This window comes from Viridibacillus arvi, from assembly GCF_001274945.1.
Taxonomy (GTDB): domain Bacteria; phylum Bacillota; class Bacilli; order Bacillales_A; family Planococcaceae; genus Viridibacillus; species Viridibacillus arvi.
The window spans coordinates 115,343-173,013 of record NZ_LILB01000008.1 but is presented as its reverse complement, the minus strand read 5'-3'; the positions used below and the strand labels follow the sequence as shown (position 1 = coordinate 173,013).

The window sequence follows — 57,671 nt, the reverse complement described above, 5'->3', positions numbered from 1 at the left end:
AACAACAGTTGAAGTAAAAGTTGATATTTTAACACCAGAAAAAGTGGAGGCAAATAAAGAGATTGAATTAGCTGCACATGTAACACAAGGTGGAGAAGATGTAAACGATGCAGATGATGTGAAATTTGAAGTATGGGAATCTGGTATGCGTGAAGATGGACAAATGATTGAAAGTAAATTGGACAAAAATGGTGAGTACAAAGCAGCTATCACTTTTGATCATGATGGAGTTTACTACATGTATGCTCACACAAATGCAAGAGGTCTACATGTTATGCCTAAACAAAAAATAATTGTGGGTAATCCAGATATGAATAAAGTGAAAGAAGAATCAAATGATACATCAAAAGGTATGGATCATATGAAGAAGGATGATAATGAAGATGAAGAATCGTCTGATCATTCATCAAAATAAAATAGCTCGTTATTTTGTATGGAAAACACTTGCAACTTTCAATTGTTGCGTGTAGAATAAATGACCAGATGACTAAATTAGTTTTCTGGTCATTTTTATTCAAAATGAAAGTTGGTGAGAAACAAAATGGACCGCAGACAAGAAATACTTGAAGCGGCTTCGAAGTCATTTTCTTTGTTTGGGTATAAAGCTACAACAATGGATCAAGTAGCGAAAATCGCAAACGTAGGGAAAGGAACAATTTATACTTTTTTTAGTAATAAAGAAATCCTTTTTCAAGAGATTGTCGTGAAAATGATTCAAGAGATGAAAACGGCAGCAGACGAAGCAATCTCAGCAGAAAAACCATTCCAGCAAAATGCACACGCGGTGTTGATGAAAGTATTAGAGTTTCGAGAAGTACATCTTCTGTATGCAAAATTGATAGAAGAAGAAAAGGAACTTAGAACACCTGCAGTGAAACATGTGCTCATTCGAATTGAACAAGAAATTGTTAACTTTGTGGGTGACAAAATTAAAACAGCCATTAGCAAAGGTGAAATTCGGGAATGTGAACCAGATCTAGTTGCATACTTATTATTAAAAGCTTATTTTGGTTTTGTTGCTGACTGGGGAGAAACGCATGATTTTGAACTGTCAGAAGAGAAAATAGCTTCACTGTTTCGAGATACCATTTTTCGGGGTCTCTTACCGTGAGACTCTTTTTTTGAATAAAAATGACTGATTGAGAGATTCAGTCACACAGTTTTATAGGAGGAATGAAGAATGATTAAGGCAGAGTTTACGAAAATTCTCCGCACGAAAAAAATGCTGATTGCTATTATTGCGGTTCTTTTCGTTCCTGTACTATATGCAGGTATGTTCCTATGGGCTTTCTGGGATCCATACTCACATTTACAGGATTTACCGGTCGCTCTTGTCAACAATGATAAAGGCGCTGAAATAGAAGGGATAGAAATGCAATTAGGTAATGATTTGGCAGATAATTTAAGAGATAGTAAAGAATTTAAATTTGTTGAAGTATCTAAGGCAAAAGGGGAGGAAGGATTAAAGAATCGCGATTATTATATTTTAATTGAAATTCCCGAAAACTTCTCAGAAAATGCTGGTACTTTATTAGATGATAATCCTGAACAAATGAAAATTATTTATCGGCCAAATGAAGGATACAACTTCTTAGGTGGACAAATTGGTAATTCAGCAATGGAGCTTGTGCGTGCAGAAGTAAATAAAAATGTTTCTGCTACTTATGCTGAAACGCTATTTAAAAATATTGCAAAATTAGGAGACGGTTTCGGTGAGGCAGCAGATGGTGCTGTAAAACTTGAAAAGGGCTCTAACAAATTAAAAGACGGTGCTAGTCAATTAAAAGACGGTATTGGCAGTGCGGCAGATGGCGCTACTCAATTAAATGATGGTGCTAAAACAGCAGCAAAAGGATCAACAGATTTAAAAAATGGTATTGATTCAGCAGCAGATGGTGCAGGTACGTTAAACCAAGGTGCTTTATCTTTAGCAAAAGGATCTGCAGATTTGAATGCAGGTATTCTATCTGCTAAAGACGGTTCAAGCCAATTACAATCTGGTTCAACAGAATTGAAAAAAGGTACCGAAACTTTAGTGCAAGGTTTAGAAGGAAATACAACAAATATTAATGCACTAAACGATGGTGCACAAAAAGTAAATACAGGTGTTGGCACGTTAAGTACAGGATTAGGTCAATTAGCACCAGGTGCACAAAATGTTTCTGCAGGAGTTACGCAACTTGTAGATAGTCTAGGTGCTATGACTGAAAAAGTGCCAGCCTTGCAACAGGGAGTTAAGGATACAAAAGATGGAGCTGCTGGTTTAAGTGCAGGATCACAAGGTTTAGCAGCGGATACAAAAGAGCTAGTTAATCAAATTAAGGCTATGAATATTTCTGAAGAACAAAAAAGTGCTTTACTTCAATCAGCAGGAAAGATCGATGCAACTGCTACTAAAGTCAGTGAAAATGCTGCTGCGTTAAGTGAGGGAACAGCACAACTAAACAATCAAGTTTCTACTATGAAAATACCTACGTCTGATAAGGCAGTAGAATTAAAACAAGGTGCAGCAACAGTTGCAGCTGGTTTAGATAAAATGAATAAAACAGTTAGTGGAGAATTAGCTCCTGGTACAAAACAATTAGCAGCAGGCACTAATCAATTGGCTTCTAATTGGAGTACATCAATTGCTGGCGCTAAAAAACTAGATGCTGGAGCAGGTCAATTACAAGTTGGTTTAACTGATCTAACTGGTGGTTTCAATAAATTACAATCAGGTTCATCACAATTAGCTGATGGTTCATCACAACTTGCAAATGGTACACAATCATTAACAAGTGGTATGGGTCAATTACAAGATGGTTCTAGTAAACTTTCAACAGGTTTAGTAACATTAAGCGGTGGGACTACATCACTTATAACAGGCTTAGATAAACTACAAGATGGTTCAAGTCAATTAAAAGACGGAACATCTGAACTAAAAGATGGTTCTAACACATTACAAGGGAAATTAAAAGAAGCGAATGAACAAGCTGCTGAAGTAAATGCAACGCAAAAAACTTATGACATGGTCGGTGAACCAGTAGCGGTTGAGAAACAAGAAATTAACGCAGTACCTAACTACGGTACAGGTTTCGCTCCATATTTCTTAGCACTTGGTCTATTTGTAGGTGCGCTATTAATCACAATCGTCTTCCCATTAGTTGAACCAGCGATAAAACCAATTAACGGTGTTTCATGGTTTACTAGTAAAGTAGCTGTTTTGGCAGTCGTTGGATTAATTCAATCATTGACTGCAGTCGCGATAGTCGTTTGGGGTCTAAAACTTGAACCGGCTAATATGGGTGCTTTCATTTTAATGGCGATAGTTACAAGTTATACATTCTTATCATTAACTCAAATGTTAGTATCAATTTTCTCAGATCCAGGTCGTTTTGTAGCTATCTTAATTTTGATACTACAACTGACAACTAGTGCAGGTACATTCCCATTAGAATTAGTACCGAAACCATTGCACATTTTTAATACGTTATTACCAATGACATACTCTGTCCAAGGATTTAAAGCTGCGATTTCTACTGGAGATATGAGCTTCTTCTGGACAAATGGAGGTATTCTATTAGGATTCATGGTTGTTTGTTTAGCCATTACTTTTGGATACTTTGCATTAATGTTTAAAAAACGTCATTCAAATACTGACGCAGTAACTGAATAATATTGAAAAAGGTTAAAGAGTGAAATATGCTCTTTAACCTTTTTTTTGTAAAGTGTTTTGTGTAAAAAGAAAAAGCGAAGAGAGTGGTTCAGGCTCTCTTCGCTTTTTCAAAAGTAAGCGATTTAATATAGGTTCATCTCTAAGGTTCAATTAGTGATGAATGTGAGCTATCAATCGAATGGGGAATTCGATTGATCAATAATTAACGATTAAAGAGAATTGCAATGTTCACAAGTGTTTGAATAGCACTCGCTTTGTTCTTCGATTTTCTCACCGCATACAGTGCATTGTTTTGCGGGTAAATTTTTGAAAAATTCAACGACATTTTCTAACATTGTGTCTCGCCTCCCAAACAATCTGTTATATTACTGATTTGTTATTATGTATTGTATTATAACACAGACATTTATGTCAATACAAAAACCTAATTTTAAGTTAAAATAATTGTTGAGACACTAAAGAGGAGTGAAATGAATGTTTTTTATAGATAATAAAGGTATTACAGATCCACGCATTAACTTAGCCATTGAGGAGTATGCATTAAAAACGATGGATGTAGAGAAAGATTCTTTTTTACTGTTCTATATCAATCAACCCTCAATCATTATTGGTCGAAATCAAAATACAGTTGAAGAGATAAATACTGATTATGTTGAAGATAATGGTATCATCGTTGTACGTCGATTATCTGGTGGTGGTGCTGTGTATCATGACCTAGGAAATTTAAACTTCAGTTTCTTAACAAAAGATGACGGAGATAGCTTCCAAAACTTTAAAAAATTCACACAACCGGTAGTGGATGCGTTACAAAAAATGGGTATTAACTCTGAGTTATCAGGTCGTAATGATATTCTGGCTGAAGGTCGTAAAATATCAGGTAACGCTCAATTCTCAACAAAAGGTCGTATGTTCAGCCATGGTACATTATTGTTTGATACAGAAATTGATGCAGTTGTTTCAGCTTTAAAAGTGAAAAAAGAGAAAATCGAATCAAAAGGAATCAAATCGATTAGATCACGTGTAGCGAATATTACAGAATTTATGAATGAAGCAATGACAGTAGAAGAATTTCGTTTGGAAATCTTAAAATCGATTTTCGGTGGCGAAGAGAATATACAATATTATGAACTAACTGATGAAGACTGGGCTAATATCTACAAATTATCTGAAGAACGTTATCAACAATGGGATTGGAATTATGGACAATCGCCAAAATTTAACGTACAACGTTCTCAACGTTTCCCTTCAGGAAGTATTGATGTGCGTTTAGAAGTTAAAAAGGGAATTATGGAGGAAGTACATATTTTCGGCGATTTCTTTGGCGTTGGTGATATGGCAGATGTAGAACAGGCATTAGTTGGGAAAAATTATGAACGCAATGTTATTGATGAAGCTCTAAATGCTATCGATGTACCAACGTACTTTGGTGGTGTTACGAAAGAACAATTTATACAATTGATATATTAATTAAATTTGACAGCATAATGTTTGAAATTGCGGTCAAGATGAAGGGGAGAGTGGAATGAATACTCATCGTATATTAATCGTAGAGGATGATTTGAAAATTGCTTCGTTACTTGCTGATACTTTGCGCAAATATCATTATGAAGTAAAAACTGTAGAATCTTTTGATAGCATCCTTGAAGAATTTACGGCGTTCAATCCTCATCTTGTTTTGCTTGATATTAATTTACCTTCATATGATGGATATTATTGGTGTCGTCAGCTTAGACAGTTAACGACTTGTCCAATTATTTTTATATCGGCTCGTTCAGGCGAAATGGATCAAATTTTTGCACTGGAAAATGGTGGAGACGACTTTATTACGAAACCGTTCCATTACGAAATCGTGCTAGCAAAAATAAAGAGTCATTTACGTCGATCATATGGGGAATATGCTACTAAGCAAGAAGAGAGAACTGTAAAACAAGGTCAGCTTCACTTGTTCTTGGAACGTATGGAATTGCATACGAAACAAGCTCAAATTCCGTTGCAGAAAAAAGAATGTGTAATTTTAGAATTGTTGATGGGACAAGCTCCTAAAGTTGTATCTCGAGAGCAATTGCTAGAAGAGCTGTGGGATGATCAAGCATTTGTAGATGAGAATACGTTGAATGTGAACATGACACGCGTACGAAAGAAGCTGTCAGATTATGATGTTCAGTCGACGATTGAAACCGTTAGAGGCGCTGGTTATCGGTTTGTATTACACTCAGAGGAGTCTTAATGATGCCGAATGTCAGATTATTTCTGAAGGATAATATTACATTAGTCTTTTTTGAAGTGTTATTAGTGCTATTTATTTTAGTGTTATTTTGGTTAGATGGCTTAAGAAATGTGGATACGGCAGTGTATTCCATTGTGATTACTTTAATATTAACGTTCACATATTTAGCCACACGTTATATTATGCGGCAATCTTTTTATAAAAAGATATCTGTTAAGCCAAAAGCAATGGAAGATGCATTACAAAAAAATGCAAAAACACCAGAGCATTTGCAAACAGAGGTTTTCATCCATACACTTTATAAAATATATCAACTAGAAGTACAGGCTTTATATGCGAAGCAAAATCGACATTTACAATTCATGAATCAATGGGTACATCAAATGAAAACACCTCTTGCTGTATTAGAATTACTCTTACAAGAAGAGGGTGAATTAGATAAGAAGAGTGTCCAAGAAGAAGTCGATCGTATGAAACGAAGTCTTGAGACTGTATTGATGAATGCGAGAATCGATACATTTGAAGAGGACATGAAAATTGAACAAGTTGAACTTCGTCAAATGGTTGTTGAGGCAGTTAATGAGCATAAACGGTTATTTATTGCGAATCGTGTTTATCCTGATATTGCGATAGATGAAAATCTTATGGTTCCAACTGATTCAAAATGGATGAAATTTATTATTGGTCAATTTATTACAAATGCAGTTAAATATACGTTTGAAGAGGGTAAAAAAATATATTTATCCACGGAAGTTACGGAGAATCATATTGAACTGACAATTAGAGATGAAGGAATAGGTATACCTCCATCAGATTTGAAGCGTGTAACACGTCCATTTTTCACAGGTGAGAATGGACGTAAAACAGGTGAGTCGACGGGAATGGGTTTGTATTTAGCACAAGAGGTTTGTGATAAATTAGGACACCAGTTATTAATTGAATCTGAGGTAGGTAAAGGGACGAAGCTGAAGGTTTTGTTTAATCGTTCATAGAGCGACCCTAGCATTTCATAGAAAGTGAGGCGGACTTGTGTCTATCTTGAAAATTGATGAAGTTACAAAAGTTTATGAAGGAAAAGTTACACATCGAGCGCTTAATCAACTGAGTTTTGAAGTAGAGAAGGGCGAGTTTTTGGCTGTTATGGGTCCTTCGGGTAGCGGCAAAACGACATTGTTAAATGTTGTCTCAACGATAGATACACCTACTTCTGGTGAAATCACCGTAGATGGCATTAAGCCTCATGAGTTGAATAAGAACGAACTGGCTTATTTTCGACGTCGTCAACTTGGCTTCGTATTTCAAGATTTCAACTTATTACAGATGCTAACGGTTGAGGAGAATATGGTATTACCCTTGACTTTGGATAATATGGATGTTGAGCTAATGGAAGAGCGGGTGCAGAGTGTATCAAAGCAGCTAGGCATTCAGTCTATTTTAGAAAAACGTCCAAATGAAATCTCGGGTGGACAAGCCCAAAAGACGGCAATTGGAAGAGCTCTTATTCATAAACCATCTCTAATTTTAGCAGATGAACCAACTGGGAATTTAGATTCCAATTCCTCAAGAGATGTGTTAGAGCTGTTAGGACGCATAAATAAAAAAGAGGGTACGACAATCGTAATGGTGACGCATGATCCAATTGCAGCAAGTTATTGTGATCGTGTGTTATTTATCAAAGATGGTGAGTATTTCAATGAAATCTATAAAGATGATCACCGTCAGACATTTTTCCAAGGGATTTTGAATGTGCTCAGTCTATTGGGAGGTCATGTCGGTGACTTTTCGACAGTTCGCCTACCGTAATGTTATAAGGAATTACCGAGTTTATGCAGCATTTTTTATGTCGAGCGTATCATCCGTGATGGTGTTTTTTATTTACTCAATGCTCATGTTTCATCCGAAGGTAGAGGATGAGTTTCTAAGGGAAATTGCATTCCAAGGAATGTTTGTCGCAGAAGTCATATTAGTGTTATTTATGATGTTCTTCTTATTCTACTCAATGCGTGCATTCCTTCAGGCCCGTTCCAAGGAATTTGGTTTACTCATGCATCTTGGAATGGAAAAGCGCCAGTTAAATAAGCTGGTATTACTAGAAACGATAATTATAGGAGTAACTTCTATTATTGTAGGGATTGTATTCGGTTATGCCTTTGCGAAATTCTTTTTTATGATTGTTCGCGAAATTTTACAAATCGATAGCCTTCCATTGTATTTTTCTTGGGAGCCATTTGCATTAACAATTGGGACATTTACAAGTTTATTTGTAATTATTTCGTTTGTTAGCGTGATGTTCATACGAGATCGTGATGTTATCGATTTGCTAAAGGGTTACTGGCGCAATGAACAGACGGCCTCTTATTCGAAATGGCGAGCTATTTTAGGATTGTTGATATTAATTCTTTCTTATGTGCTAGCTTCATTAACGACACAAGAACGTTTAATGGTTTTATCAGCAATATTACCTCCTTTAGCAAGTTTGGGGACATATTTGTTTTTCACGGATACACTACAGTGGCTGATGTCTTTTGTGCGTGCTCGAAAGAAAATGTATTGGCATAAGTATCGTTTAATAACCGTTTCTGAAGTGTCTATTATTATGCGAGAAAATGCGCGTATGTTTTTTATCTCTTGCATGGTTTCCACCTTGGCTTTTTTAGCTATGGGTACGCTTATCTCTATGTCGACATTTACTCATCAGTTTCATCGTCTAAATCCACTGGGCCTCGTCTATTCGAGTAAATTAGATAATCCTTATGAAGAAGCACATATTAATGGTTTGACGAAAGAATTAGAAGCAAAGGGACTGTCTTATCATCTAAATAAGTTTACGGTTAAACGTCAAACATCTTCTAATACTCAACAGCCGGTAAAAATTATTCGACAATCAGATATAAATAGACTGGCTCTAGTATTTGGTTATCCTGTTGTCAATTTGGATCAAGGGGAGGCCATCTTTTTAGCCTATTCCGAGAAGTCTTTAGAGGAATTAAGGAACAAGAAGGTCAGGACAGTTTTACAAGAAAATAGTATTCCACTTTACATCAATTCAGTTTATCCACGTGTTCTTTTTTCTCCTACTGAGCTTGGAACTAATGTCATTGTCATAAATGACGATGATTTCAATTTAATCGATGAGGCAATGGTTGGAGCAAATGCCGAACAGTCCACAAATCACTTGTATGTATTTCATGTACCACAGTGGACAGCTACTAAGAATATTGGAGTAGAGTTAGATGCGATGGTGACAGATGCTTATCTAAATAATCATCAAGGTGAATTACCATTCTACTTTGAGAATTCCGGCTTAGACTATTCATTTATACGTTCGACTTTTGCACTGTTGCTTTTTATTGGTTTATTAGCAGCTTCTGTGTTTTTCTTAGCATCTGGTAGTTTTATTTACTTTAAATTATATACGGGTTTAGAGCGAGATAAGCAGCAATTTAATGCACTCAGGAGAATGGGGATTACGGAAAGGGAACTACGGAAAATTGTGAATAGACAATTGATACCACAGTTCTTTTTACCTTGGGGTCTAGCAATGTTGCACAGTACATTTGCATTTATGTCATTACAGGCATTTTGGATAGGTATTGCAGAGCTTTCGATATTAAGGGAAATATTAATCGTTTTAGCAGCTATCACTTGTGTTCAATTTTTCTATTTCTATTTAATTCGCTGGCGTTATTTATCCCATATTCGCTAACGCTAATTACCTCTAATGCTATAGAACTATGCAAGTCTATCAATTACCTCTGGTGATTGATAGGCTTTTTTTGATGGAAAAAAGATCTAATTACTACTCTCTACTACATAACACTATAAATAGCTGTCTGTTGTTTTATTTTGTAAATTTTCGTATAATATAGTCAGAAATGAATGAACATTCATTCTGTTTTGACAAAGGGGAGATTAGTATATGAATTTAGTTTCGGCAGTTCATAAAACATCAAAAGAGCAACCAGAAAAGATTGCGTATCATTTTATGGGGAAAGATACGAATTATGGGGAATTTGAAGAATCGGTTGCACGCTTTGCTTCAGCTTTAAAGGGATTAGGGGTAGGGAATGGGGATCATGTTGCATTATTACTTGGCAATACACCTCATTTTTTAATTTCTTTATATGCAACAATGCGCGTAGGAGCAACTGTAATTCCGATTAATCCAATTTATACACCAGATGAGATTACGTATATTGTACGTAATGGAGATGCTAAAGTAGTTATTGCATTAGATGCATTATTGCCATTAGTGAAAGTAGGAGTAACTGCCTTTCCAAATGTGGAAGCATTCATTGTATGTGAAACTGCTCCTGAAACAGCAGCCAAGTTGGCAGAGTTAGAGAGTCCTGTGAAAGAAAAAGTAAGATCGTTTTCAATGTTGCTAGCTTCATCTTCAGCGGATTTTGAACCTACAGAATTAGATCCAGAAGATACAGCTATTATTTTGTATACTTCGGGAACGACAGGACAACCCAAGGGTGCAATGTTAACGCATAAAAACCTTTTCTCAAATGCGCGTGATGTAGCGGAGTATTTGACTATTTCTCCTGAAGATCGTGTGATTACGGCTTTACCGGTCTTTCATGTGTTTGCCCTTACGGTAGTAGTGAATGCACCACTATTAAATGCGGCAACATTATTAATTGTACCTAGGTTCAGTCCGAAAGATGTATTTGAAATTGCAAGAGAGAAAAAAGCTACAGTTTTTGCGGGAGTACCTACAATGTACAATTTCTTATATCAATTCCCTGATGGTAATCCAGAAGATTTCTCTGAAATTCGTTTAGCTATTTCTGGAGGTTCTTCTTTACCAGTAGCATTGCTACATAATTTTGAGGACAAGTTTAACGTGCGCATTTCCGAAGGCTATGGCTTATCTGAGGCATCGCCAGTATCAAGTTTTAACCCGCTTGATCGTGAGCGAAAACCTGGTTCAATTGGTACGAACATCGTCAATGTAGAAAATAAAGTATTCAACCAATTCGGTGAGGAAGTACCTGTTGGTGAAGTTGGTGAACTTGTTGTCAAAGGTCCTAATGTGATGAAAGGCTATTATAAAATGCCTGAAGAAACAGCAGCAACCCTTCGAGATGGCTGGTTATATACAGGTGATCTTGCGAAAATGGATGAGGAAGGTTACTTTTATATTGTTGATCGAAAGAAAGATATGATAATAGTAGGTGGCTATAATGTCTATCCACGTGAGGTGGAAGAAGTACTATATGCACACCCAGGTATAGTGGAAGCTGCAGTAATTGGTTTACCTGATCTCAATTTTGGTGAAGAAGTATTTGCGTATGTGGTGTTAAAAGACAAGAATCTAACTATTGAAGATATCTATGAATATTGTAAAGAAAAGCTAGTGAAATATAAAATACCTAAGCAAATTGAAATTATTGAAGAGCTACCCAAAAATACGACGGGGAAAATTTTGCGTCGTTCTTTGAAAGAACATGCTCTAAATAAATAATAAAAAGGAGATGCTTAAACGGCATCTCCTTTTTTTACTTTTTATAAATTAATTGGTACATAATATAGACAAATAAAATCCATATCGGACCGACAATAAGCGCGATACGAGTATCTGGGAAGTATGCCATTAAAATCATGACTAGTGATAAAAAGGCAAGAGCTAAATATGGTCCGACTGGATACATAAATGCTTTATATTTTAGTTTAGATACTTGAGCTTTTGATAATGATTTCCGGAACTTTAATTGGGTAATTAAAATAATTCCCCATGTCCAGATGGCTCCGAAAGTAGATATACTAGTTACCCATACGAATACTTTTTCAGCGACAAAATAGTTCAGTGCCACACCGATTAGTAATACGAATGCAGATGCCATAATGGCAGCAGCTGGTACGCCACCTTTACTAATTTTCGCAAATACTTTTGGTGCTTGTTTTTGTTCAGCCAAGTTAAAGAGCATACGGCCAGTACTGAAAATACCGCCATTACAGCTAGATAATGCGGCTGTTAAGACAACAAAGTTAATAATCCCTGCAGCATAACGTAAACCAATTTTATCAAACATTAAAACAAACGGACTACCCGTAGAGCCAACTTCGTTCCAAGGATAAATCGACATGATTACAAGTAATGCACCTACGTAGAATAATAAAATACGCCATAGTACAGTATCAATTGCTTTAGGTATAACTTTTTCTGGGTTTTTAGCTTCACCAGCAGTAATCCCGATCATTTCGATACCTAGGTATGCAAACATTACTATTGGTAAGGACATGAAAACACCTTGTATTCCATTCGGGAAAAATCCTCCATGGCTCCATAAATTACTAAAGCCAACAGCAATACCACCATTGCCAATACCAAATAAAATAACACCTAAGCCAAGTACAATCATCGAAATAATCGCAAGGATTTTAATAAGTGCGAACCAAAATTCAAATTCACCATAAGCTTTCACAGCAATTAAATTAACCATAACCATGACAACTAACGCTGCTAAAGCCCATAACCATTTCGGAGAATCTGGGAACCAAAGTTGCATATACACGCCAACTGCTGTAATTTCTGCCATACAAGTAACAATCCACAAGAACCAATAGTTCCAGCCGGTTATAAATCCAGCTAGAGGACCTAAATAATCTCTAGCGTAACGACTAAATGAACCGGCAACTGGATTGTTTACGGCCATTTCGCCAAGCGAACGCATAATAATGAAAATAACAGCGCCACCAAGTGCATAAGCAATTAAAATAGCTGGACCAGCTAATTTTATTGCTCCTGCAGAACCTAAAAATAGACCGACTCCTATAGCGGCACCGAGCGACATCAACGTAATGTGTCGTTGCTCCAACCCTCGTTGGAGCTCTGGTTTCTTGTTCATAATGTTAGACTCCTTCGATGCTAATGATAACTCCCCTATATTATCATAAAATTTAATGAATAAAAATCCACATGCCAGGGTAACAAGAAAAAATATGTAAACTCTTTGTCTTTATAAGTAATTTATGGTTACAATACATATATATGTTTGATTAATGCAAATATATTGATAATTTAAGAGTTTTCCATTTATAGGGAAGGAGAGTTTTTTCATGTCTAAACGTTTATTAAAAGCAGAAGATTTATATGTATTGAACTCTATTACAAATCCACAATTATCTCCAAGTGGGGAAGAGGCAGTTTTTGTTCGTACAAGTATTGATGAAGAAAAAAACAAATATATAGCGCACTTATTCCACCTAGATCTTACAAGTGGTGCAGTAACTCAGTGGTCATATGGAGAAGATCGCGTTTCATCTCCGACTTGGTCAGCAGATGGGCGGAATGTTGCATTTGTATCAAATCGTAATGAAAAAAAACAAATTTATATCATTTCGAAAAATGGTGGAGAGGCACGTCAGCTTACAACATTAGCAAATGGTGTTTCACAATTTCAATGGTCACCGTGCGGTCAGAGTATTTGGTTTAGTGGTCGACTTAAGGAAGGTAAAAACTTCACAGATGTAGCTGAAAAAGAAGAAAAGAAAAAGCCAACAGCTTATATTGTAGAAGGTATGAAATATAAAGCTGATAGTATAGGATTATTATCTCAAGATAGTTATAATCATATTGGGAAAATTGATGTAGCATCTGGTGATATTGAATTGTTTTCAGAAGGCAATCATAATTACAGTTTAGAAGCAGTATCACATGATGGTAAAAAGTTAGTTTTATCAGTAAATCGTGCAGAAAATAAAGACTTTGATTTCAGTCAGCAACTGCTATTAGTTGATATTGAAACAAAGAAAGAAACGACCATTCTAAATGAAGAAGGCAATTATGGGGATGCATATTTTTCATATGATGATCGTTACATAGCGTTTTATGGTGGTAATCATTCATATAAAAACGCGACACACGGAGCAGTTTATATTTACGATACAGAAGAGCAGAATTATAGAAATCTAACCGAGGGTTTTGATGCACCAATAGGAGATCTTGCTGTAGCAGATCATCAGCAAGGAGCTACTGCACCTACTGTTGTATGGACGAAAGCGAACGATCTGTATTTCCAAGTGTCTACAATGGGAGATATACGATTATATTATGCAACATTGGACGGAGCAATTTATCCGGCAAGTCCAGAAAATGAACATGTCTATGGCTACGATATTGAGCGTGATGGTGCGTTCGCGCTGTTAGCAATTAGTAATCCTATAATGCCAGGTGAACTTTTCAAATACGATGTAACAACAGGTGAAAGACAACAAATAACTCATTTCAATGACGCCTTTGTAAACGAGGTTGAACTAGTTCAACCAGAAGCAATTACTTATAAGAGTTCAGATGGATTTGATGTGTATGGTTGGTTGATGAAGCCAGCTCAGTATGAAGAAGGTAAAAAGTATCCATTAATCGTTGAAATTCATGGTGGACCGCATGCAATGTATGCAAATTCATTTTTCCATGAGATGCAGTTGATTGCGGCGCAAGGTTATGGTGTCCTTTATGTCAATCCAAGAGGGAGCCATGGATATAGCCAAGCATTCGTAGATGCAGTACGTGGTGATTATGGTGGTGGTGATTATGCAGACATCATGGCTGGATTAGATGCGGTGATTGAGAATCAGGATTGGATTGATACAGATCGACTTGGAGTTACTGGTGGAAGCTACGGTGGTTTTATGACAAACTGGATTGTAGGTCATACAAATCGCTTTAAGGCAGCAGTAACACAGCGCTCAATCTCTAACTGGATTAGTTTCTTTGGCGTATCAGATATTGGTTACTATTTCAGCGATTGGCAAATCGGTACGGATATGAAAGATGTAGAAAAGTTATGGCAACATTCACCTCTTAAATATGCAGAAAATGTGGAAACGCCATTATTAATCTTGCATAGTGAAAAGGATTTCCGCTGTCCAATAGAACAAGCAGAGCAACTGTATATTACGTTGAAATCTATGGGCAAGGAAACTCAATTTGTAAGATTCCCAGATGCAGACCATAACTTATCTCGAACAGGCTTACCAAATTTACGCATAGAAAGACTTAATCAAATTACAGGTTGGTTTGAAAAATATTTATAATCTAAAAGTTCTAAGGTTGTATACTATTTTGTGACAAGTTTAGAAGGCAATATTTAAAGTATATAAATAGCCTCATAATTAATATAAAAAGTTCCGCACGATTTGCGGAACTTTTTATATTTTTGAACGTTTATTAAAAGCATACATATTTATAAATCCGTGACAGTATAGTGAGAAAACAGTATGATAAACAAGTGAGAAAAAAAGATTGCGAGTGAATTGAATGATTGAACTTATACAGAACTTATTTAGCTTTATAATGCATATTGATCAACATCTCGTTGAAATAATTCAACAATTTGGTGTTTGGTCATATGGTATTATCTTTTCCATTGTTTTTGTAGAAACGGGTGTTGTAATATTCCCGTTCTTACCAGGTGATTCATTACTTTTTGCCAGCGGAGCATTTGCGGCACTTGGAGCATTTAATTTACCGATACTTCTTTTAGTGTTTTTCGTAGCAGCTGTGTTTGGAGATTCAGTAAACTATGAAATTGGACAAAAAGTTGGAACGGCTATTTCACCTAAAAGCTTTTTAGGACGTATTATTAATCAAGACCGTATGCAAAAAGCACAGGACTTCTTTAATAAGCATGGTGGGAAAACGATTATCTTCGCCCGCTTTATGCCATTTATTCGAACGTTTATCCCATTTGTAGCCGGTGCTAGTAAAATGCATTATCGTCAATTTTTAATGTATAACATTATTGGTGCATTCTTATGGGTAGGTATTTGTACATTAGCAGGTTACTTCTTTGGTAATATCCCATTAGTTAAAGACAACTTCTCAAAAGTAATATTAATTATTATTTTCGTTTCAGTTTTACCAGCAATCATTGGTTTATTGAAATCGAGAGTAAAGAAATAAATAATTGCAGTAAAACACTTTAGTTATTGGCTAAAGTGTTTTTTTATGAAAACCAATTAAAATAATAAGAATTGTTGGAATATTTAGTGAAAAAACATTTGGAAGATGGTAATATTGATATTGTATATAGAAGACTAATAGTAAAAGGAGTTTGATATCATGGGGAAAATGAATGTTGAAAGCTTTAATTTAGATCATACAAAAGTCGTTGCACCATTTGTTCGATTAGCGGGTCTTAAAAAAGGCGTAAATGGTGATGAAGTTTATAAATATGATATTCGATTTAAACAACCAAACAAAGAGCATATGGAAATGCCTGCATTACATTCAATAGAGCATTTAATGGCTGAGAACATTCGTAATCATACGGACCATGTTGTCGACCTTAGTCCAATGGGATGTCAAACGGGCTTCTATTTATCAATGATTAATCATGATAACTTTGATGAGGTACTAGATATTTTAGATAAAACTTTTAATGATGTCTTGGTAGCAACGGAAGTACCAGCATGCAACGAAGTACAATGCGGTTGGGCTGCGAGCCATAGTTTAGAAGGTGCGAAGGAGCTTGCAAAAGAAATGCTAGCGAAACGTGATGAGTGGAAACAAGTTTTCATAGAAGAATAAACAGATAAGAGGCTGCGTATACTAGCAGCCTCTTTATTATTATCTTCCTGTAAAATTTGGTTTTCGCTTTTCAGAGAATGCATTGAGTGCTTCAATACGATCTTCAGTAGGAATGGTGATTTCATATGCTTTTCGCTCAATATGAAGACCTGTTTGTAAGTCGGTATTCATACCATGCTTGATAGCAAATTTTGCTTGTTGTAATGCAATTGGACCGTTATCTAGCATCAACTCTGCGAATGCCACTGTTTTTGTAAGAAGATCTTCACGCTTTTCGACTTTAGTTAGAAGACCGTATGCTAATGCTTCTTCAGCCTGTAATCTTTTTGCAGTTAAAATCAGTTCTAAAGCTTTTGCTTCTCCTATGAGTCTAGGAAGTCGTTGAGTTCCACCAGCTCCGGGAATTATACCAAGGCTCGTTTCTGTTAGGCCGAGTAAAACATCATCTGCAGCAAAACGGAAGTCACATGCTAATGCTAATTCGGTACCCCCACCGAAAGCATAGCCATTAATCATTGCAATAGTCGGTTGAGGTAAATTTTCAATAGCTGAAAAAACCTCACCAATCTTATAGAGGTTACGTTTTACACGTTGCTCAGTTAATGTTTTTCGTTCTTTCAAGTCAGCACCAACACTAAAAGCTTTATCACCTGCGCCTGTAAAGATGACCACACGAATATCAGGATTAATCCGAATAGATTCAACAATTTGTCCTAATTCAACTAGTAAATCATAATTGAATGCATTCATCGCTAGTGGTCTATTCAATGTAACAAATGCCAAATGGTCCTGCTGTTTATAAATTAGTGTTTCCAATGAAATTTCCCCCTTATTGTGAAAAAATTACTCCCCATTTAAACGATAGCATGTCTATGGTTTTTCGTCATCTTTGAATAAATATTTCCAGTTATTAAGTGTTTAAAATTATCCTTATATTTTCGATTAAAGGATAATTTTATTGTGAAATGTGTATTTACATGAAATTAAAGGTAAAATGAAAGGTTTAAAGTAACGGGGTAAACTAAATACTTTAAGTAAAATTGCTGATATAATGAAATGGAAATAGATTTTAAAGGAGAAACCATATGGAAGTATTTATTGGTCGTCAACCTATATTTAATAAACAAAAGCAAGTTTTCGCATATGAATTATTATATCGAAACGGAGCAGTCATGAACGAGTTTCCATCTATTGATTCAGATAAGGCAACTGTTGAAGTTTTGATCAATTCATTATTTTCAATTGGTTTTGATGAGCTTACAAATGGTAAACCATGCTTTATAAACTTTACTGAAAACCTTTTAATGAGTAATATATTTGATCATTTACAACCTGATCAAGTAGTAATCGAAATTTTAGAAGATGTCCCCATCACGGCAAAATTGGTGAAGAGAATCAAACAATTAAAAAGCCAAGGTTATAAAATTGCTCTTGATGATTTTGAGTTGCAAAAAGATGTGACACTATATAATGAATTATTTACATATACCGATTTTATAAAAGTAGATTTTCTCCTTACTTCAGAAGAGGAACGAAAAGAGATTGAGAAACGTGTCAGAAAAGACTTCCCTAAAATTGTTTTGTTAGCTGAAAAGGTAGAGACACGATCACAATGTTACATAGCAAATGAAAATGGATATCAACTTTTTCAAGGTTATTTCTTCAAACAACCTCAAATTATCCGAGGTAATGATATCCCTGCCAATGTATTACAATATTATCGTGTAATTTCATTATTACGCGGGAAAGATCCGGATATTGATGATATTACTAAGCAAATTGAGCATGACGTTGCAATGTCATTTAAATTGTTAAAATTGATCAATTCATCTTCGAAACGTAGAAAATCTAAAATTCGTTCGATTAAACAAGCTATATTATTATTGGGCTTAGCAGATTTACGTAAATGGATATATATTTTAGCGTATCGTGAATCGCAAAAGGATGCTCAAGCTGATATGTATGATGAGCTGATGAAGGCATCCTTATGTAGAGCTAAAATTTGTGAAATGTTAGCACGTTATAAATATAAAGAGAATTATTCCGAATACTTCTTAGTAGGAATGTTTTCATTAATCGATGCAATTTTGCAGAGATCTATGAACAGTATATTATCACAACTTCCTTTGTCGGATATTATTATAGAAACGATTTTAGATGGTGAGACGGAGATGACTCCATATCTACAAATGGCTATTGCTTTGGATAAGCTAAATTGGGATAAAGTTGCAAAGTTAGCTGTTGAGATAGGCATTAATGGAAAAGATTTATATGCAATATACCAAGAAGCAAATAAATGGTCAGATAATATTCTTTAATGTCTACTATAATGGTGTGTTAAAAATGGTTGCAATAGTAAAATGAAGACTAAAACAGTTGAATAAGCTTTTTATTTTGGGGAATGCTGAAATAGTGAAATTCACAAAGATGAAACAACTTGCTGTATACATTGCTGTATATGTGTTTACAGGGCTTTTTAATGGGTATACCTGTTAGTGGAAGGTTTTAAAAAATCCTATATTCGGTATAATTATTCTGTAAGCAATACAAATGATTGAGGAGGTCTTCAAATGAAAAAAACTCTACTTGCTATACTATTCGGTTCAGCCCTAGTGCTTGGTGCATGTGGTGGTGGAAATAAAGCAAAAGAAGAAACTACAAATGAAAAAACTGGTTCAGAAACAACAGCTGTTGACGCACAACAAATTATTCAACAAAAATGTATCACTTGTCACGGTGAAAATCTTGAAGGACGAGGTAATTTCCCTAATATCTCAAAAATTGGTGCCACTCGTTCTAAAAAAGAAATCTTAGATATTATTAATAATGGTAAAAATGGAATGCCTGGTGGTCTCATTTCTGGTGACGATGCTGAGGCAGTAGCTAAATGGTTATCTGAACAAAAATAAGCTCTATATTAAAACTAGCTTTCTGAGGGGGAAGCTAGTTTTTTGTAGGCGGATTATACAGCAAGGATAAGAGCAACCCATAGAGCATATGGATTGCTTTTTTCTATTTGAAAATTTGGTTTATGGAAGAGGAGTTTTCTTTGTTTTCTTCAACTTTAATTTAGATAGTGAAAATATCATTTTGTTCAATTCCTACCGTGACAGTCGTAGCTGGACGAACGCGCTCAGCAATAAAATTTATGTTAAAATATATTCCAAGTGTTGTTATTTTAAAGGGTAGTTTTATGGGAGGAAGTGTTAGTTTTGGATCAAGTATGTACGAAAGATGTTATTAAGAGGTTTGACTTGAAGCTTATCAGTGGCCATGAGGGAATTGGTCGACATATATTAACAAGTGATATTTCTAGACCAGGTCTTGAGATGGCAGGCTATTTTACGCATTATCCAGCTCAACGTGTTCAGCTATTAGGAAAAACAGAGCTGTCATTTTTTGATATGTTGCCAAGGGATGTGCAGTTTGATCGAATGAACAAACTTTGTTCACAAGATACACCTGCTATTATTATTTCGCATGATATGGAAGTACCTGAAGCGTTATTTGTTGCTTCTAATGAGCACCATGTACCAGTATTATCAACAAAAATGGCAACAACTCGTTTCTCAAGTATGTTAACGAATTATCTTGAAAGTCAATTAGCCCCTACGACAGCTGTTCATGGTGTATTGGCTGATATATATGGTATCGGAGTTTTAATTACTGGTAAAAGTGGCGTAGGTAAAAGTGAGACTGCACTTGAGCTTGTGAAAAAAGGGCATCGTCTAGTTGCGGACGATTGTGTAGAAATTCGTCAAGAAGGTGAAAATACATTAATAGGGAATGCACCTGCTTTAATACAGCATTTGCTTGAAATTCGAGGCATAGGTATTATTGATATTATGACATTATTTGGTGCTAGTGCTGTTAGGAGTCATAAACGCATTTCACTTGTTATTGATTTAGAAGTATGGGATTCTGATAAAACCTATGATCGTTTAGGTTTAGAAGAAGAGACGATGAAAATTATTGATACGGAATTGACGAAGTTAACAATCCCAGTTAAACCAGGACGAAATTTATCTGTTATCATCGAAGTAGCAGCAATGAATTATCGCTTGAAAAAACTTGGTGTCAATGCAGCAGAAGAGTTTTCTAGAAGGCTTGATAGTGTGATTGAGTCTAAAGGAAATTGATGTAGGCAACTTCGTAATTTGAAAGGAGAAAAGTATGGATTCAATATTATTACAAATTAATCCAGTAGCACTTGAGCTAGGACCAATCTCAATTAGATGGTACGGGGTTATTATTGCGACGGGTATTATTATTGCCTTTTTGATTGGGCAACGAGAAATGGTGAAGCGTGGGTTTCATAATGATTTTTTAACAGATTTATTGATTTGGGCAGTACCAATTTCTATTATCTGTGCTCGAATTTACTATGTGATATTTAAATGGGATTTCTATAGTGCAAATCCTGGTGAGATTATTCAGATTTGGCATGGTGGGATTGCTATACATGGTGCACTAATTGGTGCATTTATTACTACATATATTTTTGCTAAAAAGCATGGGGCTAGTTTTTGGAAAATTGCAGATGTATTAGCGCCAAGCTTAATAGTAGGTCAAATTATTGGTCGTTGGGGTAATTTTATAAACCAAGAGGCTTTTGGTGGTGCTGTGACACGCGATTTCTTAGAAGGTCTGTATTTGCCGAATTGGATCATTGAGCAGATGAATGTGAACGGTATCTACCATCATCCTACTTTCTTATATGAATCACTATGGAATGTAGTTGGCCTTGTATTGTTATTAGCTTTACGAAAAGTGAACTTACGACGTGGTGAAATATTCTTAACTTATATTATTTGGTATTCATTTGGTCGTTTCTTTGTAGAAGGATTACGTACTGATAGTTTATTGATAGGTGATTTGCGCATGGCACAAATTGTGTCGTTAATCGGTTTAGTAATAGGTGTTGTACTTTTCATCTATAGAAGAATGACAGTAAAACCTGTTGTAAAGTATTTAGATAAGTAATATTAAAGAGTAGTGAATGGAACGCAAATAAAGTATTAATGACCAGGCTGAAATCAGCTTGGTCATTAATGCTTACCATGCAATTGATGAAACTAAATGCATTTTGAACGTTAGGAATCCCTATATTGTCGTTATTTTTAATCACATTATGACAGCGTTCGTTTTTCTCGTAGCTGTAATAACACTTTGACGAAGAACGGAAGAAAAGAAAGAAAAAGGAGCTGCATTCGTATGACAAATAGAAAAATTAAAGCACTATTATTCGACTTTGACGGTACTTTATTAGATACAAATGAGCTTATCATACAATCTTTTTTACATGTATTAGAGACTAAATTCCCCGGGAAATATAGCAGAGAAGATGTTTTGCCATTTTTAGGACCTTCTTTAAAAGATACATTTTCAACTGTCGATTTAGAGCGTGTAGATGAGCTAATACAAGATTATCGAAAATGGAATATTGCTCATCATGATGAACTTGTAACAGAATTTGATGGTGTTTTAGAAACATTACTAGCACTGAAAGAAGCGGGAATTCGACTTGCGATTGTTTCAACAAAACGACAGGATATGCTAGCAAGAGGACTTCGTGTTTTACAAGCAGAAGGACTATTTGAAGTCATTATTGGTTTAGATGATGTGAAAAATGTGAAACCAGATCCAGAGCCAATTTTATTAGCACTTGAGAAGATGGGTCTACGAAAAGATGAAGTAATAATGATAGGCGATAATTCTCACGATATTGAAGGTGGTAAAAACGCCGGAGTAAAAACAGCGGGCGTTGCATGGTCATTGAAAGGTGAAGCATTCTTGGCACAATTCAAACCGGATTATATGCTACATCATTTGAGTGACTTATTAGAAATTGTTGGGGAAGTTAACTATGAGGAGAACTGAGCGATATCCTGTTGAAGGTGCAAGTTCTCTTTGGCAAATTTATAAAACAGTTTCCTTTTGGAAGGTAGCAAAAACATTCATCGTTATTCAACTGGCGCGTTATACGCCATTTTTATCGATGAAAAACTGGCTTTATCGTACATTTTTGAAAATGAAAATAGGAGATAAGACGGCGTTTGCTTTAATGGTAATGCCAGATACGATGTTTCCTGAACGGATTCAAGTTGGAAGTAATACGATTATTGGCTATAATACGACGATTTTAGCGCATGAATATTTAATAGAAGAATATAGATTAGGCGATGTCATTATTGGAGATCGTGTAATGATTGGTGCAAATTCAACAATTTTGCCTGGCGTTAACATTGGGGATGATGCAATTGTCTCTGCGGCAACATTAGTGAATAGAGATGTTCCAGCGGGCGCTTTTGTCGGAGGTAATCCGATGCAAATCATTTACACGAAAGAACAAATGGATATCAAAAAGTCAGTGAATTCTAAAAACTCATAAAGTTTGTATACTTTATGGGTTTTTTCTATTGACGGCATGTAAGAATTGAGATAAAATACTTTCATACATCATCACTCTAACACTCTAGTGAACTAAAGTATATAGATTAGGAAGTGTCACTATGTCACCAATTCGAAAGTTTGAAAAGCCACTTGGAATGCGCGATACGTTTCCAAAGATTTTTGAAAAAAAAGAAGTTGTCAGACAGACTGGTCGAGACTTTCTACAAATGAGAGGCTTTGACTTTATAAAAACACCAACGCTTGAATATTACGATACAGTTGGTAAAGCCTCTGCAATCGTTGAATCTTCTTTATTTAAGCTAGTAGATAGTCAAGGAAATACATTAGTACTTCGTCCAGATATGACAACACCAATCGCACGTGTAGCTTCATCGAAGTTATTAAAAGAAAAGATCCCATTACGTTTAGCTTATTTTGCGAATGTATTCCGCGCTCAAGAAACAGAAGGTGGACGCCCAGCAGAATTTGAACAAATGGGTGTTGAAATTATTGGAGATTCTTCTGTTTATGCGGATGCTGAAAGTTTATTGACTGTGATTGAACTTTTAAAGGTATTAGAAGTAAAACAATTCAAGATAACAATCGGAAATGCTGGGATTCTAAATGCCATTCTATCTCAAAATGTCAGAACAGAAGAGCAATTCAAAGAATTACATAAACTGCTTGTAGAAAAGAATATTGTAGGTTTTGAAGAAGCGGTTAAGCTTTATGAGCTGCCTCAGAAAAACAAACAAACATTATTAACTTTTATTGAAGAAGCGACAGATCTAAATCATATTAATCAAATTGATAAATATTTAATAGAAAAAGATGATTTTATATATATGGAAAGGTTGCAAAATATTTTAGCTATTTCCGAAGTAGAAAAGTACATTTATTTTGATTTCACATTAGCGAGTCATATGAATTACTACACTGGCATGCTATTTGAAGTATTTGCAACAGGAGCAGGTTTCCCATTAGGAAATGGAGGCCGCTATGATGGATTACTGGATGAATTTGGATCACAGGTTGGAGCAATTGGTTTTGGATTACGTGTTGATCAATTGTTGGAAGTCATGCCTTCATTTCAAAAGGATCAAGAAGAGGTGCTCGTATTATTTGCGCAAAATGAGTTCCCGGTAGCTGTAGCAAAGGCAGCTGCCCTTCGTAAAGAAGGCAAACGCACCACGTTGCAATCGATTGAAGGTTTAGAGAATATATCAGTGTTTGAGCAACTCTTTTCAAAAGTTGTACGTATCGGGCAAGGAGGAATCGAACATGACTGAATTGACAATCGCGATGCCTAAAGGGCGCATTTTCGAAGAAGCATATGAAATGCTCATTCAAGCAGGTTTTGACTTGCCAGAAGATGTTGAAATATCACGTAAATTAATGATTGAAATTCCATCTGAAAAAATTCGCTTCATCCTAGCAAAACCAATGGACGTACCTACATATGTTGAACATGGAGTAGCTGATATTGGTATAGCAGGAAAAGATGTTCTGCTAGAACAAGGAAGAGCGGTACATGAATTACTCGATTTGAAAATTAGTAAATGTTATATCGCTTCCGCGGGACTACCAAATACAAAGTTAAATGATATCGCACCTCGTATTGCGACGAAATATCCAACAGTAGCCTCTCACTATTACCGTGAAAAAGGGGAACAAGTTGAAATTATTGGACTAAACGGTTCGATTGAATTAGCTCCAATGATAGGACTTGCTGACCGTATTGTGGATATTGTTTCAACTGGTCAAACTTTAAAAGAAAATGGGCTAGTTGAATATGAGCATATTACAGATGTATCATCTCGATTAATCGCCAACCCGGTAAGCTATCGTATGAAGAATGAGCGTATTCAAAATCTCGTAAAACGTTTAAAAAAATGTGTGAAATGAGAGAAGGTTTAAACGATGAAGATTCAAGACTTAACAAATAATATATCCTTACGCCGCCCATTGGAGAGCGGCAACGAGGAGCAATTACAAACAGTTAGGGAAGTGCTTGCCAATGTTCGTCAAAATGGTGATGTTGCTGTCAAAAGGTATGGTGCTAAATGGGATGGTGTTTTTCTAAAAGAATTGCGCGTGTCACCAGAAGAAGTGTCCGAAGCAGTTAGCAGTATGGATGCACAATTAGTAGAAGATTTAAAAGAAGCCGCATTGAATATACGCGCATACCATGATAAGCAAAAGCGCCAAGGCTATCGACTAAATCTAGAAAATGATTCTTGGTTAGGGCAACGTATTACAGCATTAGAGGCTGTTGGTCTTTATGTACCAGGAGGATCAGCTGCTTACCCGTCATCTGTTTTAATGAATGTTATTCCAGCACAAGTAGCTGGTGTTGAGCGCATCGTTTTAGTATCACCTCCAGGAAAAGACGGTAAGCTACCAGCCGCTGTTTTAACTGCTGCATCCATATTAGGGATTACTGAGATTTATAAAATGGGTGGTGCACAGGCAATTGGTGCTCTTGCTTACGGTACAGAATCGATTCAAGCAGTTGATAAAATTACAGGACCAGGTAATATCTTTGTTGCGTTAGCAAAACGTGAAGTGTTTGGTGAAGTAGCCATTGATATGATTGCTGGACCAAGCGAAATTGCTATTATTGCAGATGAGACTGCATATGCAGATGAGATTGCAGCAGACTTATTATCTCAAGCCGAGCATGACCCTATGGCATGTGCGATTTTAGTTACAACGAGTGAAAGACTAGCTGAAGAAGTAGCAGAGGAAGTTGAAAATCAACTAACATTATTACCGCGAGAAGCAATTGCACGTAAGGCAATCGAAAACTTTGGCAGTATTTATATAGCTGAAACGCTTGCTGAAGCAGTGCAAGCAATCAATCAATTAGCACCAGAGCATTTAGAAATTGTTACGGATAATGCTGAAGCTGTTGCTGGGCAAATTCGTAATGCGGGCGCTATATTTATCGGTCGCTATAGTTCAGAACCAGTAGGAGATTATTTTGCAGGAACAAATCACGTGTTACCAACAAATAGTACAGCTCGGTTTGCTAGTGGCTTGAATGTTGATGACTTTATAAAAAAAACAAGCGTTGTTTATTATACAAAAGAAACTTGGGCACAAAATTCGCCGAAAATAGCTAGACTTGCCAGATTAGAAGGATTAGAAGCTCATGCCAGAGCAGTGGAGTCTAGAGGGTGGGAAAAAGGAGACGAATCAAGTGGAAGCAACTAAAAAGCGTTTTGCCAAAATCGAACGAAAAACAAATGAAACTCAGATTGCAGTAGAAATTAATTTAGATGGTGAAGGGAAGTCTACTATTTCAACGGGTGTTCCTTTTATGGACCATATGTTAGATCTATTTATGAAACATGGTTTATTTGACGGTTCTATTACTGCAAATGGTGATACATATATTGATGATCACCATACAACAGAAGATTTAGGGATTGTGTTAGGTCAAGCAATTAAAGAAGCGTTAGGTGATAAAAAAGGTATTAAGCGCTACGGTAACGCATTTGTGCCAATGGATGATGCATTAGCACAAGTTATTATTGATTGTTCAAATCGTCCACACTTAGAATTCCGAGTAGATATCCCGACAGATAAAGTTGGTACATTTGATACGGAGCTAGTGCATGAATTTTTATGGAAATTTGCATTAGAGGCTCGTATGAATGTTCATGTCATTGTTCCTTATGGACACAATGCTCATCATATTATCGAAGCAATATTTAAAGCGTTGGCTAGAGCGATTGATGATGCGGTTTCGATTGATCCACGTGTGAAAGGTGTACCTTCAACTAAGGGGCTGCTAACATGAGAATAGGCATAATCGATTATGGTATGGGGAATTTATTTAGCGTTGAACAGGCTATTAAACGTCTAGGCTATGAAGTTTTAGTATCTGCTGACAAAGAAGAGCTATTTGCAACGGATGCCCTTATTTTACCTGGGGTCGGTTCTTTTAAAGATGCTATGAAACGACTACAAGAAACGAATTTAGATTCATTAATAAATGAGATAGAAATAAGCAACAAACCCTTACTAGGTATTTGTTTAGGTATGCAGTTATTATTTCAAAGAAGCACTGAGAATGGCAGTGGCAAAGGACTAGGGATTTTCAAAGGGGAAATCGAGCGCTTTGCTGGAATTAATGATGATGGTATTGCCTATCGAGTACCACATATGGGATGGAACGAACTACAATTTGCTCAACATCCAGAATGGTTACAAGAAAATGAAATGACTGGTGATCATTTCGTTTATTTTGTTCATTCATACTTCGCAACTAATATAGATCAAGAGGAATTAGTTGCTTTTGCTCATTATGGGAATGAACTAGTGCCAGGTATTGTGCAAAGAGGTTCTATTACAGGTATGCAATTTCACCCTGAAAAATCAAGTGAATTCGGTGTTCTACTATTGAGACTGTGGTTAGATGGTGTAAAAAAAGGAGTTGTTATGTAATGAGTTCAATTCAAGTTTTCCCAGCAATCGATATGAGAGGTGGCAAATGCGTACGCTTATTTAAAGGCGATTACGCACAAGAAACAGTGTACGCAGATTCTCCTTTTGAAATGGCAAAAAGCTTTGCAGAAGCAGGTGCAAGCTTTATACATATGGTCGATTTAGATGGTGCTAAAGATGGTGAACGTACACATGCAACTGAAGTTATTCGCGTAGCAAAAGAATTACCTGTAAAAGTGCAAATAGGTGGGGGTATTCGTACTGAGAAGGATGTACGCTTCTATCTTGAAAATGGGGTTCATCGTGTGATTATTGGCAGTCTAGCCATTCGTGAACCAGAGCTTGTTGCAAGCTTTATAGACGAATTTGGTGCGGAACGCATAGTAATTGGACTAGATGCAAAAGATGGCATGGTAGCGACGCATGGTTGGCTTGAGACGTCTAATAAATCTGCTATTGAAGTAGGTAAGTATTTTGCAAAGGCAGGCGCAAAATATTTTGTTTTCACTGATATTGCAACAGATGGTACTTTAGCTGGTCCGAATATTCCAGCGAACGTAAAATTAGCTGAGGCAACAAATGCCGAGATCATCGTATCCGGTGGTATTAGTTCACTTGTAGATATTCAGCGAGTAAAAGAAGCTGCGCAAAACTCGTCAGTTGCAGGTGTGATTATTGGAAAAGCCCTTTACGCAGGTCGATTTACATTGCCAGAGGCACTTAAGGAGGCGGAATAATGCTTACGAAACGAATTATTCCATGTCTTGATGTGAAGGAAGGACGCGTTGTAAAAGGCGTTCAATTCGTCTCATTACGAGATGCTGGTGATCCTGTAGAGCTTGCTAAGTTCTATAATGAACAAGGCGCAGATGAGCTTGTTTTTTTAGATATTTCTGCTTCGCATGAAGGCAGAGAAACGATGGTTGATGTTGTAAGACAAGCAGCTTCTAATTTAGCAATTCCTTTTACTGTTGGGGGCGGCATTCGAACGCTTGAGGATATGAAACGATTACTCCGTGCGGGTGCAGATAAAGTATCGGTCAATTCTTCTGCTTTGCAACGTCCAGAACTTATTAAAGAAGGCTCTGATTACTTTGGAGCACAATGTATCGTTGTGGCAATCGATGCTAAGTGGAGCGAAGAAGACGATACGTGGATGGTATATACGCATGGTGGTCGTAACAAAACGGATTGGCAAGCAGTGGCTTGGGCGAAAGAAGCAGTAAAGCTTGGAGCAGGAGAATTATTAGTCACAAGTATGGATCAAGATGGAGAGAAAAGTGGCTTTGATTTACCGTTAACAAAAGCAATCCGTGAAGCTGTCAACGTACCAATTATTGCGAGTGGCGGGGCTGGAAACGCTGATCACTTTTATGATGTTTTACAACATGTAGATGCTGATGCTGCACTAGCAGCTTCTATATTTCACTATAAAGAAACAAGTGTCGCAGAAGTGAAAAATAAATTGCGACAAAAGGGAGTGTTCGTGAGATGATAGAAAATCTTCAATTTGACGAAAAAGGTTTGATTACTACAGTAGTACAAGATGCGCAAACGAAAGAAGTATTAACTGTTGCATACATGAACAAAGAATCTTTAGAAAAAACATTAGCAACAGGTCAAACGTGGTTTTATAGCCGTTCTCGTCAAGAACTTTGGCATAAAGGTGCCACAAGTGGTAACACACAAAATGTGATAGCTATTCGTTCTGACTGCGACAAAGATGCATTAGTTATAGAAGTTTTACCAGCAGGACCTGCGTGTCATAATGGTACGACAAGTTGCTTTACAGAGACTATAAAAGAAAAATCAGATAATGTAGGTTCTTTAGATATTATTACTGAGCTTCGTAGTGTTATTCAAAACCGCGAAAAGGAAATGCCAGAGGGTGCATATACAACTTATCTATTTAATGAAGGAATCGATAAAATTTGTAAAAAAGTTGGTGAAGAAGCAACAGAGGTTGTTATAGCTTCAAAAAACCGCGAAGCCGAAGAGTTGAAATGGGAAACAGCAGATTTAATTTATCACTTATTGGTACTATTACAAGAACAAAAGTTGGATGTATTTGATGTTTTAGGGGTGCTTCAAAAGCGCCATGAGCAACATTAAATATGTTATAATGAAGGATACTAGAGTATAAGGGACGTTTCTATACGTTCCTTATTTTTTTCGGAGGAATTTTTTTGGAGAAAAAACGTAAACTAAAACCGCGAGAAAATGTCGTATCTTTTATTCCAAATGGGGATTTTTATTATAATAAAGCATTACAAGCGTTAGATCGAGAGCAGTTTGAGAAGGCGCATAAATACTTACAAAGAGCAGCAGAACTTAGCCCTGAAGATTCACTTATACTTATGCAATATGGCGTCATTAAAATGGAGCTTGAACAGCATGATCATGCTTTAGAGCTCTTGAGAAAAGCCCATTCTATTGATCCTGATGAACCGGAAATAGTATTGTTTTTAGCTGAGGTTTCTGCTCATCTAGGCATGTCAGATGAAGCGGGGAAATATGCAAAGCTTTATCTAGAGTTAGATCAACAAGGTGTTTATGCGGAAGAAGCGCTTGAAATAATTGATTTTTCTGAGCAAATGAAAGAGCAACCAACATCTGATGAACCGCAAGATTCAGAAGCTGTGTATTTACAAGAAAAAGCTCGCCGTATGATGGAAGAGGGAAATTTTAAAGAAGCTATTGAGCAATTTGAAGAGATTATTCAAGATAACCCAGATTTCTGGGCAGCCTATAATAATCTATCTCTTGCTTATTTTTATCTAGGAGAAGCTGAGCAAGCAAGAGCGTTATTGCATCAAGTGTTAAAAGGGAATTTTGGTAATTTACATGCCCTTTGTAATTTAACGGTCATGGCTTACTACGAAAAAAACAAAGAAGAATTGGAAGAGCTACTTGAGTTATTAGTGAAAATCCAACCATACTCATTTGACCATCGTTATAAATTAGGGGCTACATTAGCTCTCGTTGGTCGTTATGAAGAAGCTTATAAATGGTTACGTAGTTTGCAAAAACGTGGATTTGAGGGCGATCCTGGATTTTACTTTTGGCTATCCCATGCAGCTTATTTCTCAGGTAGAAAAGCTGTTGGGAAAAGTGCTTGGAAAAAACTACTTGAAATCGATCCTGATAAAGAAGGCTTTGAGCCATGGGCACATGAGAGCCGTGTGACAAACCCAAATGCTATTGAGCAAAATCGCGAATTTATCGTTGAAAAGCTTGAAAGTAAATACCGTAGTGATCGATTATTTGGTCTGTTTTTATTAGGTAAAACAATTCACAAACAGGAAATTATTGCACATCCAGGTTGGATAGATGTCGATGAATATTCTTCGATGGAAAAGCTATTTCTAGCATATGCACTTGAGCATGAATTTGATGCTCAGGATAAAAGTATTCTACCGTTTCTAAGAGCTATGGAAGCTTCAGATATTTTATATATGCAATCAATGCCTATCTCAATGCCTAACACATTTCTATTTCAAATGTGGTTCGTATTATGCGAAAGAGCGTTAGATGAAAATTATCAATTCAAGAATCCAAAAGCACTTGTAGCTGCAGCGGATTATATGTATAAATCTTCACGTATGAAAAGTGTTACTAAAAAGTCTGTTGCAGAAGCCTATGGGGTTACAACAACTACTTTAACGAAATATGTGAACGAATTAATACATTTTTTACCTGGATTCGATGCTTAATTGTCGAAACAGTAAGCAGAAATATTGAACCTACACCAGTTATCCTCTACCATGGATATTGAATATAATGAAATGCTTTATACAGATCTAGGAGGAACAGTTATGTCAGAAGAGAAAATTTATGATGTAGTTATTATCGGTGCAGGTCCAGCGGGAATGACTGCTGCAGTTTATACTTCACGTGCGAACCTATCTACATTAATGTTAGAACGCGGTATTCCAGGTGGACAAATGGCTAATACAGAAGAAGTTGAAAACTATCCAGGTTTCGATTCTATTTTAGGACCTGAATTATCTACTAAAATGTTTGACCACGCGAAAAAATTCGGTGCTGAATACGCTTATGGCGATGTTACTGAAATTATCGATGGCGAAGAATTTAAAACAATTAAAGCAGGATCAAAAGAATTTAAAACACGTGCCATCATTATTACAACTGGTGCTGAATACAAAAAAATGGGCGTACCTGGTGAAAAAGAGCTTGGTGGACGTGGCGTAAGTTATTGTGCAGTTTGTGACGGGGCATTCTTCAAAAATAAAAACCTAGTTGTTGTTGGTGGTGGAGACTCTGCTGTTGAAGAAGGAATTTACTTAACTCGCTTTGCGGAAAAAGTAACTATCGTTCACCGTCGTGATAAACTACGTGCTCAAAAAATCATTCAAGATCGTGCATTTGCTAACGATAAAATTGATTTTATTTGGAATAACACTGTTAAACAAGTGAACGAAGAAAATGGAAAAGTAGGTAGTGTAACACTTGTTTCTACGGTTGATGGTACAGAACAAGAATTTGCTGCTGATGGTGTATTCGTTTATATCGGTATGTTACCATTAACAAAACCATTTGAGGGTCTAGGTATCTTAAATGAAGCTGGATATATCCCAACAAATGAAGAAATGGAAACATCTATTCCAGGTATCTTCGCTGCTGGTGACGTTCGTGAAAAAACGTTACGTCAAATCGTAACGGCAACTGGTGATGGTAGTATCGCAGCTCAAGCAGTTCAACATTATGTTGAAATGTTAAAAGAAAAAATTAGTAATTAATTGCTGATTTTAACGTCTTCTTAACATAGCTGTAACTCATTTGCAATATAATAAAGGTATAGTTATAAGTGCAATAACCCCCTATTAAGATAGATATATTGGTAAGGCTGTTTCGCGGTAATTTGCCGTTAGAAGCAGCCTCTTTTTTTATATAGAGGTTATATAGTTTCTTGGAAAAGGACTAGAATAGTGAAAACATGTGAAATCACTGTCCTTTCGTTCATATTTTTGTACGCTAATGGTGTAACAATGTATAATAATGATTATAAGTTTACAATGATTTGGAGTGTCGTGTGTGCAGAGAATAGCAAATTTGATTGTTAGAAAAGATAACAAAGTTCTTTTACTAAAAAAACCACGACGAGGCTGGTATGTTGCGCCGGGTGGTAAAATAGAGAGTGGGGAGTCTATTTTTACAGCTGCTAACCGGGAATTTAGGGAAGAAACGGGGACAATCCCTTTAAACCCACACTTAAAAGGTATATATACAATGGTGATAAAAAACGATCAAGATATTGTAAATGAGTGGATGCTCTTTACATTTGTTGCAGATGGCTTAGAAGGTACACCTTATGAAGATACAGTTGAAGGTGTCCTGGAATGGCATCCAATTGAAAGCTTGCACCATTTACCGATGGCTGAAGGAGATCGTACTAATTTATTGTTTGCCGTAAACGAAAAAGGCATGCAATACGGTACTTTTACTTATACAGAAGATTTCGAACTATTAAATGAAACAATTCAAATTTCAACTGAAGGAGATGGCATCAATGCCTAGCACTCAACCGGTTAACGAATTGATCATTATTACAGGGATGTCCGGAGCAGGAAAAACGGTCGTAATCCAAAGTTTTGAAGACTTAGGTTTTTACTGCATCGATAATTTACCACCTGCATTACTACCAACTTTCTTAACTCTAATGAAAGAATCGAAAAAAGAATTTTCTCGTATCGCAGCTGTGATGGATTTAAGAGGTGGTGATTTCTTTTCATCATTAATTGATGCATTAGAGCAAATCGAAAAACAAGATTTAGTTGCAACAAAAATTTTGTTCTTAGATGCAGATAATGAAACACTAGTGAGACGTTATAAAGAAACACGCCGCTCACACCCACTTGCACCTGCTGGTGGATTGCCGTTAGAAGGGATCCATCATGAAAGAGAATTACTTGCTGAAGTGAAACAAAAAGCACAATTTATATATAATACATCAAGTATGAAACCTCGAGAGTTACGCGAACGAATTATTGCGCAATTTTCAGGTGTAAATTCTCGAAGATTTACAGTCAATGTTATGTCATTCGGATTTAAGCATGGCCTTCCAATTGATGCAGACTTAGTATTTGATGTTCGTTTTTTACCGAATCCTTATTATGTGGAGAGTTTACGCCCTAAAACAGGATTAGATAAGGACGTATCATCATATGTTCTAAAATATGATGAAGCACAGACATTAATAAAAAAACTAACGGATTTATTTGAATTTATGGTGCCTCTTTATAAAAAAGAGGGTAAAACACAACTCATTATTGCATTTGGTTGCACGGGGGGGCAGCACCGCTCTGTTACATTAGCCGAATATTTTGGTGATTATTTGAATAAAGATGTGCCAACGGTAATTACGCATCGCGATATTGCGAAAAGAAAGGGCTAATTCTATGGGGAAACGAAATACTCGTATCGTCATTCTCGGTGGAGGAACTGGATTATCAACTCTTTTACGAGGGTTGAAAAAGTTCCCGATTGATATAACTGCCATTGTGACGGTAGCGGATGATGGGGGAAGCTCGGGTAGATTAAGAGATGACTATGAAATACCGCCACCAGGTGATGTACGAAATGTCATCGCTGCACTATCTGAAGTCGAACCTCTGGTAGAAGAAATGTTCCAATATCGATTTTCAGCATCTGAAGATTTAAGGGGTCATTCACTAGGCAACTTGATGTTAACGGCATTAACTGAGATTACTGGTGATTTTTCGCATGCAATTCGAGAAATGAGTCGTGTCTTAAATGTGCACGGTAAAGTATTACCAGCAGCAAATCAAAGAATTACCCTTTTTGCTGAGCTAATTGATGGTACAATTGTTAAAGGTGAATCTAAAATTCCAACATTCAATACAGGCATCAAACGAATTTTTTTATCGCCTGAGGATGTGAAACCGCTACCAGAATCTGTAAGCGCGATCAAAAAAGCGGATATTATTATTATAGGACCTGGAAGTTTATATACGAGTATTTTACCGAATCTGTTAGTAGATGATATTCAAGAGGCCATTATTAGTGCTAAAGGGAAGAAAGTGTATATATGCAATCTCATGACGCAAGCAGGAGAAACGCAAAACTTTGCAGCATCAGACCATGTAAAAGCACTATATGATCATGTAGGGCAACCTTTTATCGAAACTATATTAATTAATAAAGAAGAGGTACCAGCATCTGTAAGAGCAGCTTATAAAGAAGAAGAAGCAGAGCCAGTTTTTTTTGATGTTGGAGTATTAGAAAAAATGGGTATACAAGTAGTGAAAAAAGAAATTGCTACAACTCATGATGGCGTTGTGCGTCATGAAGCCTCAAAAGTTGCTGAATGGTTAGTAGAGTATGCCCATTCTTTTAACAGTGACATAAAAATGATATAAAATCCGTTATTTTATATAAATTATGATAGAGAGGGGGATTAATATGTCATTTGCTTCAGAAACAAAAAAAGAATTAACGCAAGTTGAAGCAGGCGATACCAGCTTAAAAGCAGAATTATCTGCCCTCATCAGAATGAATGGCTCTCTGTCATTTGCAAACCGTCAACTTAGTCTTGATATTCAAACTGAAAATGCAGCAATCGCACGAAGAATCTATACAGTAATGAAGAGGTTTTATAGTTATAGAGTTGAGCTTCTTGTGCGAAAGAAAATGCGTTTAAAGAAGAATAATGTTTATATCTGCCGTGTGAGAGAAGGATCAAAAGAAATTTTGGAGGATTTAGAAATTGTCTCTGGAAACTTTTTGTTCAATCATACAATTGCAGACGCTTTAGTCGATACAACAAGTAGTAAGCGTTCATATTTAAGAGGCGCATTTTTAGCTGGTGGCTCTGTCAATAATCCGGAAACTTCTGCGTATCATTTAGAAGTCTATTCGTTATATAAAGAGCATGGTGAGGCACTGGCCGATTTAATGAATAATTTTGATTTAAATGCTAAAACAATCGAAAGAAAAAAAGGATTTGTCACATACTTAAAAGAAGCTGAAAAAATTTCAGACTTTTTAAGTTTAGTAGGTGCACATCAAGCCATGATGAAATTTGAAGATGTGCGTATTGTACGTGATATGAGAAATAGCGTGAATCGACTTGTAAACTGTGAAACGGCCAATTTAAACAAAACGATTGGAGCAGCTGTTCGCCAAGTAGAAAATATCCGATATATCGATCATAGTATTGGGATTGATCAACTACCTGAGAAGCTTAGAGAGATTGCTCGATTACGTGTGGAATATCAAGAAGTGACATTAAAAGAACTTGGTGAAATGGTATCAGCAGGTACTGTTAGTAAGTCAGGTGTTAATCATCGTCTACGTAAAATTGATGATATTGCTGAATCATTGCGTCGAGGCGAAGCGGTAAAGCTTTAATGGAATGAAGATTGACGAATAATGAATATGTAAGTAATTATAGGAGGAGTAAAACGAATGGCAGAACAACAAGTAGAAGTAAAACTTAAATCAGGATTACAAGCAAGACAGGCAGCTTTGTTCGTGCAAGAAGCAAATCGCTACTCTGCGGATGTGTTTTTAACGAAAGATAATAAAAAAGTAAATGCTAAAAGTATTATGGGTATTATGAGTTTGGCTGTTGCAAAAGGATCTACAGTTATTTTAACTGCAGATGGTGCCGATGAAGCACTTGCATTGGAAGGCCTAGTAAAACTAATTCAATCTGAGGATTAAATGAATAAAATATAAAAACCGCTATTCTCATCTTGCGAGAATAGCGGTTTTTTAGATGTTTATTTAATTTCGTTACGTTCAAAAATTTGATCGATTAAACCATATTCTTTTGCACGCTCAGCTGTCATAAAGTTATCACGATCTGTGTCTTTTGCTATAACTTCGATTGGTTGACCTGTACGTTCAGATAAAATACTGTTTAGTTTTTCGCGAAGGAATAAAATGCGTTTTGCAGCAATTTCAATTTCAGTCGCTTGACCTTGTGCACCACCAAGTGGTTGGTGAATCATAACTTCAGCATTCGGTAATGCAAAGCGTTTGCCTTTTTCACCAGCAGCAAGTAAGAAAGCACCCATAGATGCAGCCATACCGATACAAATTGTTTGTACATTTGGTTTGATGAATTGCATAGTATCGTAGATTGCCATACCAGCTGTAATGCTACCACCAGGGCTGTTAATGTATATAGAGATATCTTTCTCTGGATCTTCAGCTTCTAGGAATAAAAGTTGAGCAACAATAGCGTTTGCAACGTTGTCATCGATAGCGCTACCTAACATAATAATACGGTCTTTCAATAAGCGTGAGTAAATGTCATAAGCACGTTCACCGCGGTTTGTTTGTTCAATAACTGTAGGGATTAAGTTCATAAGAATATCCTCCTCAAAAGGTAAATTCAATTTTCCTGTATAAAAGCAATTTGCTTCTATTGTATCTTTATCATACACATTATGGTCAAGGAAGGTCAAATGATTCGAATCAAAATTCCTATGGTTGAATTGTTTTGGTTTCCTTTGTATAATAGAAAAGTCGCAATTGATGAATTGCCCTCGTAGTGTAATGGATAACACATAAGATTCCGGTTCTTAGGCTGGGGGTTCGATTCCCTCCGAGGGCGTATATAACTGCACTTCAAACATCTAGGTCGTTATTTAAATAGCGACCTAGATGTTTTTGTATGATGGGCTCCTGTAATGATAATATGCCCAAATCAATAGAATAATAAACTGTAATATAGAAATTAAAAGTCGCTTTTATATTGGAAAGCGACTTTTTGTGTCCGACTAATTACTATTTAAAATGTTTAGGTTGTTATTTTGTTTTATAAATAGCCATATAAGATTTGCAATTTCTTGGGCTTCTGCAGCATGTTTAGTACCTTTAAAGCTAGTGTTAAAGGGTAATACAATTGCTTCAATTATATAGTATGGGATGGTTTCTTCCCGTAATGATTTAATAAGGCAGGCTGTATATTCTTTACCAGCTTGTAAATCATCTTCGATAAGACCTTCTGAAAATCCATTTAGCTGTTCAACTAAATATTCTTTCGTTACATATTTATGTTTGAAATTCTCATGTAAGTACTTTGCTAAATCACAGCCAAGGAAATGTTCACCTTTCTCAATTTGAGCAGGTAAAATGGCGTCTAGTTGTTGAATGACGTATTTTACAATCAGTACTGGGTCAAGAGAATCTTCACGAGTAATTTTCCAAATATGTAGCATGTGTTGTATCATACCGAAAGTTAGGATGGCAGCATCATAACAGTGTGGCTTTGATTCTTCTCCGTAAATATCGACAATTCGTTTTGCGAGCCAATTTAATTCGTTAAGATGAAATCGCATTACTACTTCTTTAAGTTCCGGGTCACCTGAATGGAAAATCGATTCAAAGATGGGGATTAAATTTTGATCACGGTTTATTTGCATCAATACAGCAATTTGCTTAGCTAAAATGTTTTTATCTTTTGGATCCTGTCCTATAAGCATCTCATGCTTGCGAACATCGGCTTCCTCGCGACCCTTTGCTATTATGGCGATTAAGCATTCGTTTTTTGAAGCAAAATAATTATAAAAAGTGCCTTTAGAAATATGCGATTCATCTAGAATGTCTTGGATGGAAGTATTTTGAAAACCTTTTTCGACGAAGAGCTTTTGAGAGGCAACGATAACTTGACGTTTACGATTGTTCATAAATTCACCTGTATTTTCGATTAGTGTACTATCATTCTAACTTGGAAACGCTTTAATATCAATGTTTATAAAATGACAAAATTTTTTAGTTGAAAAAGTTGTACCATGAGTATAAAATGAATCAAGTAAACTTCTATATACGAAATATAATGAAAGTAGAGAGGATAAAATATGAATAGTAACGAATTACAGAAAAAGCCGCCTTACGCAATGATAGTAATCTTGTTTATAGGTGCTTTTGTTTCTTTTCTTAACAACACATTATTAAATGTGGCATTACCAACGATAATGAAGGAGTTTGATGTAGCGGCTTCTCAAGTTCAATGGTTATCAACTGGTTATATGCTTGTCGGAGGTATTCTAGTTCCAGCAAGTGCTTTCTTTATCACTCGATTTAAAAACCGTCATTTATTTATTACATCAATGACGTTGTTTTCTATAGGTACAGCGTTAGCTATATTCGCTCCAGAGTTCTGGGTACTTATTGCAGCTCGTATGATCCAAGCAGCAGGTGCAGCGGTATTAGGACCATTATTAATGAACGTTATGTTAACAAGCTTCCCAATTGAAAAACGTGGATCTGTTATGGGGATCTTCGGTCTAGTAATGATTTCTGCTCCAGCTATCGGACCAACATTATCAGGTTGGATTGTAGAGCACTATGATTGGCGTATGTTATTTGAAATCATCTTGCCTTTCGCAATTCTTGTATTATTGCTAGCAATCTTTAAACTAGGCAATGTAATGGAAACAAGAAAAGTAAGTCTAGATGTCTTTTCATTAATCTTGTCTACAATTGGATTTGGTTCTTTACTTTATGGCTTCAGTTCAGCTGGAGATAAAGGTTGGGATAGTCCAATCGTTTACGGTACAATTATTGTCGGTGTCTTAGGGGTTGCTGCATTTGTTATTAGACAGCTATTCTTAGAACAACCTTTACTAGATGTTAGAATCTACAAACACCCGATGTTTGCGCTATCTTCAGCGATTTCAATCGTTGTTTCTATGGCAATGTTCTCGGGTATGATTATTACACCAATTTATGTGCAAACAGTCCGTGGTATTTCGCCGTTAGATGCTGGATTATTAATGCTACCAGGTGCACTTGTGATGGGGATTATGTCACCAATTACAGGTAAGTTATTTGATAAATTTGGACCTAAAGCATTGGCTCTTACTGGGTTAACAATTACTACGCTTGCAACATATGAGTTAACAAAATTAACTGCTGATACGAGCTATGGTTACTTAATGTTTGCATATACAATTCGTATGTTCGGTATGTCTATGGTAATGATGCCGATTATGACAAATGGTTTAAACCAATTACCAATGAAGATGAATCCACATGGTACTGCCATGAATAATACGCTACAACAAGTTTCTGGCGCGATTGGTTCAGCTGTATTGATCACAATTATGACAAAGCATACAGCAACTCGTGCAAAAGAGATAGGTTTAGAAATGAAAGAAAAAATGGCTTCAGCTGCGCAATCTGGTAATGTACCAAGTGCAGCAGAAATTGCTCAAATGAAAGCTCAAGTTGGTCAACAAGCGTTGATTGATGGTATTAACTTCTCATTCTTTGTAGCGATGTGTATTACGATAGTTGCGTTTATATTAGCACTATTCGTTAAACGTGTTAAGGTTGATGGAAAATCAATGAAACCAACTGAAAACACTCAAACTCAAGAACAAAAAAAAGAAGTTAAAGCATAATTAACAAAAGAAAAAGCCCAGGTCATGACGTAAAGTCATAACTGGGCTTTTTTATTATTGTAGGCGGGAATTTGGAGCGGGGGCAAAAGCATTCAATAACTCTTGCATATCTTTTCCATCTAATTGTGGAACTTGATAATATTTATGTTTGTTTTGATACAGAGATAATTCGTAAGCCATTTCGATACAGTTCGGTATTGAATCGGCTAGCACACGTCTTGTGACTGGGTTAGTTGTTTCGAGGGCAGTTGTTGCCTTACATGAAGCGAGTTGTTTATGCCCACCTAGTAAGTAACCTGAAATCATTTCGTCATTCAGCTCAGAAGCATTGGACATTGGCTTTTTTGGCTGAGATGGTTCTAACCCGTAGATGAAATCATGGTTAAGTTTCATCTTATAGCTACCTGTCGGATGTGATGGATCACGTCCTCCTCTAAATGACTCAACTGTAATATTGTACTCATCTAGGCTGAAGTTGTACTGGCGGTCTAAAATATCCAGTAATTCTGGGTCTTGTACATGTGGACGCAAAAGTACAGCGTGATTAAGCATAGCAACTGTTTCAGATAATGTTTCGTGCATATCTAAAACTTCATGGCCACCATGATTCATCATCGCCGATTGTGGTTTATACATATCACCGGATTCAGTTTGTCCAAATTGGTTATTAGTCAATTGTTTGGCCTCCTTAATGAAATAGCGTTTTTACCGCAATTGTAGTATGGAGTTATTGCAAAGCATTATACGGTGAAAATGAAACTTCCAAATGTTTGAAGCGTATAATAAGTCGTATGTTTTTTCATAAGGAAGTAAGGGAAGAATAATTAAAAAATGAGGAGGTTATTCATTTGAAAAAGTTGGTCACACCTTTAATAATAATAGTCGTAATTATTGGTGTTTTAGCGATGATGATTGTACCGCGCTATAACAAACTAGTGAATGCGGATGAGCAAGTGGATTCGAAGTATGCTCAAATTGAAAATCAATTACAAAGACGTTTGGATTTAATACCTAATTTAGTGAATACAGTTAAAGGATATGCAAATCATGAAAAGGAAATTATGACGGACATCGCAGAATCTCGATCGAAATTAGCTGGGGCGAATACTCCGCAAGATCAAGCGATTGCAAATGATCAATTAACTGGTGCGTTAAATCGATTATTAGTTGTTGTAGAAAAGTATCCAGATTTAAAAGCAGATGCGAATTTCCGCCAACTGATGGATGAACTTTCTGGAACGGAAAATCGTATTGCTGTCGCGCGTGAAGATTATAATGAAGAAGTAAATAGTTATAATAAATTAAGAAGAGCATTTCCAGGGAACCTTATTGCTGGAATGTTCAATTTTGAGAAAAAAGAATATTTTAAAGCAAATCCTAATGCCAAAGATGCTCCAACAGTAGATTTTGGCGGAAATGATTCAAAATGAAAAAAATCACTCTTGTACTAGGTATATTATTTACTGGGGTGTTCTTTTTTATAACTTCTGCAACGACTCAAGCCGCAACTTTACCGAAGCCTGAGCAAGAAGGTTATGTGCAGGATTTCGCAAATGTTGTATCAAAAGACACAAAAGAAGAATTGAATGAGCTATCCAAAAATTTAGAGATTGCAACCGGTGCACAAATTTATATTCTAACTGTAGATACTTTAGATGGTTTGGATGCTGCATCTTATGGTACAAAAATCGTGCGTGCATGGGGAATTGGTAGCAAGGAAAAGAATAATGGCGTGCTTATATTAGCAAGCTTTGGTGACGCTGAAGGTGATCGAGATTTACATATTACTGTTGGTCAAGGTCTGGAAGGCGCATTACCTGACGCTAAAATTGGTCGGATTTTAGATGAATATATGGTGCCAAATTTAAAAGTTGGAAATTATGATGCCGCTTTTAGTTCTGCATATAAACTTATATATAATATCGTTGCAGAGGAATATAACTGGGATGGGACAGTAGATAAACCCGTAAAGCCTGAAGAAGAGGGCTTATCGCCACTATCGATAATCATCATCGTTATCCTTTTTTTGATCATATATAGTATTTTTTCAAAAGGCGGAGGTGGATCTGGTGGTTCACGAGGTCGCCGAAGACGTATATATGATTATGGTGGCTGGGGAAGTTTTAATTCTGGTGGTCCTGGTAGATCTAGTGGCAGAAGTTTTGGAGGATTCAACGGAGGTGGAGGTTCATCAGCTGGAGGGGGAGCAGGGCGTAAATGGTAGATGAAGTGGTTTCGCAAAACATGCGGAACCATTTTTTTTATATGAGTTTTGGATTGGCATGGTCATCGCATAAACTTTATAATTGAGGTGGGGGTGTGAAGAAATGTCATTTCGTTTTGAGCAAACGCAAACGCAAATTCAAAAGCTAGCACTAACGCAGGAAATGCGGCAATCATTAGATTTACTGCAATATTCTTCTGAAGAACTGCACGCATTTCTACAAGAAAAACAAGTTGAAAATCCCTTTTTAAAAATAAAAGTAAAATCATCAAAGAATCACCAGGCTAAAGATTGGGTTGAATGGACTGCATCAGCAGAATCGGATTCAATTCAAAGTTCTATTATGGATCAGTTATTAAACGAATCCTTATCTCCAGAATGTAAAAAAGCTATCAATTGGTTAATTAATGATTTTGATGATTTTGGCTTCTTAACTAGTACTGATGAAGAATATTCTAAATGGCTTGGTCTGAATATTACGACTATAAAACAAGCTAGACAATACATATTACAGTGTGAACCAACTGGCATTGGCGCATGCTCGATGTCACAATGTTTATTATTACAAGCAGAAAAAGGGCAAATGGATGAAGTAGTTTGCAATATTTTATCTAGTTACTACACATTATTTATTGAGAAAAAGTGGCAGGAGTTAGGGCGTGTTTCCAACTATTCTTTAAAACAAATCCAACAAGCAGCTGATGCAATTGGTACATTGAATCCGTCACCTATAGATTATTTAAGAACACCTAAAACAGAATATATAATTTCAGAAGCAGACGTTTTTATGGAAAATGGTAAATTGTTAATTAGATATACAAAGGAAGCATTTCCTTCTGTAGAGTTAGATGAAGAGTATGTTAAGCAAATCCAAGGAGATCAAGAATCACTTGCTTATATTAATGGAATGAAGGAACAGGTACGTATTATAGATAAGCAACTATTACAAAGAAAAGAAACTCTGCGCCTCGTCATTCAAGAAATCGTTAAAAAACAATCAGCATTTTTTTCAAAAGGTTATGATGCCATTGTTCCTTATACAATGACAGAATTAGCTACAAAGTTAGAATTACATGAGTCGACGATTAGTAGGACAATTAAAGAAAAATATATTCATACTGCATTGGGTACATTACCATTACGTAGATTCTTTTCACAGCGGTCAACGATGATTAAGGACGAAGACGTTTCTGTTGATCGTGTCAAAACACAGTTACAACAATTAATTCAAGCTGAAGATAAAACAAAGCCATTATCGGATCAAACAATAAAAAGTTTGCTCGAGCAACAAGGTTTGGTATTATCAAGACGTGTCATAGCGAAGTACCGGGAGCAATTGGGTATACTTGCTTCGACGAAACGAAAAAGGTTTGAGTAATGAGGTGAGTAGATGAACATTAAATATTATAGTCGTCCGGGTTGTGGGCTTTGTGAAGAAGGGATAGAACTATTAAAGATAGTACAAGAAGATGTTCCATTTACAATAGAAGAAATTAATATTGAAACAGATGATGAGCTGCATGAGAAATTTATGTTAATGATTCCGGTGGTTGAAAAGAATGGAGAAATCGTTCAATATGGATTACTTGATTATGTGACTTTATTAGAGGGATTAGCTATTGACGAGGGGTAGTTCCCCTCTTTTTTTCTAAAAAAATTAATTTATTATTCACTTTTTAGTTGCGATTTCTGAAAGGCAATTGTATACTATGGGCATGAAATAAATTTTTTTACCCCATGTGGGACAAAATTATAACCAGTGGGATAGAAAATAACCCACCGCTGATGGAGGAAGTAATAATATGTATACATTATCGGAGGCACAATTAAAATTACTACCCGAAATGTCAGACATCCTTCAAATCAGATATCGACTTCTTCAAACGATTCAGATGATGGGTCCGATTGGCCGTAGAGCATTAGCTGAGCAATTATCAGTAACTGAGCGTGAAGTACGTAAGGAAACTGATTTGTTAAACGAGCAAGGATTAATATTTACAAGTCGTTTAGGTATGAGTATTTCGGATAGTGGGCATCATGTACTCAGTAAACTAAAATCTCTCGTGCATGAATGGTCAGGAATATCATCATTAGAAACTATACTCACAAGACAATTCAAAATTCAAAAAGTAATCATTGTACCTGGCAATAATGATGTTGAACCTTCTGTCAAAACTTTAATGGGGACGGAAGCTGCAAATGAGCTAGAACGTTTAGCGAATGGTAAGAAAACCGTAGCTGTCACTGGTGGAAGTACTGTCAGTGCAATTGCTGAAAGTTTAACTCCATCGAATAAATTTTCACAACTACAGTTTATTGCAGCTCGGGGTGGCATCGGTGAAGAAATGCAGTTGCAAGCAAATACCATTGCATCTGTATTTGCAAGTAAAACAGGCGGTACTTATCGCACGTTATATTTACCGGAATATTTAAGTGAAAATGCTTATTCTACAATGATGCAAGAACCTATTGTGAGAGAAATGATCGATTTATATGAACAGACTGATATTGTCATACATGGTATCGGTTCTGCAGAGGAAATGGCTGTTCGCAGAAATTCATCACCTGAAGATTTACAAGCATTACAAAGTTTTGGAGCAGTCGGTGAAGCTTTTGGTTATTATTTTGATGAAACGGGTAACGCAGTACATAGAATTCGTACTGTTGGTATCCAGCTGGAACAAGTTCATAAATGCCCGTCTATTTTAGCAGTAGCGGGAGGAACTTCGAAGGCTAAGGCAATTCTTTCGTATATTAAAAATCCTGCTGAGCAAACTATCCTTATAACGGATCTAGGAGCAGCAGAAGAAATGATTCAATTACTTAAGTAATTAAACAAATGGAGGAATAGAACATGACTTTAAAATTAGCGATTAACGGATTTGGACGTATTGGACGATTAGTATTTCGAAATGCAGTACAGCACGAGAATATTGAGGTAGTAGCAGTAAACGATTTAACAGACGCAGCAATGTTAGCTCATCTGTTAAAATATGATTCCGTACACGGTATTTTAGATGCAGAAGTATCTTCTGAAGGCGAATACCTAATTGTTAATGGTAAGAGAGTACGTGTTTATGCTGAAAAAGATCCAGCAGTTTTACCTTGGAAAGAACTTGGAGTCGATATTGTTATCGAATCTACAGGACATTTTGTTAAAACAGAATTAGCAAGTAAACACCTTGAAGCAGGTGCTAAAAAAGTTATCGTTTCTGCACCAGGTAAAGGTAATATGCCTACATTTGTTATGGGTGTAAACCATAAAGAATACAATGCTTCAGAGCATGATGTTGTTTCAAATGCATCTTGTACTACAAACTGCTTAGCACCATTAGCAAAAGTATTAGATGAGAAATTTGGTATTAAACGTGGAATGATGACTACAATCCACTCATATACAAATGACCAACGCATTTTAGACTTACCTCATTCTGATTATCGTCGTGCACGTGCAGCTGGTGAATCAATGATTCCAACAACAACAGGTGCTGCAGTGGCAGTTGCAAAAGTTTTACCTAACTTAAAAGGCAAATTAGACGGTATGGCAGTACGTGTACCAACTCCTAATGTTTCTTTAGTAGACTTAGTAGCTGAATTAGATAAATCAGTAACAGTAGAAGAAATCAATGCTACACTAAAAGAAGCTTCAGAAAACGAACTAAAAGGTATTTTGAATTTCACAGATTTACCACTAGTTTCAATTGATTATAATGGTAATAAAGCATCATCAACAATTGATAGCCTATCAACAATGGTCCTTGAAGATAACCTAGTTAAAGTACTATCTTGGTACGACAATGAGTCAGGATATTCTTCTCGTTGTATCGACTTAGCTCTTTACATGTACGATCAAGGTTTGTAATAGAAAAACCGTAGCCTTTATGAACCCGAGAGTTTATAATGTATTAGGGTAAAAGGAGAAGGGGTTACTCTTCTCCTTCTTTTGTTCCTAAAAGAGTAAGCGTTTGCCTACTAGTACTATTGGAATGAATTTTCGAACGTATTGTCGAATAGCCTGTTGTATTATCAAAAAATTATAAATAAGATGCTTGTTTCACATAGTTGGAAAAGCAATTTTAACAATTGGAGGAGGCTCTCTTCATGTATCAGAAGAAGACGATGAATGATGTAGAAGTAAACGGAAAACGTGTATTTGTGCGCGTAGATTTTAATGTGCCTATGGAAGATGGTAAAATCACCGACGACACTCGTATTAGAGCAGCACTTCCTACAATTTCTAACCTAGTTGAAAAAGGTGCTAAAGTAATTTTAGCTAGTCATCTTGGACGTCCAAAAGGTGAAGTGAAAGAAGAGTTACGTTTAACTGCAGTTGGTAAACATCTAGCTGAATTGCTAGGAAAACCTGTTACAAAATTAGACGAATCAATTGGTGAAACAGTAGAAAAAGCAATAGCAGAAATGGAAAATGGTGACGTTGTATTACTTGAAAACGTTCGTTTCCATGCTGGAGAAGAAAAGAATGATGCTGACCTTGCAGCAAACTTTGCTAAATTAGCAGATATTTATGTGAATGATGCATTTGGAGCAGCTCACCGTGCACATGCAACGACTGCGGGCATCGCTGAATACATCCCAGCTGTTTCGGGCTTATTAATGGAGAAAGAGCTTGATGTATTAGGTAAAGCATTATCTACTCCAGAACGTCCATTCACTGCTATTATTGGTGGAGCTAAAGTTAAAGATAAGATTGGTGTAATCGAAAACCTTTTAGAGAAAGTAGATAACTTAATTATTGGTGGAGGTCTATCATACACATTCTCTAAAGCACAAGGTTTTGATATCGGACAATCTTTATTAGAAGAAGATAAAATTGAGTTAGCGAAATCTTTCATCGAAAAAGCGCAAGCTAAAGGTGTGAAATTGCATATGCCTGTCGATGTAGTTGTTGCAGATACCTTCTCTAAAGACGCAAACACAAAAGTTGTTGATATTGATCAAATCCCTTCTGATTGGATGGGGCTTGATATTGGTCCTAAAACAACTGCAAATTATGCAGATGTCATTAAAAACTCTAAGTTAGTTATTTGGAATGGACCGATGGGTGTCTTTGAAATGGATGCTTTTGCGAACGGAACAAAAGGTGTTGCTCAAGCTATGGCTGAAACTGATGCCTACACTATTATTGGTGGTGGAGATTCAGCCGCAGCAGTGGAAAAATTCCATGTAGCAGATAAGATGGACCACATCTCAACAGGTGGCGGTGCATCACTAGAATTTATGGAAGGCAAAGCTTTACCAGGCGTTGTCGCATTAAACGATAAATAATGGAGGGTATTCACATGCGTAAACCAATTATTGCAGGTAACTGGAAAATGTTTAAACACTTAAGCGATGCTGTAGAATTTGTAGAGGCAGTAAAATCATCAATTCCAAACAAAGAAAAAGTGGACTCAGTTATTTGCGCTCCAGCTTTATTCTTGCCAACACTTGTCGAACAAGCTAAAGGCTCTAATTTAGCGATTGGTGCTCAAACAATGCACTTTGAAAAAGAAGGTGCCTTTACAGGTGAAGTAAGTCCTTCTCAACTATCAGACATTGCTGTTTCTTATGTGGTTTTAGGCCACTCTGAGCGCCGTGAGTATTATAACGAAACGGATGCAGCAGTTAACAAAAAAACTCAGGCAGCATTTGAATATAACTTAACTCCAATTGTATGTGTTGGTGAAACACTAGAAGAGCGTGAAGCTGGAAACACAGTTGCAAAAGTAGCTGGTCAAGTACGTGCAGCTCTTGAAGGTTTATCAACAGAGCAAGTAAAACAAACTGTTATTGCATACGAGCCAATTTGGGCAATCGGTACAGGTAAAACGGCAACTGCTGAAGATGCAAATGAAGTTTGTGGAGCGGTTCGTGCCACTGTTCAAGAAATTGCTGGTCCAGATGCTGCTGCAGCAATTCGCATTCAATATGGTGGAAGTGTGAAACCTGAAAATATTGTTGAATTGCTATCAATGGAGCACATTGACGGGGCTCTTGTAGGTGGAGCAAGCCTACAATCAGATTCTTATTTGAGACTTTTGGAGGCGGGCGCAAATGCCTAAAAAACCTGTAGCACTTATTATTTTAGACGGTTTAGGTTTACGTAGTGAAGTGTTTGGAAATGCTGTAGCACAAGCGAAAAAACCAACATTTGATCGTTTATGGAATACGTATCCACACTCGACTCTACTTGCTTCAGGTGAAGCAGTAGGGTTGCCAGATGGACAAATGGGTAACTCAGAGGTTGGCCATTTGAATATTGGTGCTGGACGTGTTGTGTATCAAAGTTTAACGAGAATTCACAAGTCTATTAAAGATGGTGACTTCTTTGAAAATGATGCATTAGTGCAAGCAGTAAAACATGCAAAAGAGAATAATACGAAACTACATTTAATGGGCTTACTTTCTGATGGCGGTGTACATAGTCATTATTCGCACTTATTCGCACTGTTAAAGCTAGCTAAGAAATATGGTTTAGATGAAGTTTATATTCATGGTTTCTTAGATGGTCGTGACGTAGCACCAACATCAGCAGTTTCTTATATTGAAGAAACTGAACGTCAAATAGCTGAAATCGGTGTAGGAAAATTCGCATCAATCAGTGGTCGTTACTATGCAATGGATCGTGACAATCGTTGGGATCGTATTGAAAAAGTGTATCAAGTACTCGTAGAAGCTAAAGGTGAAGAAGCAAGTTCTGCAATATCTGGTGTGCAAGATTCATATGCAAAAGATATTACAGATGAATTTGTTGTACCTTTTGTCGTGAAAGAAAACGGCAAACCTGTTGCAACAATTGATTCAAATGATTCTATCATTTTCTTTAACTTCCGCCCAGACCGAGCAATTGAACTTTCAAAAGCATTTACGAATCCTGCATTTAATGGTTTTGAATTAAGTGAAAAACATCCTAAAGATCTCGTATATGTAACGTTCAAGCATTATAGTGATGAAGTAAATGCGAAGGTTGCGTTTGAAAATGATAACTTGGTCAATACTATTGGCGAAGTAATAGCAAATGAAGGTTTAACTCAATTGCGTATTGCTGAAACTGAGAAATATCCTCATGTCACATTCTTTATGAGTGGTGGACGTGAAGAGAAATTCGCTGGTGAAGAGCGTATTTTGATAAATTCACCGAAAGTAGCGACATACGATTTAAAACCTGAAATGAGTGCTTATGAGGTAACTGATGCACTATTAGCAACGATTGAATCTGATGCATTTGATGGCATTATTCTCAACTTTGCTAATCCTGATATGGTTGGCCATAGCGGTATGCTAGAACCAACGATTAAGGCAATTGAAGTTGTTGATGAGTGTTTAGGTAAAATTGTAGATGCTATCATTGCAAAAGGTGGAGCAGCAATTGTAACTGCTGATCATGGGAATTCTGACGAGGTTACTACTTTGGAAGGTCAACCGATGACAGCTCATACAACGAACCCTGTTCCAGTAATCGTCACAAAAGAAAATATCGTTTTACGAGATGGTGGAATTTTAGCCGATTTGGCTCCAACCATGTTAAAATTACTTGGAGTGGAACAACCACTTGAAATGACAGGAAAACCATTATTTTAAAACTGAGGAGAGTTAAAACAATGCCAATTATTACAGACGTACAAGCTCGTGAAGTATTAGATTCACGTGGTAACCCAACAGTAGAAGTAGAAGTATTCACAGAAAGCGGTGCATTTGGTCGTGCAATCGTACCATCTGGTGCATCTACAGGGGAATATGAAGCAGTAGAATTGCGCGATGGCGATAAAGGTCGCTACCTTGGAAAAGGTGTTTTAAAAGCAGTTGATAATGTAAATAACGTCATTGCACCTGAATTAATCGGTAACTATGCTGTACTTGATCAAGTATCAATTGATAACAGCATGATCGAATTAGATGGTACTGAAAACAAAGGTAAACTTGGAGCAAATGCTATTCTTGGCGTATCTTTAGCAGTTGCACATGCAGCAGCAGACTATTTAGGAGTTCCTCTTTATCAATATATCGGTGGCGTAAATGCAAAACAATTACCAGTACCGATGATGAACATCTTAAATGGTGGCGAACACGCTGATAACAACGTAGATATTCAAGAATTTATGGTAATGCCTGTAGGCGCTGAATCTTTCCGCCACGCATTACGTATGGGTACTGAAATCTTCCACAACTTAAAAGCTGTATTAAAAGAGTCTGGACATAATACTGCAGTAGGTGATGAAGGTGGCTTCGCGCCAAACCTTTCTTCTAACGAGGAAGCACTTGCTACAATTATGACAGCAATCGAACGTGCTGGTTACAAACCAGGCGAAGAAGTATTCTTAGCAATGGACGTTGCATCTTCTGAACTATTCAGTAAAGAAGACGGTAAATACCACTTAGTTGGTGAAGGCGTTGTTAAAACTTCTGAAGAGATGGTAGCATGGTACGAGGAAATGACTAATAAATATCCAATCATCTCTATTGAAGACGGCTTAGATGAAAATGACTGGGCTGGTCATAAATTATTAACAGAACGTATTGGCGAGAAAGTACAACTTGTTGGTGATGACTTATTCGTTACAAATACGAAAAAATTATCACGTGGTATCGAAGAAGGCGTTGGTAACTCAATCCTAATTAAAGTTAACCAAATCGGTACTTTAACAGAAACTTTAGATGCTATTGAAATGGCTAAACAAGCAGGCTACACAGCTGTTATCTCTCACCGTTCAGGTGAATCTGAAGATTCAACTATTGCTGACATCGCAGTAGCTGTAAATGCTGGCCAAATCAAAACAGGTGCACCTTCACGTACTGACCGTGTTGCGAAATATAACCAATTACTTCGCATCGAAGATCAACTAGACTCAACATCAAGATATAATGGCTTAAAATCTTTCTACAACTTAAAAAAATAAGTTAGAAATTTACTTAAGCTCTAAATAACAGAGAGCTATTTCACTGTCTCAATAAGGGCAGTAGAAATAGCTCTATTTTTTCATTAGGTAGTCGTCAAAATTGTATGGAAATGTTAGAATATAACTTAAGCGCTAGTCTATTTACAGGCTACATAGCATGATTGAATTAGAACAACGTTGTCATTACGTACAGTTTTTGGTAAGATAAGACTGTTGTGATGTTTCGAATCAGGAGGTGGAACATATGCATACTGTGATTATGACACTATTAATCATTGTTTCTCTTGCATTAGTTGTCTTAGTATTATTACAATCAAGTAAAAGTGCAGGTCTTTCGGGAGCCATCTCTGGTGGAGCTGAGCAACTTTTTGGTAAGCAAAAAGCTCGAGGCATGGACCTTATTTTGCACCGCATTACGGTAGTATTATCAATTTTATTTTTTGTACTAGCTTTAGCTATTGCGAAATTTTAATGAGCGATATTTGAACCGCCTGACCACCATATGGTTAGGCGTTTTCTTTTATAAAAGCATATAATTAATAATAGAACACTTACATACATGAATTGTATTATTAATGGAGGTTTGCTTCATGGAAGTTTTAATGTCACAGCCTTTCTTTTTTAAAGCAGGTCCACGCGCAGTTTTACTGTTGCATGGCTTCACTGGGAATTCTTCTGATGTACGAATGCTTGGAAGGTTTTTGGAGAAAAAAGGCTATACTACGCTTGCTCCTCATTATAAAGGCCACGGTGTACCACCAGAGGAATTAATCCATACAAAACCATCAGAGTGGTGGGAAGACGTTCTACAAGGATATAATACTTTAAAAGAAGCTGGTTATGAAGAAATTGCAGTTGCCGGTTTATCTTTAGGTGGTGTATTTTCACTGCGTTTAGGGTATACACTACCTATTAAGGGGATTGCGACAATGTGTGCACCAATGTCAATGCGCACTACGGATTTAATGTTCGAAGGTGTATTGAAATATGCACGTGACTTTAAAAAGTTTATTGGAAAAAAACCAGATGAAATCGAGCAAGAGATATCTGAGCTGAAAGAACAAGGGATGCCTTCACTTTCAGAATTACGAGAACTTGTTTATCAAGTTCGAGATCAGATTGATCTAATCTATGCTCCAATATTCGTTGCCCAAGGATTATTAGATGACGTGATTGACATAAATTCAGCACAAATCATTTATGATCAGGTGGAGTCCAATGATAAAGACATAAAATGGTATAAAGAGTCCGGGCACGTTATTACTCTTGACAAAGAGAAAAAACAATTACATGAAGATATATATGCTTTTTTAGAAAAACTCGATTGGCGAGAGTAGAAATGGCATTCTTCGCAAACGCTATTAGAAGGAGGGAAGAAAGATGAACAATCAAGAATTAACATTGCAAGAACGATTATTAACTTTCATGAAAGAAGAACAATATAAACCGCTCACTGTTGCCGAATTCGAACAACAATTTGGTTTTAAAGATGCGGATGAATTTAAAGAACTAGTGAAAACACTAGTGAGAATGGAACAGCAAGGGCAGGTAGTACGCTCTAATACGAATCGATATGGTACGCCAGATCGTATGAATTTGTTAAAAGGTCGCTTCATCGGTCATGCAAAAGGTTTTGGCTTTGTTGCACCAGAAGAAGCAGGAATGGATGATGTGTTCATACCGCCAGATGCTATTAACGGTGCATTAAATGGTGATACAGTATTAATTCGTGTATCTAAAACAACTTCTGGAGATCGACGAGAAGGTAAAATCATTCAAATTGTAGAAAGAGGAACAACGAAGGTTGTCGGCGTCTTTCAAGCAAATCGTGGTTTTGGCTTTGTAGTGCCAGATGATAAGAAGTTATCAATCGATTTCTTTATCGCAAAAGGGGATACTCTAGGTGCGATGGATGGTCATAAAGTAGTCATTGAAATTACTGGGTGGCCAGATGATAATCGCTCAGCAACAGGAATCGTAACACAAATTTTAGGTCACAAAAATGATCCAGGTGTAGACATCTTATCGATTATCCATAAACATGGTATCGCTATCGACTTCCCAAAAGAAGTGATTGATGCTGCATCAGCTATTCCTGATGAAGTAACTCAAGCAGATTTAGAAGGTCGTATCGACTTACGTGATCAAATGATTGTCACAATTGACGGTGAAACGGCAAAAGATTTAGATGACGCTGTTACTGTGACAAAAAATGATGATGGTACGTATAAGCTAGGCGTTCATATCGCTGACGTAAGCTACTACGTAACAGAAGGTTCAGATCTTGATGAAGAAGCGTATGATCGTGCTACTAGTGTGTATTTAACAGACCGCGTTATTCCGATGATTCCTCATCGACTATCAAACGGTATTTGTTCGTTAAATCCACAAGTTGACCGACTAACATTATCTTGTGAGATGACGATTAATGGTAGTGGTGAAGTAATAGGACACGAGATTTTCCAAAGTGTCATTAATACGACTGAGCGTATGACGTATACAGACGTTTATAAGATCTTAGAAGAAGATGACGAAGAGTTAAAAGAACGTTATGCAGATCTTGTTCCTATGTTTAAGGATATGGGCGAATTAGCGCAAATTCTACGCAATAAACGTATGGACCGCGGTGCTGTGGACTTTGACTTTAAAGAATCTCAAGTTCTTGTAGATGAAAATGGTTGGCCTACAGATGTTGTATTACGTGAACGTACAGTCGCAGAGCGTCTGATCGAAGAGTTTATGTTAGCAGCCAATGAGACTGTTGCAGAACATTTCAAATGGATGGATGTACCTTTCATTTATCGTATTCACGAAGATCCTAAGCCAGAAAAACTTCAACGATTCTTTGAATTTGTAACAAACTTTGGGTTAGTGATTAAAGGTACTGGTAACACAGTCCACCCACGTGCATTACAAGAGATTTTAGAATCAGTTGATGGATTACCTGAGGAACCTGTTATTTCGACTATGATGCTTCGTTCTATGCAACAAGCAAAATATAGTGCGGAATGTTTAGGACACTTTGGTTTATCTACAGAGTTTTACACACACTTTACATCTCCAATCCGTCGTTACCCGGACTTAATTGTTCACAGATTGATCCGTACGTACTTAATTAACGGTGATGTTTCATCTGCTACAATTGCACACTGGAATGCTATAATGGATGAAATCGCACAGCATACTTCTGAGCGCGAACGTCGTGCAGTCGATGCAGAGCGTGATACAGATGCACTGAAAAAAGCACAATTCATGGCTGATAAAATTGGTGATGAATTTGAAGGTATCATTAGTTCAATTACAAACTTTGGTATGTTCATCGAATTAGAAAACACAATTGAAGGCCTTGTTCATATTAGTAATATGACAGATGATTACTACCGTTTTGACGACCGTCAAATGGTGATGATTGGCGAACGTACCGGTCGTATTTTCCGTATTGGTGATGGTGTAGAAATTAAAGTTAAGGCTGTCAACGTTGAAGAATCAGCTGTTGATTTTGAAATCGTCGGTATGAAACGCGAATTCGGCCGTACTCGCAAAGAAGCACCACGTGTCATTCATGCGAAGAAAAAAGAGGGCACTAGAGGTGGCAGAGGAAAAGGCAGAAGCGAAAGTGCAAGCGGAAGCGGAACTCGAAAACCAAGTGGTGCAAAAGTGAATGGTAAAACACGCAAGGAAGAGCGTAAAGCTTCCGGTAAAAGTGGTAGCCAAAAGAAAAAGTTCTACGAAGGTATTGCTAAAAAGAAAAAAGGCAGCAATGGTAAAAAGAAAAATAAAGAGAAGCGCTAGTCGCTTCTCCTCTATTTAATGAGGTGAATGATAATGGCTAAAGGGTCAGGAAAAGTTCTGGCACAAAATAAAAAGGCAGGACATGATTTCTTTATAGAGGAAACGATCGAAGCAGGAATGGTATTACAAGGAACAGAGATTAAGTCAATTCGTAACGGTAGAGTGCAATTGAGAGACTCATACGTCCGCGTCAGTGGTAATGAAGCTTGGATTTCAAACATGCACGTTAGTCCATATGAACAAGGAAATCGTTTTAACCACGATCCATTACGTTCACGTAAATTATTGCTTCATAAAAGACAAATTGCTGAGCTGATTGGTAGAGTTAAACGTGACGGTTATACTATCGTACCGCTGAAAATGTACATAAAAGACGGTTATGCGAAATTATTAATCGGTGTCGGTAAAGGTAAGAAAAACTACGATAAACGTGATGACCTACGTAAAAAAGAAGCAAAACGTGATATGGAACGTACATTCAAGGCGAAAAACCAATTATAATTGAGATGCTCAAACTTGAAGTTTCACCAATTTTGCCTTATAATTTATAAAGTAAACAAGCCAGTATAAATACTTTTTCTAAAAGTATTTCCGAACGTCCTTAAGACATTTATTGTCATAAGGATCCCTAAGGCTTCTAACTACAAGTAGTAGAAATACCTTGTAGAGCCTATATTAAGGGGACGTTACGGATTCGACAGGGATGGTCTGAGCTTGAGTTGCGCGTCGGAGGTCTCGGCTTCGTCATCAACGGAAGTTATATAATAACTGGCAAACAACAAAACAACTTAGCTTTCGCAGCGTAAGCTGATGAAACTGCCTGTCTATTCTATCGCCCATGTAGCATAGTTCAGGCTCACTTATAGTGGGATACGGTTACTAGTGCCACTTGAGCTAGTAACAAGAGCTTCCCAAGTTAGCGCTCATGATGCCTGCTTGCTGGCTATTGAAGCGTGAATCCTAAATAGGCAAGATACACGCGTAGAAGCTTGAGTATTGGAGTTTCTGGACGCGGGTTCGACTCCCGCCGTCTCCATTTTAAGAAATCAAATGATTTCAATGAGTGTCAAAATCCTTTGTAAATAAGGGTTTTGGCATTTTTTTTATTTCATGGAGTTTCATATAGTTTCAACAAACCGTAGCTAAAGACGTAGCTGCTACGGGGAGTATATCTAATATAATAATTTATATTATTAAGGATAGAAATATGTTCTGTTTTGTGTTGTCTATAAATGGTAGAATATATTTTAGATTTTGTGAATTGGAGGTTAATTATAATTGTGCCAGATACAAGACAAAAAAAGAATAAGCGGTTCATTAAGTTTTATTGGGCAAAATCTATTATTTTTTTCATTGCTTTAATTTCACTACTTTGGAGTAGTATAAATTTAAAGTTTAGTAATAATAGCCTTATGCTTTTTAACATTAATATATTTATTTGGTTAATAGCATATTTATTTGTTGTATTAGTGTCGTTTATTTTGCATTATACAGTTTATCGGACAACCATTAAAAAGTTTGAGAAAGAAGCAATGTCATTAAAAAGCTGTGTAAAAGTGTGTTTGTGTAAACTTAATAATTCTAAAAGTTTTATTGATTGGATATTCCACTTTTTTTATTTATTTTTTTCATCAGATTATCTATTTGCGAAAAAATTTAAAGAGATTTTAAAACAAGATTTAGATAATTGTTGTCCAGCTAGAAATCCTAACCAAAAAAATCAACCTTTTCATTATTCTAAGGGTGAAGTTAGATGTACAAATTTTAAATTTATACATTATTATAATGATGAGGTTAGATGTGCAAATTTTGAATGTGAAGAACATTTAAAGAAAAAAAGTCGGAAATTATTTATTATAAATAGTAATTGGGCTAATATTTTTATTACATGCATTTTAGTAATAATAGCTCCAATCATCATAAAAATAAAAAATCCAATAAATTTAAAAATAAAAGATATAGTATCTCTAACAGTTGAATTCGATATTTCAGATTTATTTTTAGTTTTTTTATTGCTTCATACATTATCGAGAGGGATAGAGATTGTTTTTGCTTTTTACAAAGATGTTACGGCTAGTACAATGACTGAAAAAATAGAAATTGGTAAAAGGCATTCTTCCTTAAAGAGAGGAAACAGAATATCTTTGGCTATCCATAGCTATTTAGAAATTACATTCCTTTTTGGCTTGATTTATTTTTTTAATCCTTCAAATTCAGAAAATAGTCTTTTAGAAAGTGTTTTGTATAGCTTTTCTCTTACAGCGTTTAATATATCTTTTGATAACAAACAATCGATTGAGCATAACTTACTTCATGTGTCTCAAATTTTAATAGGTATGACTTTAGTTATTCTTTCGATAGCGAATTATTTAGGATTAGAAGATGAAATGTCAGATTTTGAAAAATCGGATTTCAAAAAGGGTAAGTACATATAATTCAATATATTATAAATTTGAGCTTCATATTTATTAAGTATCAAAACCTAGATATATAAAGGCTTTGGTACTTTTTTATTTCAAATCATTGTATCTAAATACTTAAATACGCTTCAAACTTCTGAATAGCACTTTCTTTTGCTTTAGCAGTAACGTGTGCATAGATGTTCATAGTTGTTTGAATGTCACTATGTCCTAATCGATCTTGCACTTCTTTAATCTTTGCTCCCGCTTCAAATAATAAAGAGCAATGAGTGTGACGCATGCCATGTGTAGAAACTTTTTTGAGATTATATCTTGTTTGAATTTGAATAATCCATTTTCTCGTTTTTGTAGGCTGTAAAAATTTATTTTCTTCATTGCTGAAAACTAATTGAGTTGCAGATTTTGTATTGAAGCCCAATTTGAAGTAGTCAGCTTTTTGTTTCTTTTGCCATTCATTTAAGATTGCCATTGTGCGAGAATCCATTTTGACTGTACGTACAATACCTGTCTTAGTTGATTTCACATACAATTGGTTATCCTTACCACGAGAAATAGCCCTATTAATATGAATTTCATTTTCTCTAGTGGCTAGACGGTTTAGAAAAAACAGGTATTCCAATTTATTTATTAGAAAAAATAAAAAAAACTTACGATTACATATATCGATATCGGG

Annotated in this window: 56 protein-coding genes, 1 tRNA gene and 1 other RNA gene (1 of these 58 cut by a window edge); 51 read left to right on the top strand and 7 right to left on the bottom strand. The window is 36.3% G+C overall.

What is annotated here, in order from left to right:
- From AMD00_RS19715 to AMD00_RS19705, 3 genes are all read left to right on the top strand, one after another.
- A protein-coding gene (locus tag AMD00_RS19715; protein ID WP_053418734.1) for a FixH family protein crosses the window boundary here: on the top strand, window positions 1–415 show its 3' portion. 98 nt of this gene lie to the left of the window's left edge; the window shows 415 of its 513 coding nt (coding positions 99–513); its start codon lies off the left edge, out of view; its stop codon occupies window positions 413–415.
- Window positions 416–541: 126 nt separating this feature from the next.
- Window positions 542–1,111 carry a TetR/AcrR family transcriptional regulator gene (locus AMD00_RS19710; protein WP_053418733.1) on the top strand — a complete coding sequence of 190 codons (570 nt, stop codon included), beginning with the start codon at window positions 542–544 and terminating at the stop codon, window positions 1,109–1,111.
- Window positions 1,112–1,180: 69 nt separating this feature from the next.
- Window positions 1,181–3,655, top strand: coding sequence for a YhgE/Pip domain-containing protein (locus AMD00_RS19705; RefSeq protein ID WP_053418732.1), 2,475 nt, complete (start codon window positions 1,181–1,183; stop codon window positions 3,653–3,655).
- A 209-nt stretch (window positions 3,656–3,864) separates the two neighbouring features.
- On the opposite strand, the gene yhfH is transcribed toward AMD00_RS19705, so the two are convergent.
- Complete coding sequence (yhfH, locus tag AMD00_RS23010; protein ID WP_076034471.1) at window positions 3,865–3,990, bottom strand: protein YhfH; 126 nt, start codon at window positions 3,988–3,990, stop codon at window positions 3,865–3,867.
- Window positions 3,991–4,129: 139 nt separating this feature from the next.
- Here yhfH and AMD00_RS19700 point away from each other — a divergent pair, with 139 nt between their 5' ends.
- The 6 genes from AMD00_RS19700 (at window position 4,130) to AMD00_RS19675 (ending at window position 11,355) form a co-directional block, all read left to right on the top strand.
- The gene (locus tag AMD00_RS19700) at window positions 4,130–5,122 is read left to right on the top strand and encodes a lipoate--protein ligase (protein ID WP_053418731.1); all 993 of its coding nucleotides are present in this window, start codon (window positions 4,130–4,132) and stop codon (window positions 5,120–5,122) included.
- Between the two features lie 55 nt (window positions 5,123–5,177).
- The gene (locus AMD00_RS19695; protein WP_053418730.1) at window positions 5,178–5,882 is read left to right on the top strand and encodes a response regulator transcription factor; all 705 of its coding nucleotides are present in this window, start codon (window positions 5,178–5,180) and stop codon (window positions 5,880–5,882) included.
- Between the two features lie 2 nt (window positions 5,883–5,884).
- Window positions 5,885–6,874, top strand: coding sequence for a sensor histidine kinase (locus tag AMD00_RS19690; RefSeq protein ID WP_053418729.1), 990 nt, complete (start codon window positions 5,885–5,887; stop codon window positions 6,872–6,874).
- A 37-nt stretch (window positions 6,875–6,911) separates the two neighbouring features.
- Window positions 6,912–7,685 (top strand): ABC transporter ATP-binding protein, encoded by a 774-nt coding sequence (locus tag AMD00_RS19685; protein WP_053418728.1) that lies wholly within the window; start codon window positions 6,912–6,914, stop codon window positions 7,683–7,685.
- The gene (locus tag AMD00_RS19680; protein WP_053418727.1) at window positions 7,657–9,588 is read left to right on the top strand and encodes an ABC transporter permease; all 1,932 of its coding nucleotides are present in this window, start codon (window positions 7,657–7,659) and stop codon (window positions 9,586–9,588) included. Before AMD00_RS19685 ends, AMD00_RS19680 begins: the two co-directional genes overlap by 29 nt.
- Window positions 9,589–9,801: 213 nt before the next feature.
- The gene (locus AMD00_RS19675; RefSeq protein ID WP_053418726.1) at window positions 9,802–11,355 is read left to right on the top strand and encodes a fatty acid--CoA ligase family protein; all 1,554 of its coding nucleotides are present in this window, start codon (window positions 9,802–9,804) and stop codon (window positions 11,353–11,355) included.
- A 34-nt stretch (window positions 11,356–11,389) separates the two neighbouring features.
- On the opposite strand, the gene AMD00_RS19670 is transcribed toward AMD00_RS19675, so the two are convergent.
- Window positions 11,390–12,739, bottom strand: a complete 1,350-nt coding sequence (locus AMD00_RS19670; protein WP_053418725.1) for an amino acid permease — start codon at window positions 12,737–12,739, stop codon at window positions 11,390–11,392.
- 211 nt (window positions 12,740–12,950) lie between these two features.
- On the opposite strand from AMD00_RS19670, the gene AMD00_RS19665 reads away from it, so the two are divergent.
- From AMD00_RS19665 to AMD00_RS19655, 3 genes are all read left to right on the top strand, one after another.
- Complete coding sequence (locus AMD00_RS19665) at window positions 12,951–14,927, top strand: S9 family peptidase (protein WP_053418724.1); 1,977 nt, start codon at window positions 12,951–12,953, stop codon at window positions 14,925–14,927.
- 226 nt (window positions 14,928–15,153) lie between these two features.
- The gene (locus AMD00_RS19660; RefSeq protein ID WP_390393818.1) at window positions 15,154–15,795 is read left to right on the top strand and encodes a DedA family protein; all 642 of its coding nucleotides are present in this window, start codon (window positions 15,154–15,156) and stop codon (window positions 15,793–15,795) included.
- Window positions 15,796–15,954: 159 nt separating this feature from the next.
- On the top strand, window positions 15,955–16,422 hold the full coding sequence (locus tag AMD00_RS19655; protein WP_053418722.1) for an S-ribosylhomocysteine lyase: 468 nt from the start codon (window positions 15,955–15,957) through the stop codon (window positions 16,420–16,422).
- Window positions 16,423–16,461: 39 nt separating this feature from the next.
- On the opposite strand, the gene AMD00_RS19650 is transcribed toward AMD00_RS19655, so the two are convergent.
- Window positions 16,462–17,238, bottom strand: coding sequence for an enoyl-CoA hydratase-related protein (locus tag AMD00_RS19650; protein WP_053418721.1), 777 nt, complete (start codon window positions 17,236–17,238; stop codon window positions 16,462–16,464).
- A 269-nt stretch (window positions 17,239–17,507) separates the two neighbouring features.
- Here AMD00_RS19650 and AMD00_RS19645 point away from each other — a divergent pair, with 269 nt between their 5' ends.
- The 21 genes from AMD00_RS19645 (at window position 17,508) to AMD00_RS19545 (ending at window position 35,973) form a co-directional block, all read left to right on the top strand.
- Window positions 17,508–18,740, top strand: a complete 1,233-nt coding sequence (locus AMD00_RS19645; protein ID WP_053418720.1) for an EAL and HDOD domain-containing protein — start codon at window positions 17,508–17,510, stop codon at window positions 18,738–18,740.
- A 252-nt stretch (window positions 18,741–18,992) separates the two neighbouring features.
- Window positions 18,993–19,331 carry a cytochrome c551 gene (cccB, locus tag AMD00_RS19640; RefSeq protein ID WP_053418719.1) on the top strand — a complete coding sequence of 113 codons (339 nt, stop codon included), beginning with the start codon at window positions 18,993–18,995 and terminating at the stop codon, window positions 19,329–19,331.
- Window positions 19,332–19,634: 303 nt separating this feature from the next.
- Window positions 19,635–20,561 (top strand): HPr(Ser) kinase/phosphatase, encoded by a 927-nt coding sequence (gene hprK / locus AMD00_RS19635; protein WP_053418718.1) that lies wholly within the window; start codon window positions 19,635–19,637, stop codon window positions 20,559–20,561.
- Between the two features lie 34 nt (window positions 20,562–20,595).
- Window positions 20,596–21,405 carry a prolipoprotein diacylglyceryl transferase gene (gene lgt / locus AMD00_RS19630; protein ID WP_053418717.1) on the top strand — a complete coding sequence of 270 codons (810 nt, stop codon included), beginning with the start codon at window positions 20,596–20,598 and terminating at the stop codon, window positions 21,403–21,405.
- 231 nt (window positions 21,406–21,636) lie between these two features.
- Window positions 21,637–22,302 (top strand): pyrophosphatase PpaX, encoded by a 666-nt coding sequence (ppaX, locus tag AMD00_RS19625; protein ID WP_053418716.1) that lies wholly within the window; start codon window positions 21,637–21,639, stop codon window positions 22,300–22,302.
- Window positions 22,289–22,813 (top strand): acyltransferase, encoded by a 525-nt coding sequence (locus AMD00_RS19620; RefSeq protein ID WP_053418715.1) that lies wholly within the window; start codon window positions 22,289–22,291, stop codon window positions 22,811–22,813. Before ppaX ends, AMD00_RS19620 begins: the two co-directional genes overlap by 14 nt.
- 121 nt (window positions 22,814–22,934) lie before the next feature.
- Window positions 22,935–24,104 (top strand): ATP phosphoribosyltransferase regulatory subunit, encoded by a 1,170-nt coding sequence (locus tag AMD00_RS19615; protein WP_053418714.1) that lies wholly within the window; start codon window positions 22,935–22,937, stop codon window positions 24,102–24,104.
- Window positions 24,097–24,720, top strand: a complete 624-nt coding sequence (gene hisG, locus AMD00_RS19610) for an ATP phosphoribosyltransferase (RefSeq protein WP_053418713.1) — start codon at window positions 24,097–24,099, stop codon at window positions 24,718–24,720. The genes AMD00_RS19615 and hisG overlap by 8 nt, the downstream gene beginning before the upstream one ends.
- Window positions 24,721–24,735: 15 nt before the next feature.
- Entirely contained in the window at window positions 24,736–26,031 is a 1,296-nt protein-coding gene (gene hisD / locus AMD00_RS19605; RefSeq protein ID WP_053418712.1) for a histidinol dehydrogenase, read from the top strand.
- Window positions 26,018–26,620, top strand: coding sequence for an imidazoleglycerol-phosphate dehydratase HisB (hisB, locus tag AMD00_RS19600; RefSeq protein WP_053418711.1), 603 nt, complete (start codon window positions 26,018–26,020; stop codon window positions 26,618–26,620). The genes hisD and hisB overlap by 14 nt, the downstream gene beginning before the upstream one ends.
- On the top strand, window positions 26,617–27,267 hold the full coding sequence (hisH, locus tag AMD00_RS19595; protein ID WP_053418710.1) for an imidazole glycerol phosphate synthase subunit HisH: 651 nt from the start codon (window positions 26,617–26,619) through the stop codon (window positions 27,265–27,267). The genes hisB and hisH overlap by 4 nt, the downstream gene beginning before the upstream one ends.
- Window positions 27,267–28,004, top strand: coding sequence for a 1-(5-phosphoribosyl)-5-[(5-phosphoribosylamino)methylideneamino]imidazole-4-carboxamide isomerase (hisA, locus tag AMD00_RS19590; RefSeq protein ID WP_053418709.1), 738 nt, complete (start codon window positions 27,267–27,269; stop codon window positions 28,002–28,004). The genes hisH and hisA overlap by 1 nt, the downstream gene beginning before the upstream one ends.
- The gene (gene hisF / locus AMD00_RS19585) at window positions 28,004–28,762 is read left to right on the top strand and encodes an imidazole glycerol phosphate synthase subunit HisF (RefSeq protein ID WP_053418708.1); all 759 of its coding nucleotides are present in this window, start codon (window positions 28,004–28,006) and stop codon (window positions 28,760–28,762) included. The genes hisA and hisF overlap by 1 nt, the downstream gene beginning before the upstream one ends.
- Complete coding sequence (gene hisIE / locus AMD00_RS19580) at window positions 28,759–29,379, top strand: bifunctional phosphoribosyl-AMP cyclohydrolase/phosphoribosyl-ATP diphosphatase HisIE (RefSeq protein ID WP_053418707.1); 621 nt, start codon at window positions 28,759–28,761, stop codon at window positions 29,377–29,379. The genes hisF and hisIE overlap by 4 nt, the downstream gene beginning before the upstream one ends.
- A gap of 74 nt (window positions 29,380–29,453) precedes the next feature.
- Window positions 29,454–30,980 carry a tetratricopeptide repeat protein gene (locus AMD00_RS19575; protein WP_053418706.1) on the top strand — a complete coding sequence of 509 codons (1,527 nt, stop codon included), beginning with the start codon at window positions 29,454–29,456 and terminating at the stop codon, window positions 30,978–30,980.
- A 102-nt stretch (window positions 30,981–31,082) separates the two neighbouring features.
- Window positions 31,083–32,027, top strand: coding sequence for a thioredoxin-disulfide reductase (gene trxB, locus AMD00_RS19570; RefSeq protein WP_053418705.1), 945 nt, complete (start codon window positions 31,083–31,085; stop codon window positions 32,025–32,027).
- Window positions 32,028–32,322: 295 nt separating this feature from the next.
- Window positions 32,323–32,805 (top strand): NUDIX domain-containing protein, encoded by a 483-nt coding sequence (locus AMD00_RS19565; RefSeq protein WP_053418704.1) that lies wholly within the window; start codon window positions 32,323–32,325, stop codon window positions 32,803–32,805.
- Window positions 32,798–33,682, top strand: coding sequence for an RNase adapter RapZ (gene rapZ, locus AMD00_RS19560; protein ID WP_053418703.1), 885 nt, complete (start codon window positions 32,798–32,800; stop codon window positions 33,680–33,682). Before AMD00_RS19565 ends, rapZ begins: the two co-directional genes overlap by 8 nt.
- A 4-nt stretch (window positions 33,683–33,686) precedes the next feature.
- Entirely contained in the window at window positions 33,687–34,667 is a 981-nt protein-coding gene (locus AMD00_RS19555) for a gluconeogenesis factor YvcK family protein (RefSeq protein ID WP_053418702.1), read from the top strand.
- Between the two features lie 43 nt (window positions 34,668–34,710).
- A complete protein-coding gene (whiA, locus tag AMD00_RS19550; protein ID WP_053418701.1) occupies window positions 34,711–35,658 on the top strand; it encodes a DNA-binding protein WhiA in 948 nt (315 codons plus the stop codon).
- Window positions 35,659–35,715: 57 nt separating this feature from the next.
- The gene (locus AMD00_RS19545) at window positions 35,716–35,973 is read left to right on the top strand and encodes an HPr family phosphocarrier protein (protein ID WP_053418700.1); all 258 of its coding nucleotides are present in this window, start codon (window positions 35,716–35,718) and stop codon (window positions 35,971–35,973) included.
- 59 nt (window positions 35,974–36,032) lie between these two features.
- Here AMD00_RS19545 and clpP read toward each other — a convergent pair whose 3' ends face one another.
- On the bottom strand, window positions 36,033–36,623 hold the full coding sequence (gene clpP / locus AMD00_RS19540; RefSeq protein WP_038188848.1) for an ATP-dependent Clp endopeptidase proteolytic subunit ClpP: 591 nt from the start codon (window positions 36,621–36,623) through the stop codon (window positions 36,033–36,035).
- Window positions 36,624–36,799: 176 nt separating this feature from the next.
- Here clpP and AMD00_RS19535 point away from each other — a divergent pair.
- A tRNA-Arg gene (locus tag AMD00_RS19535) sits at window positions 36,800–36,871 on the top strand.
- 166 nt (window positions 36,872–37,037) lie between these two features.
- Here AMD00_RS19535 and AMD00_RS19530 read toward each other — a convergent pair.
- Window positions 37,038–37,946 carry a TetR/AcrR family transcriptional regulator gene (locus AMD00_RS19530; RefSeq protein WP_053418699.1) on the bottom strand — a complete coding sequence of 303 codons (909 nt, stop codon included), beginning with the start codon at window positions 37,944–37,946 and terminating at the stop codon, window positions 37,038–37,040.
- Between the two features lie 171 nt (window positions 37,947–38,117).
- Between AMD00_RS19530 and AMD00_RS19525 the strand changes: the two genes are divergently transcribed.
- The gene (locus AMD00_RS19525) at window positions 38,118–39,665 is read left to right on the top strand and encodes a DHA2 family efflux MFS transporter permease subunit (protein ID WP_053418698.1); all 1,548 of its coding nucleotides are present in this window, start codon (window positions 38,118–38,120) and stop codon (window positions 39,663–39,665) included.
- A 54-nt stretch (window positions 39,666–39,719) separates the two neighbouring features.
- Here AMD00_RS19525 and AMD00_RS19520 read toward each other — a convergent pair whose 3' ends face one another.
- The gene (locus AMD00_RS19520) at window positions 39,720–40,340 is read right to left on the bottom strand and encodes a spore coat protein (protein WP_390393726.1); all 621 of its coding nucleotides are present in this window, start codon (window positions 40,338–40,340) and stop codon (window positions 39,720–39,722) included.
- Window positions 40,341–40,513: 173 nt separating this feature from the next.
- Between AMD00_RS19520 and AMD00_RS19515 the strand changes: the two genes are divergently transcribed.
- From AMD00_RS19515 to AMD00_RS19445, 16 genes are all read left to right on the top strand, one after another.
- Window positions 40,514–41,095 carry a LemA family protein gene (locus AMD00_RS19515; protein WP_053418697.1) on the top strand — a complete coding sequence of 194 codons (582 nt, stop codon included), beginning with the start codon at window positions 40,514–40,516 and terminating at the stop codon, window positions 41,093–41,095.
- Window positions 41,092–41,889 (top strand): TPM domain-containing protein, encoded by a 798-nt coding sequence (locus AMD00_RS19510; RefSeq protein ID WP_053418696.1) that lies wholly within the window; start codon window positions 41,092–41,094, stop codon window positions 41,887–41,889. The genes AMD00_RS19515 and AMD00_RS19510 overlap by 4 nt, the downstream gene beginning before the upstream one ends.
- 103 nt (window positions 41,890–41,992) lie before the next feature.
- Complete coding sequence (gene rpoN / locus AMD00_RS19505; protein WP_053418695.1) at window positions 41,993–43,267, top strand: RNA polymerase factor sigma-54; 1,275 nt, start codon at window positions 41,993–41,995, stop codon at window positions 43,265–43,267.
- A gap of 12 nt (window positions 43,268–43,279) precedes the next feature.
- On the top strand, window positions 43,280–43,522 hold the full coding sequence (locus AMD00_RS19500; RefSeq protein ID WP_053418694.1) for a glutaredoxin family protein: 243 nt from the start codon (window positions 43,280–43,282) through the stop codon (window positions 43,520–43,522).
- A 169-nt stretch (window positions 43,523–43,691) separates the two neighbouring features.
- Window positions 43,692–44,720 (top strand): sugar-binding transcriptional regulator, encoded by a 1,029-nt coding sequence (locus AMD00_RS19495; RefSeq protein ID WP_053418693.1) that lies wholly within the window; start codon window positions 43,692–43,694, stop codon window positions 44,718–44,720.
- Between the two features lie 23 nt (window positions 44,721–44,743).
- Complete coding sequence (gap, locus tag AMD00_RS19490) at window positions 44,744–45,751, top strand: type I glyceraldehyde-3-phosphate dehydrogenase (protein WP_053418692.1); 1,008 nt, start codon at window positions 44,744–44,746, stop codon at window positions 45,749–45,751.
- 239 nt (window positions 45,752–45,990) lie between these two features.
- Window positions 45,991–47,175 (top strand): phosphoglycerate kinase, encoded by a 1,185-nt coding sequence (locus tag AMD00_RS19485; protein WP_053418691.1) that lies wholly within the window; start codon window positions 45,991–45,993, stop codon window positions 47,173–47,175.
- Between the two features lie 14 nt (window positions 47,176–47,189).
- A complete protein-coding gene (tpiA, locus tag AMD00_RS19480) occupies window positions 47,190–47,951 on the top strand; it encodes a triose-phosphate isomerase (RefSeq protein WP_053418690.1) in 762 nt (253 codons plus the stop codon).
- Window positions 47,944–49,470 carry a 2,3-bisphosphoglycerate-independent phosphoglycerate mutase gene (gene gpmI / locus AMD00_RS19475; RefSeq protein ID WP_053418689.1) on the top strand — a complete coding sequence of 509 codons (1,527 nt, stop codon included), beginning with the start codon at window positions 47,944–47,946 and terminating at the stop codon, window positions 49,468–49,470. Before tpiA ends, gpmI begins: the two co-directional genes overlap by 8 nt.
- A 20-nt stretch (window positions 49,471–49,490) precedes the next feature.
- Window positions 49,491–50,786, top strand: a complete 1,296-nt coding sequence (gene eno / locus AMD00_RS19470; RefSeq protein ID WP_053418688.1) for a phosphopyruvate hydratase — start codon at window positions 49,491–49,493, stop codon at window positions 50,784–50,786.
- A 244-nt stretch (window positions 50,787–51,030) separates the two neighbouring features.
- Window positions 51,031–51,258: a preprotein translocase subunit SecG gene (gene secG / locus AMD00_RS19465; protein ID WP_053418687.1), complete on the top strand. Its 228-nt coding sequence runs from the start codon at window positions 51,031–51,033 to the stop codon at window positions 51,256–51,258.
- 118 nt (window positions 51,259–51,376) lie between these two features.
- Window positions 51,377–52,123, top strand: a complete 747-nt coding sequence (locus AMD00_RS19460; protein WP_053418686.1) for an alpha/beta hydrolase — start codon at window positions 51,377–51,379, stop codon at window positions 52,121–52,123.
- 43 nt (window positions 52,124–52,166) lie between these two features.
- Entirely contained in the window at window positions 52,167–54,578 is a 2,412-nt protein-coding gene (gene rnr, locus AMD00_RS19455; protein ID WP_053418685.1) for a ribonuclease R, read from the top strand.
- 33 nt (window positions 54,579–54,611) lie between these two features.
- Window positions 54,612–55,079, top strand: coding sequence for an SsrA-binding protein SmpB (gene smpB, locus AMD00_RS19450; RefSeq protein WP_053418684.1), 468 nt, complete (start codon window positions 54,612–54,614; stop codon window positions 55,077–55,079).
- Between the two features lie 178 nt (window positions 55,080–55,257).
- Window positions 55,258–55,617, top strand: a transfer-messenger RNA (tmRNA) gene (gene ssrA, locus AMD00_RS23005).
- Window positions 55,618–55,858: 241 nt separating this feature from the next.
- The gene (locus AMD00_RS19445) at window positions 55,859–57,013 is read left to right on the top strand and encodes a hypothetical protein (protein ID WP_053418683.1); all 1,155 of its coding nucleotides are present in this window, start codon (window positions 55,859–55,861) and stop codon (window positions 57,011–57,013) included.
- A gap of 94 nt (window positions 57,014–57,107) precedes the next feature.
- Here AMD00_RS19445 and AMD00_RS19440 read toward each other — a convergent pair whose 3' ends face one another.
- Entirely contained in the window at window positions 57,108–57,527 is a 420-nt protein-coding gene (locus AMD00_RS19440; RefSeq protein ID WP_281173099.1) for a tyrosine-type recombinase/integrase, read from the bottom strand.
- Between the last annotated feature and the right edge of the window lie 144 nt (window positions 57,528–57,671).

Bases quoted from the DNA above. Each gene is read 5' to 3' on its own strand.
- AMD00_RS19710 (WP_053418733.1), top strand. From the start codon at position 542: ATGGACCGCAGACAAGAAATACTTGAAGCGGCTTCGAAGTCATTTTCT.
- AMD00_RS19705 (WP_053418732.1), top strand. From the start codon at position 1,181: ATGATTAAGGCAGAGTTTACGAAAATTCTCCGCACGAAAAAAATGCTG.
- yhfH (WP_076034471.1), bottom strand. From the start codon at position 3,990: ATGTTAGAAAATGTCGTTGAATTTTTCAAAAATTTACCCGCAAAACAA.
- AMD00_RS19700 (WP_053418731.1), top strand. From the start codon at position 4,130: ATGTTTTTTATAGATAATAAAGGTATTACAGATCCACGCATTAACTTA.
- AMD00_RS19695 (WP_053418730.1), top strand. From the start codon at position 5,178: ATGAATACTCATCGTATATTAATCGTAGAGGATGATTTGAAAATTGCT.
- AMD00_RS19690 (WP_053418729.1), top strand. From the start codon at position 5,885: ATGCCGAATGTCAGATTATTTCTGAAGGATAATATTACATTAGTCTTT.
- AMD00_RS19675 (WP_053418726.1), top strand. From the start codon at position 9,802: ATGAATTTAGTTTCGGCAGTTCATAAAACATCAAAAGAGCAACCAGAA.
- AMD00_RS19670 (WP_053418725.1), bottom strand. From the start codon at position 12,739: ATGAACAAGAAACCAGAGCTCCAACGAGGGTTGGAGCAACGACACATT.
- AMD00_RS19665 (WP_053418724.1), top strand. From the start codon at position 12,951: ATGTCTAAACGTTTATTAAAAGCAGAAGATTTATATGTATTGAACTCT.
- AMD00_RS19655 (WP_053418722.1), top strand. From the start codon at position 15,955: ATGGGGAAAATGAATGTTGAAAGCTTTAATTTAGATCATACAAAAGTC.
- AMD00_RS19645 (WP_053418720.1), top strand. From the start codon at position 17,508: ATGGAAGTATTTATTGGTCGTCAACCTATATTTAATAAACAAAAGCAA.
- cccB (WP_053418719.1), top strand. From the start codon at position 18,993: ATGAAAAAAACTCTACTTGCTATACTATTCGGTTCAGCCCTAGTGCTT.
- lgt (WP_053418717.1), top strand. From the start codon at position 20,596: ATGGATTCAATATTATTACAAATTAATCCAGTAGCACTTGAGCTAGGA.
- ppaX (WP_053418716.1), top strand. From the start codon at position 21,637: ATGACAAATAGAAAAATTAAAGCACTATTATTCGACTTTGACGGTACT.
- AMD00_RS19620 (WP_053418715.1), top strand. From the start codon at position 22,289: ATGAGGAGAACTGAGCGATATCCTGTTGAAGGTGCAAGTTCTCTTTGG.
- AMD00_RS19615 (WP_053418714.1), top strand. From the start codon at position 22,935: ATGTCACCAATTCGAAAGTTTGAAAAGCCACTTGGAATGCGCGATACG.
- hisG (WP_053418713.1), top strand. From the start codon at position 24,097: ATGACTGAATTGACAATCGCGATGCCTAAAGGGCGCATTTTCGAAGAA.
- hisD (WP_053418712.1), top strand. From the start codon at position 24,736: ATGAAGATTCAAGACTTAACAAATAATATATCCTTACGCCGCCCATTG.
- hisH (WP_053418710.1), top strand. From the start codon at position 26,617: ATGAGAATAGGCATAATCGATTATGGTATGGGGAATTTATTTAGCGTT.
- hisA (WP_053418709.1), top strand. From the start codon at position 27,267: ATGAGTTCAATTCAAGTTTTCCCAGCAATCGATATGAGAGGTGGCAAA.
- hisF (WP_053418708.1), top strand. From the start codon at position 28,004: ATGCTTACGAAACGAATTATTCCATGTCTTGATGTGAAGGAAGGACGC.
- hisIE (WP_053418707.1), top strand. From the start codon at position 28,759: ATGATAGAAAATCTTCAATTTGACGAAAAAGGTTTGATTACTACAGTA.
- trxB (WP_053418705.1), top strand. From the start codon at position 31,083: ATGTCAGAAGAGAAAATTTATGATGTAGTTATTATCGGTGCAGGTCCA.
- rapZ (WP_053418703.1), top strand. From the start codon at position 32,798: ATGCCTAGCACTCAACCGGTTAACGAATTGATCATTATTACAGGGATG.
- AMD00_RS19555 (WP_053418702.1), top strand. From the start codon at position 33,687: ATGGGGAAACGAAATACTCGTATCGTCATTCTCGGTGGAGGAACTGGA.
- whiA (WP_053418701.1), top strand. From the start codon at position 34,711: ATGTCATTTGCTTCAGAAACAAAAAAAGAATTAACGCAAGTTGAAGCA.
- AMD00_RS19545 (WP_053418700.1), top strand. From the start codon at position 35,716: ATGGCAGAACAACAAGTAGAAGTAAAACTTAAATCAGGATTACAAGCA.
- clpP (WP_038188848.1), bottom strand. From the start codon at position 36,623: ATGAACTTAATCCCTACAGTTATTGAACAAACAAACCGCGGTGAACGT.
- AMD00_RS19530 (WP_053418699.1), bottom strand. From the start codon at position 37,946: ATGAACAATCGTAAACGTCAAGTTATCGTTGCCTCTCAAAAGCTCTTC.
- AMD00_RS19525 (WP_053418698.1), top strand. From the start codon at position 38,118: ATGAATAGTAACGAATTACAGAAAAAGCCGCCTTACGCAATGATAGTA.
- AMD00_RS19510 (WP_053418696.1), top strand. From the start codon at position 41,092: ATGAAAAAAATCACTCTTGTACTAGGTATATTATTTACTGGGGTGTTC.
- rpoN (WP_053418695.1), top strand. From the start codon at position 41,993: ATGTCATTTCGTTTTGAGCAAACGCAAACGCAAATTCAAAAGCTAGCA.
- AMD00_RS19500 (WP_053418694.1), top strand. From the start codon at position 43,280: ATGAACATTAAATATTATAGTCGTCCGGGTTGTGGGCTTTGTGAAGAA.
- AMD00_RS19495 (WP_053418693.1), top strand. From the start codon at position 43,692: ATGTATACATTATCGGAGGCACAATTAAAATTACTACCCGAAATGTCA.
- gap (WP_053418692.1), top strand. From the start codon at position 44,744: ATGACTTTAAAATTAGCGATTAACGGATTTGGACGTATTGGACGATTA.
- AMD00_RS19485 (WP_053418691.1), top strand. From the start codon at position 45,991: ATGTATCAGAAGAAGACGATGAATGATGTAGAAGTAAACGGAAAACGT.
- tpiA (WP_053418690.1), top strand. From the start codon at position 47,190: ATGCGTAAACCAATTATTGCAGGTAACTGGAAAATGTTTAAACACTTA.
- gpmI (WP_053418689.1), top strand. From the start codon at position 47,944: ATGCCTAAAAAACCTGTAGCACTTATTATTTTAGACGGTTTAGGTTTA.
- eno (WP_053418688.1), top strand. From the start codon at position 49,491: ATGCCAATTATTACAGACGTACAAGCTCGTGAAGTATTAGATTCACGT.
- secG (WP_053418687.1), top strand. From the start codon at position 51,031: ATGCATACTGTGATTATGACACTATTAATCATTGTTTCTCTTGCATTA.
- AMD00_RS19460 (WP_053418686.1), top strand. From the start codon at position 51,377: ATGGAAGTTTTAATGTCACAGCCTTTCTTTTTTAAAGCAGGTCCACGC.
- rnr (WP_053418685.1), top strand. From the start codon at position 52,167: ATGAACAATCAAGAATTAACATTGCAAGAACGATTATTAACTTTCATG.
- smpB (WP_053418684.1), top strand. From the start codon at position 54,612: ATGGCTAAAGGGTCAGGAAAAGTTCTGGCACAAAATAAAAAGGCAGGA.